Annotated in this window: 47 protein-coding genes, 1 pseudogene and 1 riboswitch (1 of these 49 only partly in view); of the genes and pseudogenes, 22 read left to right on the forward strand and 26 right to left on the reverse strand. The window is 71.5% G+C overall.

Annotated features, from left to right (window positions below):
* Window positions 1-70 precede the first annotated feature (70 nt).
* Both ACIO9J_RS19195 and ACIO9J_RS19200 read left to right on the forward strand, forming a co-directional pair.
* Window positions 71-3115: a bifunctional [glutamine synthetase] adenylyltransferase/[glutamine synthetase]-adenylyl-L-tyrosine phosphorylase gene (locus ACIO9J_RS19195; protein WP_402000397.1), complete on the forward strand. Its 3045-nt coding sequence runs from the start codon at window positions 71-73 to the stop codon at window positions 3113-3115.
* Between the two features lie 119 nt (window positions 3116-3234).
* Window positions 3235-3540 carry an SCO0607 family lipoprotein gene (locus ACIO9J_RS19200; RefSeq protein WP_402000400.1) on the forward strand — a complete coding sequence of 102 codons (306 nt, stop codon included), beginning with the start codon at window positions 3235-3237 and terminating at the stop codon, window positions 3538-3540.
* Window positions 3541-3565: 25 nt separating this feature from the next.
* On the opposite strand, the gene ACIO9J_RS19205 is transcribed toward ACIO9J_RS19200, so the two are convergent.
* The 7 genes from ACIO9J_RS19205 to ACIO9J_RS19235 all read right to left on the reverse strand — a co-directional run bounded on the left by ACIO9J_RS19205 (window position 3566) and on the right by ACIO9J_RS19235 (window position 12019).
* Entirely contained in the window at window positions 3566-4444 is an 879-nt protein-coding gene (locus ACIO9J_RS19205) for a phosphatase PAP2 family protein (protein WP_402000403.1), read from the reverse strand.
* Between the two features lie 105 nt (window positions 4445-4549).
* Window positions 4550-5575 carry a LacI family DNA-binding transcriptional regulator gene (locus tag ACIO9J_RS19210; RefSeq protein ID WP_267894270.1) on the reverse strand — a complete coding sequence of 342 codons (1026 nt, stop codon included), beginning with the start codon at window positions 5573-5575 and terminating at the stop codon, window positions 4550-4552.
* Window positions 5576-5600: 25 nt separating this feature from the next.
* On the reverse strand, window positions 5601-7241 hold the full coding sequence (locus ACIO9J_RS19215) for a glycoside hydrolase family 13 protein (RefSeq protein ID WP_402000406.1): 1641 nt from the start codon (window positions 7239-7241) through the stop codon (window positions 5601-5603).
* Between the two features lie 44 nt (window positions 7242-7285).
* Entirely contained in the window at window positions 7286-8194 is a 909-nt protein-coding gene (locus ACIO9J_RS19220; RefSeq protein WP_402000409.1) for a sugar ABC transporter permease, read from the reverse strand.
* Window positions 8195-8208: 14 nt separating this feature from the next.
* Complete coding sequence (locus ACIO9J_RS19225; protein WP_402001121.1) at window positions 8209-9087, reverse strand: carbohydrate ABC transporter permease; 879 nt, start codon at window positions 9085-9087, stop codon at window positions 8209-8211.
* 62 nt (window positions 9088-9149) lie between these two features.
* A complete protein-coding gene (locus ACIO9J_RS19230; RefSeq protein WP_402000413.1) occupies window positions 9150-10445 on the reverse strand; it encodes an extracellular solute-binding protein in 1296 nt (431 codons plus the stop codon).
* A gap of 134 nt (window positions 10446-10579) precedes the next feature.
* The gene (locus tag ACIO9J_RS19235) at window positions 10580-12019 is read right to left on the reverse strand and encodes an alpha-amylase family protein (protein WP_402000416.1); all 1440 of its coding nucleotides are present in this window, start codon (window positions 12017-12019) and stop codon (window positions 10580-10582) included.
* A gap of 164 nt (window positions 12020-12183) precedes the next feature.
* Between ACIO9J_RS19235 and pulA the strand changes: the two genes are divergently transcribed.
* Together pulA and ACIO9J_RS19245 are read left to right on the forward strand one after the other, a co-directional pair.
* The gene (pulA, locus tag ACIO9J_RS19240) at window positions 12184-14892 is read left to right on the forward strand and encodes a pullulanase-type alpha-1,6-glucosidase (protein WP_402000419.1); all 2709 of its coding nucleotides are present in this window, start codon (window positions 12184-12186) and stop codon (window positions 14890-14892) included.
* Window positions 14893-14982: 90 nt separating this feature from the next.
* Window positions 14983-16584: a SpoIIE family protein phosphatase gene (locus ACIO9J_RS19245; RefSeq protein WP_402001124.1), complete on the forward strand. Its 1602-nt coding sequence runs from the start codon at window positions 14983-14985 to the stop codon at window positions 16582-16584.
* Here ACIO9J_RS19245 and ACIO9J_RS19250 read toward each other — a convergent pair.
* A complete protein-coding gene (locus tag ACIO9J_RS19250; protein WP_402000422.1) occupies window positions 16581-16793 on the reverse strand; it encodes a hypothetical protein in 213 nt (70 codons plus the stop codon). The two genes, ACIO9J_RS19245 and ACIO9J_RS19250, sit on opposite strands and share 4 nt — an antisense overlap.
* Before the next feature lie 54 nt (window positions 16794-16847).
* Between ACIO9J_RS19250 and ACIO9J_RS19255 the strand changes: the two genes are divergently transcribed.
* Window positions 16848-17240 carry a 5-carboxymethyl-2-hydroxymuconate Delta-isomerase gene (locus ACIO9J_RS19255; protein ID WP_402000425.1) on the forward strand — a complete coding sequence of 131 codons (393 nt, stop codon included), beginning with the start codon at window positions 16848-16850 and terminating at the stop codon, window positions 17238-17240.
* On the opposite strand, the gene ACIO9J_RS19260 is transcribed toward ACIO9J_RS19255, so the two are convergent.
* From ACIO9J_RS19260 to ACIO9J_RS19280, 5 genes are all read right to left on the reverse strand, one after another.
* Window positions 17216-17926, reverse strand: a complete 711-nt coding sequence (locus tag ACIO9J_RS19260) for a TetR/AcrR family transcriptional regulator (protein ID WP_402000428.1) — start codon at window positions 17924-17926, stop codon at window positions 17216-17218. The two genes, ACIO9J_RS19255 and ACIO9J_RS19260, sit on opposite strands and share 25 nt — an antisense overlap.
* 74 nt (window positions 17927-18000) lie before the next feature.
* On the reverse strand, window positions 18001-19068 hold the full coding sequence (locus ACIO9J_RS19265) for a PDR/VanB family oxidoreductase (protein ID WP_402000431.1): 1068 nt from the start codon (window positions 19066-19068) through the stop codon (window positions 18001-18003).
* Window position 19069: 1 nt separating this feature from the next.
* On the reverse strand, window positions 19070-19975 hold the full coding sequence (locus tag ACIO9J_RS19270) for a metal-dependent hydrolase (protein ID WP_402000434.1): 906 nt from the start codon (window positions 19973-19975) through the stop codon (window positions 19070-19072).
* Window positions 19976-20036: 61 nt separating this feature from the next.
* Complete coding sequence (locus ACIO9J_RS19275) at window positions 20037-21950, reverse strand: hypothetical protein (RefSeq protein ID WP_402000436.1); 1914 nt, start codon at window positions 21948-21950, stop codon at window positions 20037-20039.
* 952 nt (window positions 21951-22902) lie between these two features.
* On the reverse strand, window positions 22903-26040 hold the full coding sequence (locus tag ACIO9J_RS19280) for an alpha-N-acetylglucosaminidase TIM-barrel domain-containing protein (protein WP_402000439.1): 3138 nt from the start codon (window positions 26038-26040) through the stop codon (window positions 22903-22905).
* Window positions 26041-26151: 111 nt separating this feature from the next.
* On the opposite strand from ACIO9J_RS19280, the gene ACIO9J_RS19285 reads away from it, so the two are divergent.
* Window positions 26152-26565 carry a hypothetical protein gene (locus tag ACIO9J_RS19285; protein WP_402000442.1) on the forward strand — a complete coding sequence of 138 codons (414 nt, stop codon included), beginning with the start codon at window positions 26152-26154 and terminating at the stop codon, window positions 26563-26565.
* Window positions 26566-26577: 12 nt separating this feature from the next.
* Here ACIO9J_RS19285 and ACIO9J_RS19290 read toward each other — a convergent pair whose 3' ends face one another.
* From ACIO9J_RS19290 to ACIO9J_RS19300, 3 genes are read right to left on the reverse strand one after another with little or no spacing between them, the layout of a single operon-like run.
* Window positions 26578-28011: a DUF1996 domain-containing protein gene (locus tag ACIO9J_RS19290; protein ID WP_402000445.1), complete on the reverse strand. Its 1434-nt coding sequence runs from the start codon at window positions 28009-28011 to the stop codon at window positions 26578-26580.
* A gap of 32 nt (window positions 28012-28043) precedes the next feature.
* On the reverse strand, window positions 28044-28694 hold the full coding sequence (locus ACIO9J_RS19295; protein ID WP_402000448.1) for a LuxR C-terminal-related transcriptional regulator: 651 nt from the start codon (window positions 28692-28694) through the stop codon (window positions 28044-28046).
* On the reverse strand, window positions 28679-29956 hold the full coding sequence (locus tag ACIO9J_RS19300; protein ID WP_402000450.1) for a sensor histidine kinase: 1278 nt from the start codon (window positions 29954-29956) through the stop codon (window positions 28679-28681). Before ACIO9J_RS19300 ends, ACIO9J_RS19295 begins: the two co-directional genes overlap by 16 nt.
* A 230-nt stretch (window positions 29957-30186) precedes the next feature.
* Here ACIO9J_RS19300 and ACIO9J_RS19305 point away from each other — a divergent pair, with 230 nt between their 5' ends.
* Window positions 30187-32394, forward strand: coding sequence for an MMPL family transporter (locus ACIO9J_RS19305; protein ID WP_402000453.1), 2208 nt, complete (start codon window positions 30187-30189; stop codon window positions 32392-32394).
* A 64-nt stretch (window positions 32395-32458) separates the two neighbouring features.
* On the opposite strand, the gene ACIO9J_RS19310 is transcribed toward ACIO9J_RS19305, so the two are convergent.
* From ACIO9J_RS19310 to ACIO9J_RS19330, 5 genes are all read right to left on the reverse strand, one after another.
* The gene (locus ACIO9J_RS19310; protein WP_402000456.1) at window positions 32459-33451 is read right to left on the reverse strand and encodes an NAD-dependent epimerase/dehydratase family protein; all 993 of its coding nucleotides are present in this window, start codon (window positions 33449-33451) and stop codon (window positions 32459-32461) included.
* A 60-nt stretch (window positions 33452-33511) separates the two neighbouring features.
* Window positions 33512-34114 carry a winged helix-turn-helix domain-containing protein gene (locus ACIO9J_RS19315; RefSeq protein WP_402000459.1) on the reverse strand — a complete coding sequence of 201 codons (603 nt, stop codon included), beginning with the start codon at window positions 34112-34114 and terminating at the stop codon, window positions 33512-33514.
* A gap of 392 nt (window positions 34115-34506) precedes the next feature.
* On the reverse strand, window positions 34507-35535 hold the full coding sequence (glnII, locus tag ACIO9J_RS19320; RefSeq protein WP_402000462.1) for a glutamine synthetase: 1029 nt from the start codon (window positions 35533-35535) through the stop codon (window positions 34507-34509).
* A 171-nt stretch (window positions 35536-35706) separates the two neighbouring features.
* Entirely contained in the window at window positions 35707-36177 is a 471-nt protein-coding gene (locus tag ACIO9J_RS19325) for a hypothetical protein (protein ID WP_402000465.1), read from the reverse strand.
* Between the two features lie 204 nt (window positions 36178-36381).
* The gene (locus tag ACIO9J_RS19330) at window positions 36382-36750 is read right to left on the reverse strand and encodes an arsenate reductase family protein (RefSeq protein WP_402000468.1); all 369 of its coding nucleotides are present in this window, start codon (window positions 36748-36750) and stop codon (window positions 36382-36384) included.
* A gap of 168 nt (window positions 36751-36918) precedes the next feature.
* Between ACIO9J_RS19330 and ACIO9J_RS19335 the strand changes: the two genes are divergently transcribed.
* The 5 genes from ACIO9J_RS19335 to ACIO9J_RS19355 all read left to right on the forward strand — a co-directional run bounded on the left by ACIO9J_RS19335 (window position 36919) and on the right by ACIO9J_RS19355 (window position 41711).
* Complete coding sequence (locus ACIO9J_RS19335) at window positions 36919-37221, forward strand: hypothetical protein (protein WP_402000470.1); 303 nt, start codon at window positions 36919-36921, stop codon at window positions 37219-37221.
* A 133-nt stretch (window positions 37222-37354) separates the two neighbouring features.
* Window positions 37355-38350, forward strand: a complete 996-nt coding sequence (locus ACIO9J_RS19340) for an alpha/beta fold hydrolase (protein ID WP_402000473.1) — start codon at window positions 37355-37357, stop codon at window positions 38348-38350.
* 173 nt (window positions 38351-38523) lie between these two features.
* On the forward strand, window positions 38524-39864 hold the full coding sequence (locus tag ACIO9J_RS19345; RefSeq protein WP_402000476.1) for a DUF2252 domain-containing protein: 1341 nt from the start codon (window positions 38524-38526) through the stop codon (window positions 39862-39864).
* Window positions 39865-39877: 13 nt separating this feature from the next.
* Window positions 39878-40849 (forward strand): asparaginase, encoded by a 972-nt coding sequence (locus tag ACIO9J_RS19350; RefSeq protein ID WP_402000479.1) that lies wholly within the window; start codon window positions 39878-39880, stop codon window positions 40847-40849.
* An 82-nt stretch (window positions 40850-40931) separates the two neighbouring features.
* A complete protein-coding gene (locus ACIO9J_RS19355; protein ID WP_402000482.1) occupies window positions 40932-41711 on the forward strand; it encodes a dienelactone hydrolase family protein in 780 nt (259 codons plus the stop codon).
* A 57-nt stretch (window positions 41712-41768) separates the two neighbouring features.
* Here ACIO9J_RS19355 and ACIO9J_RS19360 read toward each other — a convergent pair whose 3' ends face one another.
* On the reverse strand, window positions 41769-42920 hold the full coding sequence (locus ACIO9J_RS19360) for a haloacid dehalogenase-like hydrolase (protein ID WP_402000485.1): 1152 nt from the start codon (window positions 42918-42920) through the stop codon (window positions 41769-41771).
* Between the two features lie 235 nt (window positions 42921-43155).
* Between ACIO9J_RS19360 and ACIO9J_RS19365 the strand changes: the two genes are divergently transcribed.
* The 6 genes from ACIO9J_RS19365 to ACIO9J_RS19390 all read left to right on the forward strand — a co-directional run bounded on the left by ACIO9J_RS19365 (window position 43156) and on the right by ACIO9J_RS19390 (window position 48723).
* Window positions 43156-44016: a helix-turn-helix domain-containing protein gene (locus tag ACIO9J_RS19365; RefSeq protein ID WP_402000488.1), complete on the forward strand. Its 861-nt coding sequence runs from the start codon at window positions 43156-43158 to the stop codon at window positions 44014-44016.
* Window positions 44017-44021: 5 nt separating this feature from the next.
* Window positions 44022-44474: a VOC family protein gene (locus ACIO9J_RS19370; protein ID WP_402000491.1), complete on the forward strand. Its 453-nt coding sequence runs from the start codon at window positions 44022-44024 to the stop codon at window positions 44472-44474.
* A 7-nt stretch (window positions 44475-44481) separates the two neighbouring features.
* Window positions 44482-44668, forward strand: a riboswitch (cobalamin riboswitch).
* Between the two features lie 101 nt (window positions 44669-44769).
* Window positions 44770-45807, forward strand: a complete 1038-nt coding sequence (locus ACIO9J_RS19375; protein ID WP_402000494.1) for an ABC transporter substrate-binding protein — start codon at window positions 44770-44772, stop codon at window positions 45805-45807.
* A gap of 83 nt (window positions 45808-45890) precedes the next feature.
* Window positions 45891-46940, forward strand: coding sequence for a FecCD family ABC transporter permease (locus ACIO9J_RS19380; RefSeq protein ID WP_402001127.1), 1050 nt, complete (start codon window positions 45891-45893; stop codon window positions 46938-46940).
* Window positions 46937-47731: an ABC transporter ATP-binding protein gene (locus ACIO9J_RS19385; RefSeq protein ID WP_402000496.1), complete on the forward strand. Its 795-nt coding sequence runs from the start codon at window positions 46937-46939 to the stop codon at window positions 47729-47731. The genes ACIO9J_RS19380 and ACIO9J_RS19385 overlap by 4 nt, the downstream gene beginning before the upstream one ends.
* Window positions 47732-47928: 197 nt before the next feature.
* The gene (locus ACIO9J_RS19390; RefSeq protein WP_402000499.1) at window positions 47929-48723 is read left to right on the forward strand and encodes a phosphodiesterase; all 795 of its coding nucleotides are present in this window, start codon (window positions 47929-47931) and stop codon (window positions 48721-48723) included.
* A 6-nt stretch (window positions 48724-48729) separates the two neighbouring features.
* Here the strand turns inward: ACIO9J_RS19390 and ACIO9J_RS19395 are convergent, their stop codons facing one another.
* Window positions 48730-49323 (reverse strand): exonuclease domain-containing protein, encoded by a 594-nt coding sequence (locus ACIO9J_RS19395; protein ID WP_402000502.1) that lies wholly within the window; start codon window positions 49321-49323, stop codon window positions 48730-48732.
* Between the two features lie 102 nt (window positions 49324-49425).
* Complete coding sequence (locus tag ACIO9J_RS19400) at window positions 49426-49923, reverse strand: FBP domain-containing protein (RefSeq protein ID WP_402000505.1); 498 nt, start codon at window positions 49921-49923, stop codon at window positions 49426-49428.
* Window positions 49924-50937: 1014 nt separating this feature from the next.
* Between ACIO9J_RS19400 and ACIO9J_RS19405 the strand changes: the two genes are divergently transcribed.
* Window positions 50938-51660, forward strand: a complete 723-nt coding sequence (locus ACIO9J_RS19405) for an NUDIX domain-containing protein (RefSeq protein ID WP_402000508.1) — start codon at window positions 50938-50940, stop codon at window positions 51658-51660.
* Window positions 51657-52724 (forward strand): HAD-IIA family hydrolase, encoded by a 1068-nt coding sequence (locus ACIO9J_RS19410; RefSeq protein ID WP_402000510.1) that lies wholly within the window; start codon window positions 51657-51659, stop codon window positions 52722-52724. The genes ACIO9J_RS19405 and ACIO9J_RS19410 overlap by 4 nt, the downstream gene beginning before the upstream one ends.
* Window positions 52725-52832: 108 nt before the next feature.
* Here ACIO9J_RS19410 and ACIO9J_RS19415 read toward each other — a convergent pair whose 3' ends face one another.
* The gene (locus ACIO9J_RS19415; RefSeq protein WP_402000512.1) at window positions 52833-53429 is read right to left on the reverse strand and encodes a TIGR03086 family metal-binding protein; all 597 of its coding nucleotides are present in this window, start codon (window positions 53427-53429) and stop codon (window positions 52833-52835) included.
* A gap of 573 nt (window positions 53430-54002) precedes the next feature.
* Here ACIO9J_RS19415 and ACIO9J_RS19420 point away from each other — a divergent pair.
* Window positions 54003-54782 carry a hypothetical protein gene (locus tag ACIO9J_RS19420; protein WP_402000515.1) on the forward strand — a complete coding sequence of 260 codons (780 nt, stop codon included), beginning with the start codon at window positions 54003-54005 and terminating at the stop codon, window positions 54780-54782.
* A 160-nt stretch (window positions 54783-54942) separates the two neighbouring features.
* Here ACIO9J_RS19420 and ACIO9J_RS19425 read toward each other — a convergent pair whose 3' ends face one another.
* On the reverse strand, window positions 54943-55725 hold the full coding sequence (locus ACIO9J_RS19425; protein ID WP_402000518.1) for a hypothetical protein: 783 nt from the start codon (window positions 55723-55725) through the stop codon (window positions 54943-54945).
* Window positions 55726-55922: 197 nt separating this feature from the next.
* Between ACIO9J_RS19425 and ACIO9J_RS19430 the strand changes: the two are divergent.
* A pseudogene (locus ACIO9J_RS19430) lies at window positions 55923-56087 on the forward strand (tyrosine-type recombinase/integrase) (its annotated part continues 199 nt past the right edge of the window); the annotation flags it as partial.

A 56087-nucleotide genomic window follows, 5' to 3' on the forward strand; every position in this document is an offset into this window, starting at 1 on the left:
GCGCGCGGGCGGAACTCATCGGCGAGGCCGTAGGCTCGGGCCAGGAGTGATCGAACGGAGGCGCGGGACCATGACGCTGCCGCACGAGGGGGAGAGCGCGAAGCGCCCGCTGAAAGGGGGGTGGCGGGAGACGGGGGGACGCAGGAGCAGTACGTTCACACGGCTGCTGCGGCACGGTTTCACCGACCCGTCGGCGGCCGAGCGGCTGCTCGACGCCCCGGACCTGGACACGGTCCGCGACGACCCGCTGCTCCTCGACGCGCTCGGCGCCACCGCCGACCCCGACCTCGCGCTGCTCGGACTCGTCCGGCTCGTCGAGGGCCAGGAGGACGAGCCGGGGCGCCGCGAGCTGCTCGACACCCTGGTCACCGCCAAGCCGCTGCGCGACCGGCTGCTCGGCGTGCTCGGCGCCTCCGAGGCGCTCGCCGACCATCTGGCCAGGCACCCCCGCGACTGGCGGGCCCTGGTCACCTACGAGGCGGTCGACCTGCACCCCGGCGTCGAGGAGTTCGAGCGGGGGCTGGCCGAGGCCACCGACCCGGTGTCGCTGCGCGTCGCCTACCGCCGCTGCCTGCTCGCCATAGCGGCCCGTGACGTGTGCGGCACCACGGACGTCGCCGAGGCCGCCGCCGAGCTCGCCGACCTCGCGACGGCGACGCTGCGCGCGGCGCTCGCGATGGCCGGCGCGGCCGCGCCCGGCGACGCCGCGCAGTGCAGGCTCGCGGTCATCGCGATGGGCAAGTGCGGTGGCCACGAGCTGAACTACGTCTCGGACGTGGACGTCATCTTCGTCGGCGAGGCCGTCGAGGGCGCCGACGAGGGCAAGGCGCTGCGGGCCGCGACCCGGCTCGCCTCGCACATGATGCGGATCTGCTCGGAGACCAACGTCGAGGGCACCATCTGGCCGGTGGACGCGAACCTGCGCCCCGAGGGCCGCAACGGACCGCTGGTGCGCACCCTGAGCAGCCATCTCGCGTACTACCAGCGGTGGGCGAAGACCTGGGAGTTCCAGGCGCTGCTCAAGGCCCGCCCGGTCGCCGGTGATCTGGCGCTCGGCGAGGAGTACGTGGCCACGCTCGCGCCGCTCGTCTGGCACGCCGCCGAGCGCGAGAACTTCGTGGCCGACGTGCAGCGGATGCGCCGCCGCGTCATCGAGAACATCCCCGCGGGCGAGGTCGACCGGGAACTCAAGCTCGGCCCCGGCGGGCTGCGCGACGTCGAATTCGCCGTACAGATGCTCCAGTTGGTGCACGGCAGGAGCGACACCTCCATCCGCAGCGGCTCCACGCTCGAAGCGCTCGCGGCGCTCGGCGCGGGCGGCTACGTGGGGCGCGTCGACGCCGCCCAGCTCGACGACGCGTACCGCTTCCTGCGCTCGCTCGAACACCGCATCCAGCTCTACAAGTTGCGGCGCACCCATCTGGTGCCCGAGGACGACGCGGACCTGCGGCGCATCGGGCGTTCGCTCGGCATGCGCACCGAGCCGATCACCGAGCTGAACCGCGCCTGGAAGCGGCACACCTCCGTGGTGCGCCGCCTGAACGAGAAGCTCTTCTACCGTCCGCTGCTCGACGCCGTCGCCCAACTCGCCCCCGGGGAAACCAGGTTGAGCCCCGAGGCGGCGCGCGAGCGGCTCGTCGCGCTCGGCTACGCGGACCCGAGCGCCGCCCTCAGGCACCTGGAGGCGCTCGCCTCCGGGGTGTCCCGCAAGGCGGCCATCCAGCGCACGCTCCTGCCCGTCCTGCTCGGCTGGTTCGCGGACTCGGCCGACCCGGACGCGGGCCTGCTCGGCTTCCGCAAGGTCTCCGACGCGCTGGGCAAGACGCCCTGGTACCTGCGGCTGCTGCGGGACGAGGGCGCCGCCGCCGAGAATCTCGCCCGGGTGCTCTCCGCGGGCCGGCTCGCCCCCGACCTGCTGCTGCGCGCGCCCGAGGCGGTCGCCCTGCTCGGTGACCCGCGGGGCCTCGAACCGCGCGGCCGTGACCCCCTCGAACAGGAGATCCTGGCCGCCGTGCGCCGCGCGGAGGGCGCCGAGCAGGCGGTGACGGTGACGCGCGGGGTGCGCAGGCGCGAGCTGTTCCGCACCGCCGCGGGCGACCTCATCGGGTCGTACGGCACGGAGGAGAGCCCCGCAGAGGCTGACCCCGGCGCGCTGGTGGACCGGGTCGGCGACGCCATCTCCGATCTGACGGCGGCCACCCTGGCGGGCACGCTCCGCGCGGTCGTCCGCGACGGCTGGGGCGACACGCTGCCGACCCGCTTCGCCGTGATCGGCATGGGCCGCTTCGGCGGCCACGAGCTGGGCTACGGCTCGGACGCGGACGTCCTCTTCGTGCACGAGCCGCGCGAGGGCGCGGACGAACAGGAGGCGGCGAAGGCGGCCGCCAAGGTCGTCGCCGAGATGCGCAGGCTCCTCCAGATCCCGTCCGCCGACCCGCCGTTGCTCATCGACGCGGACCTGCGCCCGGAGGGCAGGAGCGGCCCGCTGGTGCGTACGCTCAAGTCGTACGAGGCGTACTACCGCCGCTGGTCCCTGGTCTGGGAGTCCCAGGCGCTCCTGCGGGCCGAACCGGTCGCGGGCGACGAGGAACTCGGCCGCGCCTTCACCGCGCTCGTCGACCCGCTGCGCTACCCGGCCGAGGGCCTCGGCGAGGACGCGATCCGCGAGGTCCGCCGCCTCAAGGCGCGCATGGAGGCGGAGCGGATGCCGCGCGGCGCCGACCCGACGCTGCACGCCAAGCTGGGCCGCGGCGGCCTCTCCGACGTCGAATGGACCGTCCAGCTCATGCAGTTGGAGCACGCCTGGGCCGAGCCCGGCCTGCGCACCACCCGCACCCGCGAGGCGCTCGCCGCGGCCTGCGCCGCGGAGCTGATCCCGACGGAGGACGCGGCGATCCTCGACGAGGCGTGGGTCCTCGCGACGCGCGTGCGCAACGCGGTGATGCTGGTCCGCGGCCGCGCGGGCGACACCTTCCCCGCCGACGGCCGCGAACTGGCCGCGGTCGCCCGCTATCTGGGCTACGACCCCGGACACGTCGGCGAGATGCTCGACGACTACCGGCGGATCACGCGCAGGGCGCGGGCGGTGGTGGAGGAGCGGTTCTACGGGGCGTAGTGCCCCGGGGGACGGGTGTTTCTGGGCGGGAGTGCGGGGTGCGGATGAGCACGCGTACTCATGCCGGGCCCGGCGCGGCCCGGCAAGCTGGTCGTACCAGCACTCGAAAAGGAGTCATCGTGCGACGCAAGGCCATCCCGTCCGTAGCCCTGGCCGCCGCGGCCACCGCCGCCTTCGGGCTGCTCGCCACCGGCTGTTCGATGGAGGACTCGACCTGTGGTGGCGGTGAGTACCCCGTGATGACGGTCGGTGACACCGGCAGCGCCTGTGTGTCCGACGGCGAGAAGCCGCCCAAGGGGTACGTCCGCTACCCCGAGGGCAAGGTCCCCGAGCACGTCGGCGACAAGTGGGACGTCTACTGGCAGAAGCACACGGTCGACAAGAACGGCAAGATCATCAAGGCGCCGGGCGGCTCGGGGGAGTAAGGCCTCCCGCCCTACGGCGGGCCGCTCAGACCTTCACGGGCAGCAAGGGCGCCGCCCCCTTGACCGCCACCTCGCGCGGCAGCGCGTACGGCAGCGCGCCGTACCAGAACCGGGCCACCGTGAAGCCGAACGCCAGGCAGATCATGCCGCCCACCGCGTCCAGCCAGAAGTGGTTGGCGGTCGCCACGATCACGACGAGGGTCGCCGTGGGGTAGAGCAGGCCGAGCACCCGCACCCACGGCACCGAGGCCAGGGCGAAGATCGTCAGGCCGCACCACAGGGACCAGCCGATGTGCATGGACGGCATCGCCGCGTACTGGTTCGACATGTTCTTCAGGTCGCCCGACGCCATCGAGCCCCACGTCTGGTGCACCACCACCGTGTCGATGAAGTCGCCGCCGTTCATCAGGCGCGGCGGTGCCAGCGGATACAGGTAGTAGCCGACCAGGGCCACCGCCGTCGTAGCGAAGAGGACCAGGCGCGTGGCCGCGTACCGCCCCGGGTGCTTGCGGAACAGCCACACCAGGACACCGAGCGTCACCACGAAGTGCAGCGTCGCGTAGTAGTAGTTCATGCCGACGATGAGCCATGTCACCGAGTTCACGGCGTGGTTGACGCTCTGCTCGACGGCGATCCCCAGGTCGTGCTCGATCCGCCAGATCCAGTCGGCGTTCCGCAGGGCCTGCGCCTTCTGTTCCGGCACGGCGTTGCGGATCAGTGAGTACGTCCAGTAGCTCACCGCGATCAGCAGGATCTCGAACCAGAGCCGGGGACGCCGGGGGGTGCGGAGCCGTCGCAGGACCCGCGTGAATGTCCGCCCATTGCGGTCGTCTTCCGTGCCCGCGATGGGTGATGCGGTGGGGCCCTGCCGGCCCTCAAGTGTCGTCACAGTCGTCTCACCCATAGGAACAAAGTCTGCCAGATCCGCGCCCTTCGACCGATCATCCCCTGGTCGGGTTCGGACCGCATTCTCTCCGCCGCAGGAACGAGCCGGGGACCCCCGACTCCCCTAGGGGCGCCTGGGCGCCGAAGCGGTTGAACCTCGAACGACCAGTTCCGGCATGAAGACGAATTCGCTGTGCGGCGCGGGGGTGCCGCCGATCTCCTCCAGGAGGGTGCGGACGGCCGCCTGCCCCATCGCGGGCACCGGCTTGCGCACCGTGGTCAGCGGCGGGTCGGTGAACGCGATCAGCGGCGAGTCGTCGAAGCCGACCACCGAGACGTCGTCCGGCACCTCCAGACCGCGCTGGCGCGCCGCCCGTATCGCGCCGAGCGCCATCATGTCGCTCGCGCACGCGATGGCCGTGCAGCCGCGGTCCATCAGCGCCGCGGCCGCCGCCTGGCCGCCCTCCAGGGTGTACAGGGAGTGCTGCACGAGATCGGTCTCGATCTCGTCGGGGGAGAGGGCGAGCTGGTCCTGCATCGTGCGTACGAACCCCTCGATCTTCCGCTGTACGGGCACGAACCGCTTCGGGCCGAGGGCGAGCCCGATGCGCGTATGACCGAGGGAGACGAGGTGGGTGACCGCTAGGCGCATCGCCGCGCGGTCGTCCGGCGAGATGAAGGGCGCCTGCACCTTCGGCGAGAACCCGTCCACCAGGACGAACGGCACGCCCTGTGCCCGCAGCTGTTCGTAGCGCTGCATGTCGGCCGAGGTGTCCGCGTGCAGCCCCGAGACGAAGATGATCCCGGAGACCCCGCGGTCCACCAGCATCTCGGTCAGCTCGTCCTCGGTGGAGCCCCCCGGGGTCTGCGTGGCGAGCACCGGCGTATACCCCTGCCGGGTGAGGGCCTGCCCGATGACCTGCGCGAGCGCGGGGAATATCGGGTTCTCCAGCTCCGGCGTGATCAGCCCGACCAGGCCCGCGCTGCGCTGGCGGAGGCGGACCGGGCGCTCGTAGCCGAGCACGTCGAGGGCGGCGAGCACGGACTGGCGGGTGGCCGCGGCGACGCCCGGCTTGCCGTTGAGCACCCGGCTGACCGTCGCTTCGCTGACCCCCGCCTGGGCTGCGATGTCGGCTAGCCGTGCGGTCACAGGATTGGACTGTACCGGTCGCATCTCAGGCTGCCCACCAGACCGTCGCATCGGCCGGCAGCACGGTCTCGGCGGCACCCGGTTCGACGTCGGCGCTCGCCAGGAGCAGGGTGCCGGGGGTGGGCAGCGTGACGGCGGCGCCGGTGACGTTCACCGTGCAGACGAACGAACCGTCCGGCGTGGCGCGGCGGAAGGCGAGCACGCCGTCGGGGGCGGGCAGCCACGCGATGTCGTGGCCCGCGCCGAGCGCCGGGTGCGCGCGGCGCACGGCGAGCGCGCGGCGGTAGAACTCCAGCGTGGAGGCCGGGTCGCCGGTCTGCGCGGCCACCGAGAGGTCCTTCCAGTTCGCGGGCTGCGGCAGCCAGCTCGGGCCGTCCTCGGCGGGACCGAAGCCGAACGGCGCGCGCTCACCGGACCACGGCAGCGGCACCCGGCACCCGTCGCGCGTGCCGTCCTGCCCCGCGGAGCGGAAGAACGCCGGGTCCTGGCGCACCTCGTCGGGCAGGTCGGTGACCTCGGGAAGGCCGAGCTCCTCGCCCTGGTAGAGGTAGGCCGAGCCGGGCAGCGCCAGCATCAGCAGGGTGGCCGCGCGGGCCCGGCGCAGGCCGCGCGCCTCGTCCCCTTCGGCGAAGCGCGTGGAGTGGCGTACGACGTCGTGGTTGGAGAGCACCCAGGTGGCGGGCGCTTCGACGGCGTTCATCGCGACCAGGGAGCGGTCGATGACGGCGCGCAGCGCTGCGGCGTCCCAGTCGGTGGTCAGGTACTCGAAGTTGAACGCCTGGTGCAGCTCGTCGGGGCGCAGGTACAGGGCGCTGCGCTCGACGGTGGGGGTCCACGCCTCGGCGACGGCGATGCGCTCGGGGCCGTACTCCGCGAGGATCCGGCGCCAGTCCCGGTAGATCTCGTGCACGCCGTCCTGGTCGAAGTACGGCACCGCCTGGTTGCCGAGCAGCTTGACCTGTTCCTCGTGGCCGATGTCGGGCAGGCCCGCCGCCTTGACCAGGCCGTGCGCCACGTCGATGCGGAAGCCGTCGATGCCGAGGTCGAGCCAGAAGCGCAGTACGGAGCGGAACTCGTCGTGGACGGCGGGGTGTTCCCAGTTGAAGTCGGGCTGCTCGGGGGCGAAGAGGTGCAGGTACCACTGGCCGTCCTCGACGCGCGTCCAGGCGGGCCCACCGAAGATGGACTCCCAGTCGTTGGGCGGCAGTTCGCCGTCCGCGCCGCGGCCCGCGCGGAAGTGGAAGCGGTCGCGCGGCGGCGATCCCGGGCCCTCGCGCAGCGCCTGCTTGAACCACTCGTGCTGGTCCGAGCAGTGGTTGGGCACGACGTCGACGATGACGCGCAGGCCGAGCGAGTGCGCCTCGCGGACCAGGTCGTCGGCGTCGGTGAGGGTGCCGAACATCGGGTCGACGGCGCGGTAGTCCGCCACGTCGTATCCGGCGTCGGCCTGCGGCGACGCGTAGAAGGGGGAGAGCCAGACGGCGTCGACGCCCAGGTCGCGCAGGTGGGGCAGGCGGGCGGTGATGCCGGGCAGGTCGCCCATGCCGTCGCCGTTCCCGTCGGCGAAGCTGCGCGGGTACACCTGGTAGATGACCGCGTCGCGCCACCACTCGCGGACGGGCGCGGAGTCGGTGGCGGCGGGCGCGGTGGTGACGTGCTGGGTCATGAAGTCCCTTAGGAGTGCGGGGAGTTACAAGGAGTGGAGGGGCGTCAGGATTTGGTGCCGCCGGCCGTGAGGCCCGACACCAGATTGCGCTGGACCAGGAGGAAGACGAGCGTCGCGGGGATCAGGATGATCACCGAGGCGGCGGTCATCATGGCCCAGTCGGCGCGGGACTCGGTGGCGAAGGTGCGGATGCCGACGGCGAGGGTGTAGTGGTCGGCGCCCATGAACTGCGAGGCGTAGGCGACCTCGCCCCACGCGGTGAGGAAGCTGTAGAAGGCCGTCACCGCGAGGCCGGGCTTGGCCAGCGGCACGATGAGCCGCCAGAAGGTGCCGAACGGGGTGAGCCCGTCGACCCGGCCCGCCTCGTCGATCTCGTGCGGGATGGTGTCGAAGTACCCCTTCATCATCCACGCGCAGAACGGCACCGCGGTCGTCGCGTACGTGAGGATCAGCCCCAGGTAGTTGTCGATCAGGTCGAAGCGCGCGAGGAGTTCGTACAGCGGCACGATCAGGACGGCCATCGGGAACATCTGCGTGACCAGGAAGGACCACATCAGCTGCTTGTGCCCGGGAAAGCGCATCCGGGACACCGCGTAGCCCGCGCTCGCCGCGAGGAACACGCCGAGGACGGTGGTGCCGCCCGCGACGATCACCGAGGCGCCGAACCACTGGGGGAAGTCGGTGTCGGTGAGGACCTTGGCGTAGTTGTCGAGGCTGAGGTCGCTCAGCACCTCGCCGGGGCTCTGCCAGGCGGTCTTGGGGCCGAGCGAGATGAAGACGATCCACGCGACGGGGAACGCGGCGACCAGGCTGGCCAGGATCAGCGTGCCGTGCAGCGCGACCGAGCCCCAGGTCGAACGCTCGTGGCGGCCGCGGACCCGCTTCGCGCGCGGCGCCGCGGTCTGCGCCGGGGCCGCGACGGACGCGGGGGAGTGGGTGGTTGCTGAGGTCATGGTGACGGGCCCCCTCAGGCCTGCTCGGTCTTGAGCTGGCGGCGGCGGTAGAAGGTCGAGAAGGCGAGGAGGAGGGCGAGGATCACGATTCCGTAGGTGGCTGCGCCGGAGTAGTCGGACACTCCGGTGAACGCCTTGCGGAAGGCGAAGGTCACGAGGATGTCCGCCTCACCGGTGGTGTTCTGGCCGAGCAGGAGGTAGATCACCGCGAACATGTTGAACGTCCAGATGCAGCCGAGCAGGACCACGGTGTTGGTCACCGGGCGCAGTCCGGGCAGCGTGATGTTCACGAACCGCTGCCAGGGGGACGCGCCGTCCATCTCGGCAGCCTCGTACAGCTCCTTGGGGATGGACTGGAGCCCGCCGAGCAGCGCCACCATGTTGAAGGGGACGCCGATCCAGACGTTCACCATGATCACCGCGGTCTTCTGCGCGAGCGGGGTCGCCAGCCAGTTCTGGGCGGGCAGGCCGACCGCGGTGATCATGTCGTTGAAGACGCCGTACTGCGAGTTGAGCATCAGCCGCCAGGCGAAGACGCCGACGAAGGCGGGCACCGCCCACGGCAGGATCAGCAGGGCGCGGTAGAGCAGCTTGCCGCGCATCTCGCGGTTGAGCAGCAGCGCGAGGCCCATGCCGATGGCGATGTGCAGGACGACGCAGGACACCGTCCAGATCACGGTCCAGATCAGCCGCGGGTAGAAGTCGCCGTCCGCGCCGGAGAGGACCGACCAGTAGTTGTCGAACCAGACCGTCTTGTACGTCGCGGGGGCGTGGAAGGCCCCGATGTCCCGCGCCACGTTCGCCTCGTTGGCGTCGGTGAGCGAGAGGTAGAAGCCGTACCCCAGCGGATAGAGGACCAGGACGGCCAGGACGATGGCGACCGGCGCCACCATCGCCCAGGCGTACCAGTACTTCTGCCAGGAGCGGCGAAGTGCGGTGATCACGTCAGTTCGCCTCAGCTGCCGATGGTGTAGCCGGGCAGCAGCTTCTTGAAGCCCTCGGCGGCCGCGTCGAGGCCCGACTTCACCGAGACGTCACCCTGGAGGATCTTCGTGTACTGCTGCACCAGCGGCGTGAAGAGGCTGCCGACCTGGGGCAGCGCGACGCGCGGCCGGGCGGTCTTCATGATCGGGTGGAAGCCCTTGATGCGGGCGTCCTTGGTGACCTCGGGGGTGTACGCGGACTCGCGGGTCGGCAGCGTCGCGGTCTCCTCGGCGACCTTCTGCTGGCTCGCCGACGAGGTCATGAACTGCGTGAACAGGTAGGCGGCGTCCAGGTTCTTCGAGCCCTGGTAGACGGTGAGGTCGTGGCCGCCGGTGGGGGCCTGCGGCTTGCCGGTGGAGCCCGCGGGGACCGGGGCGAAGCCGAGGTTGCCCTCGTCGCCCTTGAACGCCTTGCCGGTGAGGTCGTCGGTGACCGACCAGGGGCCCTGGACCAGCATGGCGACCTCGCCGTTCTTGAACGAGGTCTGCATGTTGTCGTAGGAGTTGGCGAAGTCGACCTTCGCGGACGCCTGGTCGTAGACCTTCTTCGCCGTGGTGACGGCCTTGACGGCCTCCGGCGAGTTGATCGTGATCTTCTTCGACTCGGTGTCGGCGAGGTCGGTGCCCTCGCCGTAGAGGAAGGGCAGCAGGAAGTAGGAGTCGGGGTTGAGGTAGGTGCCCTCGACGCCGGTCTTCTTCTTGATGGTCTTCGACGTCTCGATGAACTCGTCCCAGGTGGTCGGCGCCTTCTTGATGCCGGCCTTCGCGAAGAGCTTCTTGTTGTAGAGGATCCCGAGGGTGTCGGTGACCGAGGGGACGCCGTACGTCTTGCCCTGGTACTTGGCGGTGTTCAGCGGGCCCTCGGTGAAGTCGTCCGTGCCGCCCTTGAGGGCGAGGGTGCCGTCCAGCGGGGCGATGTAGTGCAGCGAGGCGTACTCGGGGATCAGGCCGACGTCGGCGCGCATCACGTCGGGGGCGCCCTTGCCGGTCTTGGCCGCGGACTTGAACTTCTGCTCGATCGAGGCGAACTCGACGTTCTCGTAATTGACCTTGATCTTCGGGTACTTCTTCTCGAAGTCGTCGATCAGCTTCTTGTAGACCGGCGCCTCGGTCGTGGCGTCCGAGGTGTCCCAGTAGGTGAGGGAGCCGGAGATGTCCTTGGCGTCCTTCGCCTTGCCGTTCGATCCTTCGTCACCGTCGTCGCCGCAGGCGGTGGCGGTCAGCGCAAGGGCGCAGACCGCGGCGGCGATCGATATGCCACGTCGCATAGTGAACTCCTGAGGGATGGACCCGCTGTGCCGTCCGTCCCTTCGACGGCTGCCGGGCTGGAGGGAAGTTAACAGTCCTGCAAGGTCTTGCGAAAGACCTTGCAGGACTGTTTCTCCGCGCTGCGGCGCGGCCGTCAGCCGTGGATCGCCACCGCGCCCATCGCCGGAACGGTGATCTCGGCCGAACCGCCGGACACCGTCACGCTGCTCTTTCCGCCGTCGATGACGTTCTCGTACGTCCCGTCCGCGAGGTTCGTCGCGAAGGTGTACGTGGCGTCCGCGGACGTGTTGTTGAGCGCCATGAACCCCTTGTCGCCCCTGCTGAAGCCGATGACGTCGGCCGACTTGGCCTGGAAGTTCGTGTAGCTCGCCCCGTCGGTGGCGTTGTGGAAGGCCACCGCGCCCTTGACCGCCGTGTCGCGGTCCAGACAGGTCCAGCCGCCCGCGCAGTCCGTGTCGGTGACGAAGCCGTCGGCGTTCGGCGGCGCCCCGTCGGAGTCCGACCAGGTGAAGCTGGCGTACACGGACGGGGTGCCGTAGCCGCGGCCCAGCTGGAAGATGTTCGCGAGCCGGGTGACCGCGCCGTCCTTCAGGCCCAGGGTGTAGCCGTTGCGGTCGGTGTCGTGGTTGGTCACGAAGGTCGCCGACTTGTCGGCGGGCACGAACCCCCAGGTCTCCCCGAACGTCTCCAGGTTGGAGATGTCGCCCCTGAACTGGTCCTTCAGCTTGCTCGCGTACGTGAAGTCCAGCACGTCACCCGTGCCGTAGTAGTCGCCGGGCGCGGGGGTCGCGCCCGGGTAGACCTCCTGGAAGACGTAGGGCTTCGCGCCGGACGACGTGGGCTCCAAGTAGCCCTCGATCGCGGTGAGATCGGCAGCCGGGATGTGCTTGGCGGCGTCGACGCGGTAGCCGTCGACGCCGATGGCGGTGAGCTTGTCGAGATAGCCCGCGATGCCCTTGCGGACGTCCTCCTCCTCGGTCTCCAGGTCGGGCAGGCCGAGCAGTTCGCAGTTCTGCACCTCGCTCAGGTTCGACCAGTCGTCGATCGTGAGGTCCTCGTCCTTACAGTCGTCGCCCCGGTGGTAGTCGCCGGGATCCCAGTCCGGTGTGTCGTACTTGTTGGAGATCTTCGTGCCGCCGTAGCCGGTCCCGGGCTGCGCCGACGTGTGGTTGACGACCGCGTCGACGTACACCTTGACGCCCGCGCCGTGGCAGGTGGCGACCATGTCCCTGAACTGCTGCTCCGTACCGAACCTGCTGTTCAGGCCGTACGAGTACGGCTGGTACACGTCCCACCAGTTGAGGCCCGTGGCCTTCAGGGACTCGGCGGGCGGGGCGACCTGGACCGCGCCGTAGCCGGCCGGGTCCAGCACGTCGGTGCACTCGGCGGCGACCGACTTCCAGTTCCACTCCCAGAGGTTGGCGATGGTGTCGCCGTTGGGGACGCCGGTGTCCGTGGCGCGCGCCGTCGCGGGGGTGGCGGGCAGGGCGGAGAGGCCGCCCAGGGCCAGGGTGCCCGCCGCGAGCAGTCGCGCGGCGCGCCGTCGTGGCCGCGGTCGTGGGGATGTGGGCATGCTGCGGCTCCTTCGTTCACGGTGGGGGGGCAACACCGGTCCATGCGGCCCGAGTTGCGCGTCGTGGTGAGAGTGGAGGGGTCGGTGGGGCCCAGTCAATGCGTCGTCTGGAACTTCTTGCAATGTCTTGCTGCAAGAAGGAGTTGGCGGTACGTTCCCCGGTCATGGCCAAGGAGTTCAGACACCGCACCGTGGCGGTCACCGGCATCGTGCTCGCGCTCGTCGCGGCCCTCTTCGCCGCGCTGCCGGCGGGAGCGGCACCGCCCGACGGCGACGCCCCGGTCGACCTGACGAAGTCGAGGGCCCAGTGGATCGACCGCGCCACCGTCGCCGTCCCGCGCGACGACACCACCGCGGCCACCACCCGGCTCGTCGCCGACCGGGAGGGCGAACTCGCCGTACGCGACGGTGAACTCACCGGAAGCGGAGAGGAGTTGGCGCTCCGCGAGATACCCGGCGGCCTCTCCGCCGCCCAGCGGAAGAAGTTCCCGCACCTCGCCTCCTACGCCGCCTACGCGGTCCGTGACCCCGACCGCGCCCGCGTCGCCTACGCGCTCACCGGACAGGTCGTCCTCACCCGGCAGGCGGCCGACGGCACCCTCGTCACCGCCACCGGCGTGCAGACCCAGGGCGTCCTCGACGACCTCTACGCCGCCCGCGCCGCCGACGCCGCACTCGGCCCCGTCGTCCGCGAGCACGGCGTCACCCTCTCCGTCTGGGCGCCCACCGCGCAGTCCGTCACCCTCGAACTCGGCGGCAGGCGCGCCCCGGTGGCCATGGAGCGGGACGGCGGCAGCGGCATCTGGTCCGTCACAGGCCCCAGGTCCTGGACCGGCAAGACGTACCGCTACGTCGTCAAGGTCTGGTCCCCGAGCGCCCGCGCCGTCGTCACCAACAAGGTCACCGACCCGTACGCGCTCGGCCTGACCGCCGACTCCACGCGCAGCCTGATCGTCGACCTCGACGCCAAGTCCCTCGCCCCCAAGGGCTGGTCACGGCTGCGCAAGCCCGAGGCGGTCGCGCCCGCCGACGCGCGGATCCAGGAACTGCACATCCGCGACTTCTCCGCCTCCGACCGCACCGCAAAGGCCCGCCACCGCGGCACCTACCTCGCCTTCACCGACACCCGCAGCAAGGGCTCGCGGCACCTCAAGAAGCTCGCGAAGGCCGGGACGTCGTACGTCCACCTGCTGCCCGCCTTCGACATCGCGACCATCCCCGAGCGCCGGGCCGACCAGAAGACCCCCGACTGCGACCTCGCCTCCTACGCCGCCGACTCCGACAAGCAGCAGGAGTGCGTGGCCGCCGTCGCCGCCGACGACGCCTACAACTGGGGCTACGACCCGTACCACTACACCGTGCCCGAAGGCTCGTACGCCACCGACCCCGAGGGGACCAAGCGCACCGTCGAGTTCCGCGAGATGGTCAAGGCACTCAACGGCGAGGGCCTGCGCGTCGTCATGGACGTCGTCTACAACCACACGGCGGCCAGCGGCCAGGACCCGAAGTCCGTCCTCGACCGGATCGTGCCCGGCTACTACCACCGGCTCCTCGCCGACGGCACCGTCGCGAACTCCACCTGCTGCGCCAACACCGCGCCCGAGAACGCCATGATGGGCAAGCTCGTCGTGGACTCCCTGGTCACCTGGGCCCGCCAGTACAAGGTCGACGGATTCCGCTTCGACCTGATGGGACACCACCCCAAGGCCAACATCCTCGCCGTCCGCAAGGCCCTCGACGCGCTCACCCCCGAGAAGGACGGCGTCGACGGCAAGCGGATCATCCTCTACGGCGAGGGCTGGAACTTCGGCGAGATCGCCGACGACGCCCGCTTCGTCCAGGCCACCCAGCGGAACATGGCGGGCACCGGCATCGCGACCTTCTCCGACCGGGCCCGCGACGCGGTGCGCGGCGGCGGCCCCTTCGACGAGGACCCGGGCGTCCAGGGCTTCGCCAGCGGCCTGTACACCGACCCCAACTCCTCACCGGCCAACGGCACCGAGGCCGAACAGAAGGCCCGGCTCCTGCACTACCAGGACCTCATCAAGGTCGGCCTCACCGGGAACCTCGCCGGGTACAGGTTCACCGACTCGTCGGGCCGTACGGTCAAGGGCTCCGACGTCGACTACAACGGGGCGCCCGCCGGATACGCGGCCGCCCCCGGCGACGCCCTCGCCTACGCCGACGCGCACGACAACGAGACCCTCTTCGACGCCCTCGCCTTCAAACTGCCCGCGTCGACGCCGCCCGCGGCCCGCGCGCGCATGCAGGTCCTCGCGCTCGCGACGGCGGCGCTCTCCCAAGGCCCCGCGCTCTCCCAGGCCGGCACCGACCTGCTGCGCTCCAAGTCCCTCGACCGCAACTCCTACGACAGCGGCGACTGGTTCAACGCCCTGCACTGGGACTGCCGCGACGGGAACGGCTTCGGCCGGGGGCTGCCCCCGGCCGCCGACAACCGGCCCAAGTGGCCCTACGCCACACCGCTGCTGACATCGGTACGGGTCGGCTGCGCGGACATCACGGCGACGTCCGCCGCCTACCGGGATCTGCTGAAAATCCGTACGACCGAGCCCGCCTTCAAGCAGCGCACCACGGCGGACGTGCAGCGCACCCTCTCCTTCCCGCTGTCGGGACGCGAGGAGACGCCCGGGGTCATCACCCTGCGCGCGGGCGATCTCGTCGTCGTCATCAACGCCACCCCGGACACCGAGGAACAGCGGGTGCGCGACGCCGCGGGGCACCCGTACCACTTGCACCCCGCGCAGTCGAAGGGCGCAGACCCTATCGTCAAGTCCTCCTCGTACGACGAAAGTTCCGGGATCTTCACCGTTCCCGGTCGGACCGTGGCGGTCTTCTCCCGCAACGTGCACTAGAGCGCTAACTTGGTCGGGCAGGCCCGCGGGGGGTCTGCCCGGTCACCCCCAAAGAGGCCCCGCGTGAGCGTCAACGGCAAGGCAGACACCATGATCCTGGTGGTCGACGACGTCGCCGCCAGCAGATACGCGCTCGGCGCCGTGCTGCGCAGGGACGGCCACCGCGTCGTCCTCGCCGCCAGCGCCGGCGAGGCCCTCGTCGAACTCGACGTGCGCCAGCGCGCGGGCGAACTGCCCGACGTGGCCCTCGTCGACGTGGGCCTGCCCGACATGAACGGCTTCGAGCTGTGCCGCCGCATGAAACAGTCACCGCTGATCGCGGCCCTGCCCGTCGTGCACTTCTCGGCCGCGCAGATCGCCCCCGCCGACCGGTGCCGGGGCCTCGACGCGGGCGGCGAGGCCTATCTGACGGTGCCCGCCGAACCGGAGGAGATCCAGGCCGTCGTGCGCGCCGTGGCCCGCGGCGCCCGGCACCGCAGCGACGCGGAGGCGCACGCGGGGCACCTCACCCAGCTCGCCGAGACCATCCTCCACGTGCAGTCGGCCCGCTGCCCGCGCGAACTCGCCGAGGCCGCCGCCGTCGGCACGGCCCGCATCACCGGGGGACCCGCCGCCGCCTTCGTCCTCGGCGAGGACGGCACGCTCTACCGCGGCCTGTCCCTGCGCAGGTCCACCGCCTCACTGCCCGACGACGGAGCGCACGACGCGGTGGCCCGCCTCGCCCGGCGCGTCATGGCGGGCAGGACCGGCGTGCGCACCACCGTCGTGCCCGCCCCGCTCTGGCCCGCCGGCTTCTTCCACGCCGAGGGGCCCGGCACACAGCAGGACGGCGCCCGGCTCGCGCTGGCCCGCGCCCGCGAGGGCTGCGAGCCCGTCTGCCTCGCCACCCCCGCGTACGCCCATGGACTCGACCCCGACACCGGGCGTCTCGTGGGCAGGCTCGCCCACGCCACCGCGCTCGCCGCGGAGCGACTGCTCATGTACGAGATGGAACGCCACATCGCCCTGACGCTGCAGCGCAGCTTCCTGCCGACGCACGTGCCGCAGGTGCCCGGCACGGAAGTCGTCGTGCGCTACGAACCCGCCTCCCGCGACACCGAGATCGGCGGTGACTTCTACGCGGCCCTGCACACCTCACAGGGCCTGCTCACGGCCATCGGCGACGTCGTGGGGCACTCCCTGGACGCCGCCACCGTGATGGTCGAGATCCGGCACGCGCTGCGCGCCTACTGCGTCGAGGACCCCGACCCCGCCTCGCTCGCCCACCGGCTCGACACCATGCTCCAGCGCTACCACCCCGAGCGGACGGCCACCCTGTGCCTCGCGCTCGTCGACCCCGGGACCGGCCGCACCCGCGTCGCCAACGCCGGACACATCCCGCCGCTCGTCGTCGGCGACGGCGGCACCGCCCACTACCTCAGCGCCAAGGGCCCGCTGCTCGGCCTCGGCCTCCAGCGCCCCGAACCCACCGAGACGGTCCTCCGCCCCACGGACCGGCTCCTCATGGTCACCGACGGCCTCATCGAGACCCGCGGCACCGACCTCGCGGTCTCCATGGAGCACCTGCGCGCGGCGGCGGCCGACGCGCCGGCGGGCGTCACGGCCCTGTGCGACACGCTGCTCGCCTGCTTCGGCCACGACAGGGACGACGACATCGCCCTCCTCGCCGTACGCCTGACGGGCGAGGGCTAGGGCCTTTCTGGGTCCTCGCGCAGCCGCTTCTCCAGGAGCGTCACGCCGTAGGTGCTCCCGTCGGGCGCCACCTTGCCCGGCAGCTCGCCGACGGCCGTGTACCCGGCCTGCTCGTAGTAGGTGCGCAGCCGGGGCACCGTCGTCATGCAGTCCAGGCGGCACAGGCCGCGGCCCGCCGCGGCTATCCGCCGTTCGGCGGTGGTGAGCATCGCACGGCCGGTGCCGGGGCGCGCCCCGCGCCGCGGAAGGTCAGTTGCGCCGTCATGGCGATCACCGTAAGGGTGGGCGCGACACCGGACGTACGAGGGGTGGCCCATGCCTCGGCACAGCTCGAGGACGCCTTCGACCGCAAGGGGTTCGCGCTGGCGCTGCACCCGCTGCTCGTCGAGGTCGCGGGCGCCGCGGCCGACACCTGCAAGACCCGGTTCGTCAGGACCGAGGGGAGCGTGGTCGGGGACGGCGCGGGCGACGACGGCATCGCGCACGTCATGATCGGGCTGCTGCCCGGACGGTCACCCGAGGTCAAGGCGCGGCTGAGCGAGGGCGCGCTGGAGCTCCTGCGGCGGTGCGTGACACCCGGGAGCGGTCTGCGTCTGCACGCGTCGGCCGAGGTCAGGGACCTGGACGCGTCCTACCGCAAGTCGGCGGACGCCTGAGGCACCAGCGCGACGAGCCGCCCGATCAGCTCCCCGAACGGTCCATCGGCGGGCTCCGCGGCGAGGATGCCGCGCAGCACATCGGCCATCTCCTCGTCGTACGCGGCGCTCACCGCGGCCAGCGCCGCGAAGTCGTGCACGAGCTGCAACTCCAGCTCGGCGCGCGGGATGCGCCGCCCGTCCAGCCAGATCAGCGCGGTCGACTCGGCGAGCGAGATCCAGGAGCGCACGACGAGTTCGAGGCGGGCGGGCGGGTCCGTGACGCCCAGGTGCCGCAGGATCTGGTCGTACGCGGCCTGCCGCACCGAGTCGATCAGCGCGTTCGTCGTCGACGAGCCGACCGCCGGGCCGCCGCGCATCAGCGCGGAGAAGCCGGGCCCGTGCTCGTCGACGAAGGAGAGGAAGCGTCCCATCACACGCAGCAGCCGGGCACCGAGCGGCCCCTCGTGCGGCTCGACGAACCGCTCGGCCAGATCCTCCGCGGCCCGGCGCAACGCCGCCTCGTACAGGCTGAGTTTGCCGGGGAAGTAGTGGTAGACCAGCGGGCGCGAGATGCCCGCGGCCGCTGCTATCTCGTCGATGGAGACATCGTCGGGCGAGCGGTGGCTGAACAGTTCGAGCGCGACCCCGATCAACTGCCGCCGCCGCTCCTCGACACCCATCCTGCGGCGCACCCCGGTAGTCATGCGAACACCTTACCGAGCAGAACAGGCCCCCCGACGGGCCGGTCCCGTACGGCAGTTCACAGGTACGGCATGTCTCACATGTCCAGGACGATCCGTTCGCCGCGCGCCCGCGAGACGCAGATCAGCATCGAACCCGCCCGCTCCTCGTCGGTGAGCAGCTCGTCGCGGTGGTCGATCTCCCCCTCGACGACCCGCTGTTGACACGTACCGCAGAAGCCCTGCGCGCAGGAGTACGCGGTGTTCGGCAGCTCGGCGCGGACGGCGGCCAGCACGGTGGAGTCCGCGGGGACGGTCACCGTGCGTCCGCTGCGCCGCAGTTCGACCTCGAAGGCGGCGTTGCCGTCGGTGGCGGCGCGCGGCGTGAACCGCTCCAGGTGCAGCGTGCAGTCGGCGGGCAGCGCCGCGGCGACGGCGTCCATGAGCGGCTCGGGCCCGCACACGTGCACCGCCGTGCCCGGCGCGCACTCCGCGAGGAAGGCGGCCGGGTCCGGCAGCCCGTCCTCGTCCTGCGCGACGACGGTGACCCGCCCGGCCGGGGCGCCGAGCTTCTCGATCTCTTCGAGGAACGGCATCGAGGCCCGCGAACGCCCCCCGTACAGCAGCCGCCAGGGCGCGCCCGCGGCCTCCACGGCCCGCAGCATCGGCAGGATCGGGGTGATCCCGATGCCGCCCGCCACGAAGACGTACGACGGCGCGTCGGCGAGCGGGAAGCGGTTGCGCGGCCCGCGCACCTCCACCTCGACGCCCTCGCCGAGCTGCTCGTGCACCTCGCGCGAGCCGCCCCTGCCGCCCTGGTCCGCGGGGATCAGCCGGGTCGCCACGGTGTACGAGGAGGAGTCGGCGGGGTCACCGCAGAGCGAGTACTGGCGCACCAGCCCGGACGGCAGGACGAGGTCCAGATGGGCGCCCGGCTGCCAGCCGGGCAGCCGCTCGCCCGCGAGCCGCAGCCGGACGACGCCGTCGGCGACCGTCTCGTGCCCGGCCACGCGCAGCCGCAGCGCACGCGAGCGCGGCTGCCCGGAGACCGGCTCGTCCAGGGCGGGCAGCGGCCACAGCGGGGAGGCGTCGATGCGGCGGCGCATGGCCCGCCGGGTGAGCAGGGCGACGCCCGCGACGAGGGCGAAGGTGCGGATGCGGGGCATGTCAGGCGGCGCCCTTCTCGGCGGCGGTGGCGGCGGGCGAGGAGGCGAGATAGGCGACGGCCTGCGCCGTGCTGCCCTCCTGGGAGGGGTGGTAACTCCGGCTCAGATAGCGGGGGATGGACCGGACCATGGCGCCCGCGGTGGGCAGGGTCCCCGCGCGTCCGCTGCGGTAGAAGTCCTTGAAGCTCGCCTTCCCCTCGACGAGCGTCGGGTCGTTCTCCATGAAGAACCGCGTCCCGCGCTGCCACAGGAAGACCAGGGCGCTGAACGCGGTGGCCCAGGTCCTCGCCCGGCGCCGGTAGCTGCCGTCGACGTGCATGAACAGCTCGAAGGCGACGGACCGGTGCTCGACCTCCTCCGCGCCGTGCCAGCGCAGCAGGTCCAGCATGGTCGGGTCGGCGCCCCTGTGGTCCAGCTCGTCGGCGTTGAGCACCCAGTCGCCCAGGAACGCGGTGTAGTGCTCGATGGCCGCGATCATCGCGACCCGCTCCATCAGCCACCAGCGGCTCGCCCTGCCCGGCGGCAGCGTCCGGTCGCCGAGCAGCTTCTCGAAGAGCCAGTCGACCTGCGCGGTGTACGGCGTCGGGTCGAGCCCCTGCTCCTTGAGGTGCGGCAGGACCTCGTCGTGGGCCTGCGAGTGCATGGCCTCCTGGCCGATGAACCCGATCACGTCCTCGCGCAGGCGCTCGTCGCGGATGAGCGGCAGCACCTGCTTGTAGACGTGCACGAACCAGCGCTCGCCCGCGGGCAGGAGCAGGTGCAGCACGTTGATGGTGTGCGTGGTGAACGGGTCGTTCGGAAGCCAGTGGAGCGGTGTGCTCTCCCAGGAGAAGGAGACGTTGCGTGCCTTGAGCGGTATGTGCTCGGACGCGAGGGGCTTGGGCGCCCGGCCCTGCGTATTAGACATGGCGTCAATGTACTGATGGGTAGTCGTGGGGGTACAGGGGTCTGCGACGGGAACTTTCCGCCTATCGCAGCGTGGACACCTTCCGGCCGTCGGCGAGCTCGCCGCTGAGCCGCGCCCGAGCGCTCCGCTTCGTCGGCACGGCGAGCACATGGCCGCTCACCCGCTCGCCGCCGGACGCCGTCACGGACGTGACGTCCCTGCTGCCCGCGCCGAGCAGGTACCAGCTCCCGGCCCGCGACTTCCACAGGACGCCCGCGAGGACGTGCGGATCCCGGCCGCCGCAGGCCGGCGAGTCCTCGGCCTTCGCGGCGACCGCGCCGACCGGGCCCGTCGTCTGGAACTGCGCGAGGATGCGGCTGCCGCCGCCCCGCCACGTGTCGGCCCTGGTGCAGACCCACGCGGCGGTCCCGTTGGCCTCGGGCAGCGTCTGACGGGCGTACGCCCAGGAGTTCACGGACCGTACGCCGTGCGAGCGCACCGAGGCGAGGGAGCACGCGGACTTCGCCCACGCCGCGGGCGACGCCTCGCGCGGGGCCCCCGGCCGTCCCGCCGTCAGATGGGCGGGGACCAGTTCGCCGAGGTCGGTCGACATCCGGATCGTGCCGGATTCGTCGCGCAGCCGCAGCGCGTTCCACGAGGTGCAGCCGCTGGCGGTGGCCGGACTGGCGAACGGGTCGGTGACGCCGTCCGCCGCACGGTGCAGGGGAACGTCCTTCGCGGCGGGCTTCAGCAGGTCCGCCACCGTGGCCGTGCCGACCCAAGGGGCGGTGAGATAGCGGACGTTGCCGTCCGCGCGGCTGACCACGACGGCGTTCGCCTCGCCGCTGGTCGCGCCGTCCACCCGCGCGAAGTCGAGGGCGGCGCCGCTCGTGCCCTCCTTCGGCTCGGCGTACCTGACGATGCGCAGACCGTCGTAGAGCAGGACGACATGGGTCTCGTCCACGTCACCGGCGAAGAGCAGCTGCGCGGGTCCCGGCGGCGCCCCCGCCGCGGTGCCCGGCGTGGCGGACACCTGCACGGACTCGCCCGGCCGCGCCCACACGGCGAGCGCGCGCCGCAACAGCGCCCGGTCTCCGACCAGATCGCCCCGTGCGGGCCACGTCGAGAAGTCGGTGCGCGCCGACCGCTTCCACGCGCTCGCGGACGCGGTCGTCAACTTCCCCGGATCCAGGGCGGCTTGGCCCGCGGGATTCTGGGCGTACGGGGGAGCGGCGGCGCCGTCCGGCCCCCAGCTGTCACCGGGGAGCCCCAGCAGCGCGCCACAGACGAGGGTGGCGACGGCCGCCACGCCCGCGGCCTTCATGTGCTGCCTGCGCCGCATCAGATCCGTCGGCCGCGCGTGCAGCGAACACGGGTCGAACTCCGGCGACTCCAGGAGCCCGTACGCGGCCTCCACCTCGTCCGCCTCCGCCAGCGCGTCACCCGGGTCCGCGCAGCCCGCGGCTTCGAGCACGTCGAGTACGTCGGAGTCGTCGAGCCGCTCCAGACCGCGCAGCACGTAGGCCGCGCGGGCGGCGCCGGACAGCGCGGAGAGCCGCTGGTCCAGGGCGAGCTCGTCGGACCCGCCGGAGCGGGGGAAGAGCCGCAGGCCCCACACCTGGGGGAGCAGCGACGGCAGTTGGGCCCGCCGGGGCCACGCCTTGCGCCGCAGCGGCAGGCCCGCGTCCAGGGCGGTGCGGACCACGCGCAGCCGTACGTAGGCGTAGCCCGGGTCACCGTCGCGCCGCTCGCCGGTGCCGCGCTGCGTGGGGACGACGACCTCGTCGCCCGACTTCCTGCCACGCGGCAGTGCGCGCTGCGCGAGGGCGTGCGCGGTCAGCACCCTGCGGTTGCGCCCCAGGCTGGGCGGCAGGACCAGGTAGGCGATCCTGACGAGCCGTGGATAGTGCTCGACGAGGGCGGCCTCTGCGTGTTCCACGTCTACGACGGGGGCGTTGGCGCTGGCGCTGTTCCGGGACTGGGGCTGTGACTGCACTTTCGACGACACGTTCAGCAAAACGAGCGAATGGTGAGATGGTCACTTCACCCTGGCCCCTGGGCCTTGGACCTGACCCGCCCTGCCCCGCCGCTTCGCGCCGGATCCTTTCCCACCCGCCCACCCGTTTCTCCGCGCCGATGGGTGGCCAGTAGGGGCCGGTGGCTCCTGTCGCGCCTCGGCTGCGTCTAGGGGCGGGGCCGCGGCGGTATGTCCGTCCTCGCTATCCCGGTGAGCGGCCACATTCATGCACCTCGGCTCGTGGCCACTTGTGCTCCGGGCAGACATACCGCCGCGTCCCCTCGGGTCTCGCTCGCGGCTGCGGGGCGGTGGGGCACCGGGTGGGGTGGGCTGGGGGATCGGCGCGGTCCGGGGTGTATGGAAAGCCACCCGCACCGGGGCGTGGTCGTGGGACCGGTCCGACCTACCGTCACGTCTTCTCGGGTCACGCTGTCCGGATGCGCGTGGCGACCCCGCCGGGGTGTGGTCGAGGGGCGGGCCTGGTCTGCTGCTACGTCCCCTCCGGTCGCGCTCGCGGCCGTGGGCCTGTGGGGCATCGAGTGGGACTGGGGCAGCGGTGCGATCTGGGGTGGATGGAGGTCGGCCCCCACCGGGAGCCGGTCGCGCAGCCGTCCTGAGGGGACGTGGGGGTATGTGCGAACGGAGCACAGTGGACACCGGGGCAGGGAAGCAAGTCCATTGGCTCTGGCCCCGGGATGGCGAGTACGCACATACCCCCGCGGCCCCGCCCCCAAGACGAAGCTCGCGCACCCGCCCCAGCCCCACACGGCCCAAACCAGCAAACCAACCCCAACCGGGCCAGCGACGCGCCCGCACCGGCAGACGCCCCCAGCCACACACCCACGCGACCCCACACCCAGCAGACGAACCCCGCGCACCCGCCCCCCCCGGTGCCGACCCACCCCGGCCCGGTCCGAGGCGCCCCCGCCAGCTACCCCACCTGCCACCGCCCGAACTCCACCAGCCCCCTCCCCCCGTCCCCACCATTCGTCGCGCTCATGAACATCCCCACGTCCACCCCGCCACCAGCAACCCCGGGCACCTCCACCACCGCCACCGTCCGCCACGTCGCCCCGTCGTCCGTCGAGCACTCGGCGGTGAAGGACTTGCCGGCCGTGGACCGTGTCAACCGGAGCAGTGCCGGGGCCTTGATCCCCGTGATCCGTTTGTACGTGTCCAGCGTTCCGTCGCCGTTCGTGTCGTACGAGAGCACCACTCCGTTGGCGGGAGTGACCGCCAGGTCGAGGAAGCCGGGGGAGCCCGCCGTGGCCAGGGAGTTGCGGGCGATGAGGCCGGCGCGGGCCCAGGGGCCCGTCGGGTCCTGGGAGGTGACCTGGACGGTGGCGGAGGTTCCTTCCGTCAGGGCCCCCGGCCTGTAGAGCGTTCCGAACTCCGTCGTGCCCTTCCACAGGTCGGCACCGCCCCCTTGGATCCCGTACCGGCCCTCCAACTCACCGAAGACAGCACCGTTGTTGGTGTACGTACGCCATCCACTCCCCACCGGGCCCGCCTCGAACAGCGTGCCTTCCTGGACGGTTCGTACCCGTGCCTCGCCCCGTGGCCCGTACCGCACCGCGAGTTCGTAGGGGAGTGGTCGCAGCGGGCGGTCCAGGGGGGTGCCCGGTGTGCGGACCCGCCAGGTGACCCGTCCCGTGCCGCCCGGCGCGACCTCGTCCAGGGAGGCGGGGCCGGAGGGCTCCGCGTCGATGCCGGTGAGGGTGAAGTCGACGCGGCCGGTGGCGCGGAGTCCGTTGACGTTGTGGAAGAGGGCGGTGACGTGGCCCTCGCCGCCCGGCGGCAGGGCGGGCGGGTCGGTCTCGACGTCGAGGGTGCCCTGGTAGGGGGCGCGGGAGAGTACGTCCCGTACGCGGGTGGCCGTTCGGTACGCGGAGCCTGCCGCGCGTAGGGGGTAGGTCTTGTGCTCGCGCGTCCACGGTTCCTCGACCGCGAACCAGTCGACGGCCTTCGGCTCGCGCCCCGTGGCCAGCGCGTCGGAGAGTTCGTCGAGCCACCGCTGCCACCGGGGGACGTAGAAGTCGCCCATGAGGCCCTGCCATTCGCGGTTGCCGTAGTCGTGGAGCTTGCCGCCCTCGGAGGTGTCGCGGCCGCCCCACACGGTGATGAGGACCTTCGCGGTCCGTTCGAACTCGGCCCGCTCCGTCTCGCTCGTCCCCATCCGCCGGGCGGCCTCGATCCAGGGCCCCACCAGGAAGGCGGTGTCGGTCCCCGTCAGCTCGTCGGCGAGTCGCATCAGCCGCAGCCACAGCGTCGAGAGGGCGGTGAACGTCGGCCGGTCCCCGCGGGCGTAGGCGCGCCGCAGTTGCGGCAGGAGCTGTCTGCTGCGGTGGGCGAGGGCCTGCCGGGCCACGTCCACCAGGTCGTACCGGTAGGCGGCGCTGCCGCGCAGCGCGCCCCGCACGCCGAGCAGCCCGGCGAACGCGGCGTCGAAGCGGCCGGGGTCGTAGGTGAGGGCGCGCGGCGCGTACTCGGCGGCGCGGTTGGCCGCGAGGTCGGGGCGGGCGGCGAAGAGGGAGTCGTGGGCGTCGCTGCGCTCCACGGCGGTGTGCTGGTAGGCGGTGTCGTGCAGGGCGCGCCAGGCGGCCCTGGCGTCGCCGTCGCGTCCGCCGTAGCGGAAGTCGGCGTACGAGGAGAACCAGTCGGCCCGGTCGGGGGCGTCCGCGCGCCAGGCCAGTTCGGAGAAGAGCTCGAAGGCGGCGGGGTCCCGGTCGGTGGCCTCGGGCATGAAAGCGGTGCCCGCCAGGGCGCTGTCCGCCTTGTCGCGCCAGGCGAAGAACCGCTCGTTCCAGAGGTGGGTGCGGGCGCCGATCGTGGTGCGCCCGCCGAAGTTGGGGATGGTGCCGAAGGCGTACGGCGTGCCGCCCCAGTCCTTCTCGCGGTCGGGGACGCGCGCGTACCGGTCGGACACGCCGTCCACGATCAGCATCCGCTTCTTGTCGACGGCGTCGAGGAGTTCGGGCAGCGGGTTGGCCTCCCAGCCGAGGATGACCCAGGTGGCGCCGGGCCGCGCGGTGCGCAGGGCGCTCTCCACGCCGCGCGCGGCGGCGGGCACGGGCACGTCACCGGCGGTGCCGCCCTCGTGCAGGAGGTCCATCTTGAAGTACGAGGCGGGGCCGAAGAGTTGTTCCTGGTGACGGTAGTAGGAGGCGGCGACCTGGGCGAAGGCGGTGGTGCGCGGGTCGAGCCAGTCGGGCCGCTTGAATCCGTGCCAGGAGCCCTGCGGCACGACGCGGGCGTCGCCGCCGTTGCGCTGGACGAATCCGTCGGGCACGTTGCCGTAGTAGCCGGGGAGGACGGGCGAGATGCCGAGGGAGCGCAGCCTTCGTACGATGCGCTGGCCCAACTCGACGCGGTCGGCGATGAGTTGGTCGGAGAGCGGGCCGCTGTAGCCGGACAGGTTCTGCAGCAGCCACCAGGGCTGGTGCGACGGCGCGGGGAGCCAGGCCCTCGCCTCGGCGTCGGAGTAGCCGAACTCCTTGAGGACGCGGTGGTGGACGGCCTCGGTGCCCGCGATCACCAGGACCTCGTTGCAGCCGTGCAGGGCGAGTACGTCGATCATCCGCTCCCAGTACGCCCAGTCGGCGTACGGTGCGGTGTAGCCGTCGTTGGTGTCGTTGAGCGCGAAGCGGTGCGGGAGCGTGGTGGACCGCGCCAGTGGCCTGGAGGGTGCGGGGAGCCGGTGCGGCAGGTCCAACTGGCTGCCGTTCCAGGCGATGTGGGCGCCGCACACGTATTTCAGGTACCAGTGGACGCCGGTGAGCAGCACCGCGGGCGTGGTGCCCGACACCTCGATCCGTCCGGTGGTTCCGGTGACCCGGAAGCGGTCCTCGCGGCCCCGCGCGGGGACGAGTCCGAGGCGGATCTGTTCCGCGTGATGCGGCAGGAGTCTGTTGAGTGCCGAGCGCGCGGAATCCGTATCGAAGGCTGGGCCCCCGGCGGGTCCACCGGGCCCGGCGGCGTGGGCGGCCGGCAGCGGCACCCCGCCGACGGCGGCCCCGAGGCCGAGCGCTCCTGCGGTGCCGAGCACGGTACGGCGGGACGGATCGGACATGTGTACCCCCTGCGTTGAAGGCTGCGGCGCACGGTATCCGCGTGGCCCGCGGGGCTCAACGCCGCGGAAGAAGATGGCGAGTTCGGCTCGCCGGAAGGGTCTGGTGGGACGATGAGGGCAGCGCGGAGCGTGCTCGCGGGCATGGCGGTGGGAGTGCTGCTTGCGGTGGTGGGGTGCGGCTCGGACGGTGACGGCACACCGGACACGGCGAGCGGCAGCCTGGAGCAGCTGGCGGCCAAGGCGCGGTGCAGGCCCGAGGTCCAGACGGACGCGGCCGAACTACGGCAGGCCACCTGTGACAACGGTGCCCGGCACTACGTGCTCGTAACCTTTACAAATGCCCGTGGCCAGGCCGAATGGCTCGACGAGGCGAACGACTACGGGGGTACGTACCTCGTCGGCGGGACCTGGGTCGCGGTCGGCGGTGCCCAGGACATCTCGGCGCTGCGCGAGCGGCTCGGTGGCACCGTGGTGGACGCCGCGGGAACGCACGGCGGCGCCCACCACGGCGGCCACGGGGGATGAGGCGGCGGACGGTCAGGTGCAGCGCTGCCCGGAGTTGACGCACTGCGCGACGCGTCGCATCAGCCGCTGGTCGAAGACGTTGATGAAGTCACCGTGGTCGGTGACGGGTTTGTGCAGCTGCTCGGGGAACGAGTCGACGGCGAAGCCGGGTCCCGGCGGCACGTCGTACACGATGCGCTGCACGAGCTGGGGGACGGCCCGGAAGCCCGCGGGGCAGGCGCCGGTGCGGGCGTCGGCGAAGGCGACGTGCGTACGGTGGTTGGCGCTGTCCGTGTCGCGCCCGTTCCAGCAGCTCTGGAACTTGAAGGTCCGTACGACGTCGCTGCCGCGGGGGCAGATCGGGTACTTGTCCTTCAGCTGCCGGTTCTCGAATCCGGTGCAGCTCCAGGAGGCGTTGGCGTTGGCGTCGCCGTTGGTGAACGCCTTGGCGTCACCGGTGATGATCCGCAGGAAGCGCGGCATCGCGACGACCTTTCCCGTCGGATTTCCGGTGAACTTCAGGGTGACGGAGGCAGGCGTCTGGATCTCGCCGACATTCTGGTCCTTGCCGCCGCCGTCCGCTCCCGCGTCGTTCTCGGCCTTTCCGTTCTGGAGCCGCAGGACGGGCCAGTAATAGGTCGACTTGTCGCCCTGATTGCGGCAGCTGGTCCGGCCGTTCGCGAGATCCTGATCGCTGGAGAAGGCGTCCGTCGCCTGATTTCCGACGTAATCGTGCATATGGTGAGCGCCATTGCTCACGCCGGGCGCGACGATGACGTTGTCGGGATTGAATTTGCCGTTCTTGTTGCGTCCGCACTGCGTGGTGAAGGTGCCGCGGGACGCGCCGCGGCGCTCACGGGGCTGCACGACGTTCGGCCGCACGGACTTGATGTCGACGAAGTCACCGGCCTCGGGCCCGTTGCTGCTCTGCCCCTGCCCCTGCTGCTGACCCTGTCCCTGTTCCTGCCCTTGCTCCTCGCCTTGGCCCTGCTCCTGCCCCTGCTCCTGCCCCGTGCCGGCCTGCTGGTCATCGGCGCGCAGGGTGCAAGGAGCCATGGAGTCGAGCCCGTCGGGCCGCTCGCCCGCGCGGTCCATCGCGTCGGCGATCCCGCCGAGGGTGCCGCGCCGCTGCTGCTCCAGCGGCCCCAGCACGGACTGCTTGTCGCCGTCGGCGGCCCGGCTGAACTCGTCGTACGCCTTGGTGATCTGGCTGTCCAGATCGGCGAGCCTGCGATCGACCTCGCCGCGCGCCGCGTCCGGCACTTCGGGAAGCTGATTGGCCACGTCCGGGCAGCTGATGGTGGACACCTGCTGCCCGGCGCTCCGCGGGGGAGGCTGATCCGCGCCCTCTTCGGCGTTCGCGTAGACATTCACGGCGATCAGTCCGCCGCCGCCCAGGAGTAACGCCGCGGACGCGGCGACCATGCGTCGCGCCAGCCTCGATCGTTTTCGTGAGGTACGTCCCATGGGGTTACATACGCATCAGGAACCCGGTGTGTTCAGCGCCCCTGGTCCAAATACGCGAGCACCGCGAGGACCCGGCGATTGTCGTCGTCGGAAACGGGGAGATCGAGTTTCCCGAAGATATTCGACGTGTGTTTGGCGATGGCCCGCTCCGTGACCACGAGTTGGCCCGCGATCGCCGCGTTCGACCGGCCCTGCGCCATGAGTTCGAGGACCTCGCGCTCGCGCGGGGTGAGCGCGCCGAGCGGCTGGTCGGCGGAGCGCCGGGAGAGGAGCTGCTGGATCACCTGCGGGTCCATCGCGGTGCCGCCCCCCGCCACCCTGCGGACGGCGTCGATGAACTGCTCGGCGTCGAAGACCCGGTCCTTGAGGAGATAGCCGACCCCGCCGGTGCCGTCGGCGAGCAGCTCGCGGGCGTACAGCTGCTCCACGTGCTGGGAGAGAACGAGGACCGGCAGGCCCGGTCTCGCCCGGCGCGCGGCGAGCGCGCACTGGAGGCCCTCGTCGGTGTGGGACGGCGGAAGCCGGACGTCGACGACGGCGACGTCCGGCTGCAACTCCGCGAGGGCCTTGGTGAGTTCGGGCCCGCTCTCCACCGCGGCGGCGATCTCGAAGTCGAATGCCTCCAGCATCCGCACCAGGCCGTCGCGCAGCAGGAAGAGGTCTTCGGCTAGGACAACTCGCAAGGGATCTCCATGGTCACCATGGTCGGGCCGCCAACCGGGCTGCTGACGGCCAGTACGCCGTCGAATGTACCGAGTCGGCGTTCGATCCCGCTCAGTCCCGATCCGGTGCCCACGGCGGCGCCGCCCTTGCCGTTGTCGGTGACCGCGATGCGCAGCATGCCGTCGGCGTGGTGCACGTCGACCCAGATACGCTCGGCGCCGGAGTGCTTGATGGCGTTCGTCAGGGCCTCGCTGACCGCGAAGTACGCCGCCGACTCGACCGGCGCGTCCGCCCGGCCCGGCAGTTCCACCTCGACCTCGGTGGGGACGGGGAGGCGCAGCGCGAGGGCCTTGACCGCGTCGCCGAGGCCGCGTTCGGCGAGGACCGGCGGGTGGATGCCGCGGACCAGGTCGCGCAGTTCGGTGAGCGCCTCGCCGGAGTTCTGCCGGGCCTTGGCGAGCAGCTCCTTGGCCTTGGCGGGGTTCGACTCGACGAGCGCCTCGATGGTGCCGAGGTCCATGCCCATGGCGACCAGGCGGGCCTGCGCCCCGTCGTGCAGATCGCGCTCGATGCGGCGCAGCTCGGCGGCCGAGGTGTCCACGGCGTCGTGCCGGGTCTCCGTCAAGTGGTCGACGCGCAGGGCCAGTTCACGTTCGCGCATGCTCGTGGTGGGGGCGATGAACGTACGAGCGATGCGGAAGTGGGCGCGGACGAGGGCGGGGTTCGCGAAGAGCCCGAGGACGAACAGGCCCGTGCCGAGCGCGGCCGCGTAGTTCGCGGTGGTCTGCGAGGTGACGTGGATGAAGCCGTACCACTCGCCGCCGCCCGCGTTGTAGATGGGCTCCCACACGCCGAGGGCGAGCACCCAGCCGTACAGCATGTAGAGGAGCAGCGCGGGTGCGAAGATCGCGACGACGAAGCCCGCGGTCATGTCGACGAGCAGCCACTGGAGATCGTGCCAGGTCGCCGGGTCCTTCAGCATCAGGTGGCAGCGGTCGACCTGCCCCATGAGTCCCCGCCGCATGTTCGGCGGGAAGGGCCGGTACGGGATCGGGATGTGGACGTCCGACCACTCACCGGCCTGGACGCGGCGCAGGTTCGCGTGCTTGCGCACACCGGTCAGGACCACCGGTGTGGTGAGCACGCCGATGCCCAGGGGGATGAAGGCGATCGCCAGGACCGCGTTGACGAAGCAGATGATCCCGCCCGCCAGCGAGACGACCGCCAGATACAGGCCGCGTGCACCCGCTATCACGGCCCTGCCCACCCGTGATGTCCCCATGATGTCCCTCTCCTCAGGCCGCCTGTCAGAAGGACAGTCTCCCTGGTCACGGGGTACGGGTCACTGGGCTCCCCACCCGGGCGGGGGTGTACCTGACGACACCCCCGGGGCCTCGCCCTGTGCTTCGCGCAGAGGGGGTCTCGGCGGCTGGGGCGTGAAGCCTCCGATTTCTAGCGTGAGTGACGTCTTATCCGACGCTTACTTACGCAGACTTATGGGGGCGAAACGCCATGCGGCGGAACCTCGCGGCACGACTCGGTGTGTGGAGCGCACACCACAGGAAGACGGCCGTTCTCGGCTGGCTGCTCTTCGTGGTCCTGGCCACGGTCATCGGCGGGGCCTCCGGCATGGTGACCGCGTCCGACGACGAGATGGAGGTCGGCGACTCCAGCCGGGCCACCGCGATCCTCGACGACGCGGGCATCGACGAGCCCGCGGGGGAGCTCGTCATGGTCTCCGCGCGGACGCCCGACGGCTGGCGGGACGCGGCCGCCGACCTGTCCAAGGCGCTGGAGGCCACCGGCGAGGTGCGCGGCGTGCAGGCGCCGCTGCCCTCGAAGGACGGCAAGGACGCGCTGCTCCGCTTCGAGATCAAGGGCCCGTCCGACAAGGCCACCGAGCGCGTGCAGCCCGTGCTCGACGCGGTGGAACGGGCCGGGGACGACGGCGCCGCGCACGGCGTCTCCGTCTACCAGTTCGGTGACGCGAGCGCCGGCAAGCACCTGTCCGACCTGCTCGCCGACGACCTGAAGAAGGCCGAGTTCACCGCGGTGCCGCTGGCCATCGGCATTCTCCTGGTCGCCTTCGGCGCGGTGGTCGCCGCGCTGCTCCCGGTGGGCCTCGCGCTCACCGCCTGCGTGGGCGCCTTCGGTCTGCTCTCCCTCGCCAGCCACCAGCTGCACCTGTTCGAGACGACCTACTCCGTGATGTTCCTGATGGGCCTCGCGGTCGGCGTCGACTACTGCCTCTTCTATCTGCGCCGCGAGCGCGACGAGCGGGCGGCGGGACGCGACGCGGAGACCGCGCTGCGGATCGCCGCGGCCACCAGCGGCCGGGCCGTCCTCGTCTCCGGCCTGACGGTGATGGTCGCGATGGCGGGCATGTTCCTGTCCGGCCTGCTGCTCTTCAAGGGCTTCGCGCTCGCCACCATCCTCGTGGTGTGCGTGGCGATGCTCGGCTCGGTCACCGTCCTGCCCGCGCTGCTCGCCGGACTCGGCGACCGCATCGACGCGGGGCGCATTCCCTTCCTGAACCGCCGCGCCAAGCGCGGCGCGCACGCCAGCGGCGGCATCGCGGGACGCGTCCTGCGGCCCGTCCTGAACCACCCGAAGTTCTTCGCCGTCGCCGCGGCCGCCGTGCTGCTCGCGCTCGCCGCTCCCGCGGTCGGCATGAAGACCGAACAGCTGGGCCTGGAGAAGCAGTTCGGCTCCGACGCACCGCTCTCCGTCTCGTACAAGAAGATCACCGAGAAGTTCCCCGGCGGTCCCGCGCCGGCCAGGGTCGTCGTCGAGGCCGACGACATCCAGGCGCAGCCGGTGCGCGCCGCGCTCGGCTCGCTGACCGAGGAGGCGGGGCGGAACGCCGAACTCACCGTCCACAAGGCGGCGAACGTCGCCGAGATCGCGGTGCCGCTGCCGGGCGACGGCACCGACGCCGCGGCCAAGAAGGCGCTGCGCGAACTGCGCGAGGACACCGTGCCCGCGGCGTTCGACGGCGTACCGGCCCAGGCGTACGTCGGCGGCGAGCTGGCCTCGTCGGAGGACTTCGGCGACCAGCTCGGCAAGGGCATCGTCCCGGTCTTCGCGTTCATCGCCGCGGTGACCTTCCTCCTGATGCTGTTCTGCTTCCGCTCGGTGGTGATCGCGGTGACGTCGATCGCGCTCAACCTGCTCTCGGTGGGCGCCGCGTACGGCGTGATGACCGCCGTCTTCCAGCACGGCTGGGGCGCGGAGCTGATCGGCTCGGAGAAGGTCGGCGCGATCGAGAACTGGATGCCGCTGTTCGTCCTGGTCGTCCTCTTCGGACTCTCCATGGACTACCACGTGTTCGTGGTCTCCCGGATCCGTGAGTCCCGCGACCGGGGCATGGACAACCGCTCCGCGATCCGTGAGGGCATCACGCGCACGGCGGGCGCGGTGACCGGCGCGGCCGTGATCATGGTGGCGGTCTTCTCGGTCTTCGGCACGCTGTCCATGCAGGACATGCAGCAGATGGGCGTGGGCCTGGGCGTGGCGGTCCTGCTGGACGCGACGCTGGTCCGCATGATCCTGCTCCCGTCCCTGATGACCCTCCTGGGCGACAGGAACTGGCACACCCCGCGCTACCTCTCCTGGCTCCCGAAGGTCTCCCACGGCGAGGAGGAGGCTGCCCCGTTGTGGGCAGGCGTGCCGCAGGGCGACACGGGTGGGCACAACGCCCCGGTGCCGAGCGGCCGTTGACGAGGCAGGAGCACACCTGACGTACCCCCGGCGCGGAGGGAACCCACGCCGGGGGCACAGCACGTCACAGCCCGAGAGCCTGCGCCTCCTTGACGGAGTCGAGCCCCACGACCGGCCGGTCACCCCGCTGAGGCGCGACCCCGCCAAGGCTCCGGAGCCAGCCCCACGTATCGGCCACCGTCTCGCCCACCGGCCGGGCCCGCAGCCCCGCGGCCACCGCCTTGTCCACGGACGTGACGTACACCGTGTCGTACAGCTCCCCGCCGCCCGGCACCCACACCGGCAGCTCCCACCACGGTTCGATCCCGGCCTCGGCGATCACGTCCGCCGAGGTCCACCTGAGCTCCGCGTCGGGCGCCCCCGCCGCCGCCGTACACGCCTCCAGGAATTCCCCCATGGTCGTGTGCGCGACGGGCGAGACCAGGTTGTAGGGACCGTGCAGCCCGGCCGCCGCCGCGTCGACGATCCACTCGGCGAGATCCCGTACGTCGATGTACTGGATGCCCATGTCCCGGGGCCCCGGAGCCAGCACGGGACCACCCCGGGCGACGCGGTTGAGCCACCACGGCAGCCGCCCGATGTTCTCGTACGGGCCGAGGATGAGGCCCGCCCGCGCGAGCAGCGTCCGTTCCGCGCCGAACTCGGCGACCGCGGCGAGCTCACCGCCCCGCTTGTCCTCCGGGTACGCCGTCGCCTCCGCGTCCGGATCGCCGTCCACCACGGGGTGGCTCTCGTCGGATCCGGCCGCGGCGGGGTAGCGGTACACGGACGAGCTGGACACGTAGACGTACCGCCCGGCCCGCCCCGCGAGCGTCCTGGCCGCCTCGCGCACCACCCGCGGCGCCGCCGACCAGGTGTCGACGACCACGTCCCATTCCCCGTCGGCGAGCGCGGCGAGGCCGCCCTCGGCGAGCCGGTCACCGCGCAGCGCCCGGGTGCCCTCGGGCGCCGGGTGGTGACCGCGGTGGAAGACGGTCACCTCCCAGCCCTTGGCGAGCGCCGCCTCGGTGACCGCGCGGCCCACGAACTCCGTACCGCCCAGCATCAGAAGTCTCATGCCGCCGACTCTGCCCCGGGCCGGCGCCGGGCGGAATCGGTTTCTGCTCGCAGCAGAGGATCAGTGCTGCGCGGCGGCCGGGACGGAGGCGGGTGCGGCGGACGCGGACGCGGAGGGCGGCGCGTACTTGTAGCCGACGCGCCGCACCGTCTGGATCGTCCTGCGGTGGTCGGCGCCGAGCTTGCGGCGCAGCCGGGCGATGTGCACGTCGACGGTGCGCCCGTCGCCCACGTGGCCGTATCCCCACACCGTGGTCACCAACTGGTCGCGGGTGTGCACCCGGTGGGGGTGCGCGACGAGGTGCGCGAGCAGCTCGAACTCCAGATACGTGAGGTCGAGCGCGCGCCCGGCCACCTCGGCGGCGCGCTGCACCGTGTCGATCCTGACGGGACCGGTGGCGGCGGGCCTGGCCTCGGGGACGACGGGCTGCGCGGCGACGGGCTCCTGCCCGGCGGGCACGAGCACCAGGTAGCCGACCATCGGGGGCTGACCCGGCAGGCTCGGCAGGGTGTGCTGCGGCGCGGGCAGCCAAGTGGCGCCCGGCGGCAGGAAGTCGGAGATCTGGGCCACCTCGTCCGGGGCCACGGCGCGCAGTCGGCCCCGGGCGGCGGAGACGGGAGCGGTGAGGGCGGGGGAGGCGGAGAAGGAACGGGAGTTCGCCATGGTGATGTCAGCTCTTTCGCGCGAAGAAGGAGTCGTCGAGAACGAGACGTACGTCGTGCGCGTCAGGCGAAGGCCGGGTGAACGGCTTTAGAGGGCCCGCGCGTTCATCGCGCGGCAACACACCCGGTCGAAGTCGTGGTGCTGACGGGAGGGCCAGAACGGCTCGAGGTCGTGACGACCCGTCGCGGTGATCCGGTGGCTTCCCATGACCCCATTGAAGCAGATGGGACGGTTACCGGCAGTTCCCTCTCGCCCAGTGATACGGACCCTTGGCGGCTCTTGGCCGGAAATGCACCCTGCCCGGGTGGGCGGATTCACGCCGCTCGTACGACGACGGGGCGCCCCGCCGGAATCGGTGGGGCGCCCCGTCGTCGTACGGGAGGAGCGGCGGATCAGACCTGTCCCGCCTTCTCCAGGGCGGTGCAGCAGGTGTCGACGAGGAGCCGCGTCACGACGTACGGGTCGACGTTGGCGTTCGGGCGGCGGTCCTCGATGTAGCCCTTCTGCTCCACCTCGACCTGCCACGGGATGCGCACCGAGGCGCCGCGGTCGGAGACGCCGTACTTGTACTCGTCCCAGGGCGCGGTCTCGTGCAGGCCGGTGAGGCGCTCGTCGATGCCCGCGCCGTAGTTCTTGACGTGGTCGAGCGGCTTGGAGCCCTCGCCGAGGGACTCGCAGGCGGTGATGATCGGCGCGTAGCCCTCGCGCATCGCCCGGGTGGAGAAGTTGGTGTGCGCGCCCGCGCCGTTCCAGTCGCCCTTGACCGGCTTGGGGTCGAGGGTCGCGGAGACCTTGAAGTCCTCGGCGGTGCGGTAGAGCAGCCAGCGGGCGATCCACAGCTGGTCGGAGACCTCGAGGGGGGCGAGCGGGCCGACCTGGAACTCCCACTGTCCGGGCATGACCTCGGCGTTGATGCCGGAGATCCCGAGACCGGCCTTGAGACAGTTGTCCAGGTGGGCCTCGACGACGTCACGGCCGAAGATCTCGTCCGCGCCGACGCCGCAGTAGTAGCCGCCCTGCGCGGCGGGGAAGCCGCCGACGGGGAAGCCGAGCGGACGGTCGCCCTCGAAGAAGGTGTACTCCTGCTCGATGCCGAAGATCGGCTCCTGCGCGCCGAAGCGGGCCTCGGTCTCGGCCAGTTCGGCACGGGTGTTGGACTCGTGCGGCGTCATGTCCGTGTTGAGGACCTCGCACAGGACGAGGATGTCGTCGCCGCCGCGGAGCGGGTCCGGGCAGGTGAAGACGGGCTTGAGAACGCGGTCGGAGGCGTGACCCGTGGCCTGGTTCGTGCTGGATCCGTCGAAGCCCCAGAGCGGCAGCTCGGCGCCCTTCGCCGCGTCCGCCAGGATCTTCGTCTTGGAGCGGAGCTTGGCGGTCGGCGCGGTGCCGTCGATCCAGATGTACTCAGCCTTGAAGGTCACGGGGCCTCATCCTTAAAACGTTCGGTACGGCGCAGAACGTGCGGGTGCTGCGGTGCCGTGGTGATGTGCGGCAGCCTGGCAACCGGCGATTTCCCGACCGTTGCTCTTGTGTGAACCCCGTGTTACCCGGGACGGCTGTGGTCGAGCTCACGCCCGCGCCCCGTGCGGGCGTCATTTGATGACCGCGTTGGCGCCCGCTATGGCCAGGCCGATCGCCATGTCGGCGAGGCCGATCAGGCCCGCCGAGCGCCTGCGGTAGCCGACGCGCAGCGCGGCGAACGTGCCCCAGCCGAAGAGCAGCAGCGCGTTGAGGAGCAGCCCGGAGTACGTGACGGCGGGCTCGGGCCAGCCGAGGGCGCCGGCCAGGACCAGCAGGATCACGGTGGGCCAGCAGGCGAGGATGACCGGCCATTCGTCGACGAGCGCCCAGCCCAGCTGGCGCCAGCGGTGGCCGCCGGAGCCGGGGCGGTACGTCGACATGTGGTGCGCGTAGCCGTGCGCGAGCGCGGCCGTCCCCGCGGTCACCATCACCCAGGCCGCGTCGTAGTACGGCGTGAAGGGCGCGCTCCCCGACTGGAGCGCGGCGAGCAGCGCGCTCGCGAGGACCGTTCCGTATACGCCCCCGGACATCCAGCTCCGCACGGCGCGCTCCTTTCCGTCTGCCGGATCGTTCGTCCGGCGTCGGCCTGTGGAGCCCTCAACGCTATGCAGGTGTTTGTAACGGTTTGCCGGATGTCGTGCATCGGTCGACGGTCATTCGCGGGCGCGCCGACGGTGTGTGTGGGCGCGGTAAGACCAGGCTGTGACCTGGGTGTTCGGGGGTGTGGCCGGTCCGGCGGGAGCGGCTCAGCGGGACAGCGCGTCCCGCACCGCCTCCTCGGTCCGCGCCACCACGGCCGTCCCGTCGTCCGCCGTGATGATCGGACGCTGGATCAGTTTCGGGTGCGCGGCGAGCGCCCCGATCCAGCGGTCGCGGCCCGACGCGTCGCGCGGCCACGCCGCGCGGTCCGCGAGCCCGAGCTCCTTGGCCGCCGCCTCCTGGGTACGGGTGATGTCCCAGGGTTCGAGGCCGAGCCGGTCGAGCACGGCGCGGATCTCGTCCTCGCTCGGCACGTCCTCCAGATAGCGGCGCACGGTGTAGTCGGCGCCCTCGGCGTCGAGCAGTGTCAGCGCGCTGCGGCACTTCGAACAGGCGGGGTTGATCCAGATCTCCATGGCGCACACGCTACCCGCGAACCACCCGTCACAGGCCTCTCGGCAGGAGTCTGTTCGAATACCCCAAAGCCCGTCTGGCCAGCGGCGATTGTCAGTGCCCCGCAGTAGAATCACAGTAGTGTTCGAGGGCGCCCGACGGGGGGCCCTGACCGCGACAGGAGGATGCCTGTGCCCGCTGCCGCACTCACATCGAAGTCGAAGTCCACGCCGAGGTCCGTGCTGTTCGACCTGCCCTACGTACCACGGGAGAAGAAGGCCCTGCCGGCCGGACGCCCCCGGGAGTGGTACATCACCCACAACCGCCGCCTCAAGGCCATGCGCCTGGCCATCGCCCTGCTCGACTCGGGCGTATGGATGCCGAACCAGGCGAAGAACACGACGATACGGAGCATGGCGGAGGACATCGGGATCCATCCGCCCTCCGACATCACGTGCCACATGGTGCGCGCCCTGATGCGGTACAGCCGCTGAGCGGTCGCCGCCGGTGAAATGCCGTTCCCCGCACGGGAGTCGACCGCGCGGGGAACGGCACTTTTCCCCCATTCCCGGACGGCGGCGGCATGACTCTGGGCGGACAATTGTGCGACGGGGCATGCTGTGCCCCATGACCCAGCAGCGACCCGCCGGTACGCCCGCGCCGGACCCCGCCGGTACGCCCGCGCCGGACCCCGTCGGCGAACTGCCGCTCCTGACCACCGCCCAACTCCCGGACGGCGCCCGCTTTCCCGTCCGCGCGCTGCTCGCCCGCGCGCCGGAGCGCTTCCTTCCGTCGGGCTCGGGGCCCGCGCCGGGACCGCCGCCCGCGCCCGCCGTGCTCATCCTGCCCGCGATGGGCACGCCCGCCCGCTTCTACCGCCGCTTCGCCCGCGCGCTCCACGACCAGGGGCTCACGGCGCTCACCGTCGACCTGCGCGGCCAGGGCGAGGCGACTCCGCGCGCCACCGACCGCGCGGCCCGCGACCACGGCTACCGCGTCATCGTCGAGGAGGACCTGCCCGCGATCGTCGCCGCGGTCCGCGCCGAACTCGGTCCCGAGCCGTCGCTGCATCTGCTCGGCCACAGCCTGGGCGGCCAACTCGGCCTGGTACACGCCGCGTCGGGCATCGGCCCCGGCGTCGACGGGGTGGCCCTCGTCGCCTCAGGGTCGGTCTGGTTCCGGGCGTACGGCCCCCTGCGCGGGCCCGTGCTGCTCCTCGGTGAACTGTCCGCCGCGGCGGTCTCGACCGTCCTGGGCCGCTGGCCGGGCAAGCGGTTCCGCTTCGGCGGCGACCAGGCCAAGGGCGTGATGCGCGACTGGGCGAGACAGGGGCGCACCGGCCGCTACTCGGCCACCGGCTCCGCGCTCGACTACGAGACGGCGCTTCGCGCGCTCGACCTGCCCGTGCTCGCGGTGTCCGTCGAGAACGACACCTTCGCACCGCCCGGCGCGGTCGACCACCTCGTCGGCAAGGTCCCGGCGGCCCGGCTCACCCGCCGCCACTACACCGTCCAGGACGCGGGCGGCCGCCTCGACCACTTCGCCTGGACCCGGGCGGGCGGCGCGCTCGCCAAGCAGGTCGCGGCGTGGGCGGCCGCCGAGGAGACGCGCGGGGGACGCTGAGCCGGTGGCCTCCGGGACCCGGGCCCGGGGCGGGCCCGGGGTCGCTCACCCGTTCGGCGTACCCGGCATGCGCAGGTGACCGCGGCCGCATTGGCTGCTGGTGAGGGCCCGCCGGCGCCCGCGGCGAGTGCCGGGCGGCCGGTGTCCGCCGCGAGCGCGAGAGGGGAGCGAGCATGACGACCCCGGAGGAACGCGCCCGTGCGGGCAAGGCGGCCCGCAAACGCGCCTCGCGCTCCTCGCACGCGGCCTGGATCCCCTCCGCCGACCGCCCCGACCCGGTGGCCGTCCTGGAACGCCAGGGCGCCGACCGCGTCCAGGAACTCCTTCCCATCCGCTACGGCAGGATGGCCGCGTCCCCGTTCGCCTTCCTGCGCGGCGCCGCCGCCGTCATGGCGGGCGACCTCGCCGTCCAGCGGCACACCGGCCTCACCGTGCAGCTCTGCGGCGACGCCCACCTGCTCAACTTCGGCGTCTTCGCCTCACCGGAACGCGCCCTGCTCTTCGACCTCAACGACTTCGACGAGACGTGCCCAGGACCCTTCGAATGGGACGTCAAACGGCTCGCCGCCAGCGTCGCCGTCGCCGCCCGCGAGAACGGGGCGGGCGAGAACGGCGCCCGCGACGCCGCCCAGGACGCCGCCACCGCCTACCGCAAGGGCATGCGGCGCCTCGCCGGACTCGGTGAACTCGCCGTCTGGTACGAGCGCATCGACGCGGCCGAGGCGCTCTCCCTGATCCGCTCCCCGGGCCACCGCAAGCGCGTCGAGGCGGGCCTCGACCGCGCCCGCGGCCGCACCAGCCTCCAGGCGCTCGGCAAGCTCACCGAGGTCGTGGACGGCACCCGCCGCATCATCCACGACCCGCCGCTGCTCGAACCCGCGGGCGCCCCCGACCTGGCCGCCCTGCGCAAGATCTTCGGCGACTACCGCTCCACGCTCTCCGAGGAACGCCGCCTCCTCCTGGACCGCTACCGGTTCGTCGACGCCGCCCGCAAGGTCGTCGGCGTCGGCAGCGTCGGCACCCGCTGCTACATCGTGCTGCTCGCCGGACGCGACCCGGGCGACCCGCTCTTCCTCCAGATCAAGGAGGCGGTGCGGTCCGTCGTCGAGGAGCAGCTGCCCAGCGGGCCCTACCTCCACCCCGGGCACCGCGTGGTCGCGGGCCAGCGGCTGCTCCAGGCCGCGGGTGACATCTTCCTCGGCTGGATGACGGGCCCCCGTGGCCGCGCCTTCTACTGGCGCCAGCTGCGCGACATGAAGGGCTCGGCGGACATCACCGCCATGTCGCCCGCCGAACTGCGCTGGTACGCCGCGCTCTGCGGCACGGCCCTGGCCCGCGCCCACGCCCGCTCGGGCGACCGCCTGGCGATAGCCGCCTACCTGGGCGGCTCCGACACCTTCGACCGCGCCGTGGCGGACTTCGCGCTGCGCTACGCGGCACAGAACACCCGGGACCACGCGGCGCTGGCCGCGGCGATCGCGTCAGGGGTGATCGGCGCGCTGCCGGGGGTGTGATAGGCACGTGCGCATGGCCAAGACCGTTTCCGTGTTCACCCTCGGCGGCACCATCTCCGCCCGGGACAGGGCGAGTTCACCCCGGCTGACCGGGGAGCGGCTCCTCGCCGACGCGGCGGGCGCCGTGCCCGCGGACGTCGGGGTCGAGGTCCACGACGTACGGAAGCTGCCCAGTTCCTCGCTGGACTTCGAGGACGTCGCGGAGCTCGCGGACCACGTCGAGCGGGCGCGCGGGGCCGGGCACGGCGTCGTCGTGGTGCAGGGCACCGACACCCTGGAGGAGACCGCCTTCCTCCTCGACCTGGCCTGTGCGCCCGGCACCCCCGTCGTGGTGACCGGGGCCATGCGCCGCCCCGACCTGCCCGGCGCCGACGGGCCCGCCAACCTCGCAGCCGCCGTCACCGTCGCCGCGGACCCGGGCTGCGCGGGGCTCGGCGTCCTCGTGGTCCTCGCCGACGAGATCCACGCGGCACGGCACGTACGCAAGACGCACACGACGTCCGTGGCGACCTTCGCGTCACCGGGCGCGGGCCCCGTCGGCACGGTCGTCGAGGGTCGCCCGCGCGTCCTGCTGCGCCCCGCGCGGCCCGTCGCCGACCGGCCCCTGCCGCTGCGCGGCACCGCCCGCGTCGCCCTGGTCACGCTCTCGCTCGGCGACCGCGGCGAACTCCTGGACGCGGTGGACGGGCGCTTCGGCGGCCTGGTCGTGGCGGCGTTCGGGGCCGGCCACGTACCCGCCTGGCTGGTCGAACCGCTCGCCGCGCTCGCCGCCCGCATCCCCGTGGTCCTCGCGTCGCGCACCGGCGCGGGCCCGCTGCTCGGCCACACCTACCGGGGCCCAGGATCCGAACACGACATGCTCGGCCGGGGCCTCCTCTCCGCGGGAACGCTGGACGCCCCGAAGGCCAGGCTGTTGCTGTACGCGCTCCTCGCGGACGGCGCCGACCGCGCCCAAGTGGCAGCCGAGTTCGCCGAGTTGGCGTAGCCCCCGGTGGCCCCGGCGGTCCGCTCTGCCGACAGCTAAGTACGTATCCGCCGGTCCCCGACGATCATTACAGTCCCGTCCCATGACGAAGGCCAGCACAGACGAGGTCACCACCCGCACCGCCACCACCAGCACGATCACCACCCGCACCGTCACCTACCCGGCCGACGGACTCACGATGGCCGGACACCTCGCGCTGCCCGCGGGAACGGGCCGCGCGCCCGGGGTCCTGCTCGGCCCCGAAGGGCCGGGCCTCAACGACGTCCAGCGCCGCAGGGCCGACGCCCTCGCCGAACTCGGGTACGTGACGTTCGCCTTCGACCTGCACGGCGGCGGGCACTGGTTCACCGACCCGCAGGAGATGCTGGCGCGCGTGACCCCGCTGCTCGCCGACCCCGACCGGCTGCGGGACATCGGCCACGCGGCCCTGGACGTACTGCGCGCCGAGCCGCGCACCGACCCCGGCCGGATCGCCGCCGTCGGCTACGGCACCGGCGGCGCCGTCGCGCTGGAACTCGGGCGCGACGGCGTCGACCTGAAGGCGATCGGGACGGTCAACGGACTGGTCACGGGCCGCCCCGGCGAGGCGGCCCGCATCCGCTGTCCCGTCTGGGCCGGGGTCGGATCGGAGGACCCGATCATGTCCCAGGACCACCGGGACGCGTTCGCCGCCGAGATGCGGGACGGGGGCGTCGACTGGCGCATGGTGGTCTACGGCGGCGCCCAGCACGCCTTCCACCACCCGCCGGTCGACCACGAGCAGCCCGTGCTCCCCGGCGTCGCCCACCACCCGCTACAGGCGCGGCGGGCCTGGCGCGACGTCGTCGAACTGCTCGCCGACTGCCTGCCGTTGACGGACTGACCCGCGACGCGGCACGGCGCTCGGGCGGTGCCGCGCCGCGGCCAGACGCTCGGACCGTCAGCCGATCTGGTCCGGCGTGACCGTCAGCCACCGCTTGTCGGCGGTCACCTTCTGGCCCAACTCGCGCTGGCGGTCGGCGTTCTCCTTCTTCATGCCGTCGAGCTGCTTCATGTACGAGTCCTTGCGGTTGACCCACACCCGCACGCCGCCGTGCCGCACGTCGGCCGAGTGGAACAGCATCGGGCCGTCGCTCGCCGGGGTGTCACCGGCCGCGAGGACCGGCTTCTTCCACTCGTCGATGTAGGTGTTGATCGCCGCGGGCTTGCCCTCGTACCAGGTCAGCGGCGCCCACAGGTTCGGCGTCAGCTCGCGGCCCGCGAGCTCGGCGCGGTCCTTCTCGCCGAAGCGGCCCTCGGCGATCTCCTTGCGGGAGCTGGTCACTTCGCCGGTCTCGCGGTCCTTGAGCTGCATCGAGACGCCGATGACGTTCTGCGGCTTCACGCCGTAGCCGTACTTGGGGTCGGCGAGCACCATGCGCACCAGGTCCTCGCTGGCCGCGCTGACCACGTACACCTCGATGCCGTGCGCCTGAAGCGTCTTGTAGAGCTGCTGCATGCCGCGCGAGAATTCCGGCGGCTTCACCTCGGTCTTGGTGACCTTCCCGTCCTCGTAGTACTCGGCGGGGATCGGCTTCTTGTACGCCAGGAGCTCGTCGACGTACCCCTTGAGCTCCTTCAGCGTGAAGCCGGAGAAGATCTGCGCGGCCCAGGGGTAGCAGACCTGGTCGTCCACCTCGCACAGCCGGTTGTAGTAGCTGTAGAGGCTCTCCTTGTGCCCGGCCTTGTCCTTGAAGGGGATGATCTTCAGGGACGGGTCCATCGTCTTGCGGGTCAGGACGCCCTTCATCTCCAGGAAGGGGAGCAGGGACTCCTCCAGGTCGTTGCGGTACGTCGTGTTGTCCGCGTCGAAGACGGCGTACGCGCCCTTGTGGTCGTTCTTCGCGATGACCTTGCCGAGCTTCTTCGCCACCGGCTTCGGCCAGTGCGTGAGCTCGCCGGCCGCGCCCTTCGCGGCCTTCGCCGTCTGCGCGGCGGAGCCCGCCGCGTTCGCCTCGGAGGTCGGCCAGAGCGCGCTGCCCGCGAGGACGGCGGCGGCGAGCGCCCCCAGAGCGCCGATGAGGGCGGGCTTGTTCTTTGCTCGTACTGCCATGTCTGCGGTGTCCTGCCGTTCCTGAGAGCGGTGTGCGGCCCCGTCCGGAGCGGCGCGCAATGCTATGGGGCGGCGCGGTCATTTCCCATGATCGAAGTCACCGTGCACGAGGGGCATGGAGCGGGTGAACACGGGTAGCCGCAGCGGGCGCCGGGAGCGCCGCGGTCCCGGTCGCGGAGGTCGTCGCCGGGGCCGTCGCCGAGTCCGTGTCAGTGGTCCCGCGCATACTGGGCGCATGGGCTCCCACGAGTTCGTCAGGGCCGTTCCCCGGCTCGACGGCATGGTCGTCTCGGCGGTCGGCTACCGCAGCGCCGGACAGCGTCCCGGGCTGCACCGGGGCCTGCCCTCGCCGTATCTGACCGTGATCTTCTCCCTCGAAGGCCCCATCGCCACCGGCAGCACACCCGGGCAGGCGACCGGCGGGGACGCGGTGCGCACCGACATCGTCCTGGGCGGCCTGCACCAGAGCCCGGCCTACGTGGTGCAGCCCGAGCACGAGGCGGGCATCCAGCTCGCCGTGCACCCCCTGGCCGCCCGCGCGCTGCTCGGTCTGCCCGCCGCCGGGCTCATGGGAGAGCTCGTCACCAGCGGCACGGACGTCCTCGGCGGCCGGGCCGCCGAGGTCCGCGAGCGGCTGTGTGCCCTCGACCGCTGGCCGGACCGCTTCGCCCTCCTCGCCGACTATCTGCGGCGGCGCGTGGCGGCCGCCGACCGGGCGGACCCGGTGCGCCCCGAGGTCGCCGAGGCCTGGGCGTGGCTGGCCAGGCACCGGGGCGCGGGCACGGTCGGCGGCCTGTCCCGGCACGTCGCGCTCAGCGAGCGCCGCCTCACCGCGGTGTTCCGCGCCGAGACCGGGCTGAGCCCCAAGCAGGCCGCGCGCCTGATGCGCTTCCAGCACGCGCGGACCGCGGTGGTCCGCTCCGTCACGGCGGGCGGGGGCCCCGACCTGGCCAGGATCGCGGCCGACACCGGCTACTACGACCATTCGCACCTGGTCCGCGACTTCCGGCAGTACACGGGGGCGAGCCCGACCCGCTGGCTGGCCGAAGAGTGCCGGAATATCCAAGCCGGGGCGCACGGTCCGGGCGAAGACTGAGGCCCATGAACACCACACCGGACACCACACCCGACACCACGACTGAAGCGGCCCCCGCCCCGACCGTCTGGGCGGGCCTCCAGGCAGAGGACGCCCCCGCCCTGATCGACTTCCTCGTCGGCACCGTCGGCTTCCTGCGCACCGCCGTCTACGAGGACGGCGACCGCGTCGCCCACGCCCAGCTCGACTGGCCCGAGGGCGGCGGCGTCATGCTCGGTTCGTACGACCCGTCGGCGCCCGAAGGCACCTGCGGAAAGCCCGGCACCTCCGGCGCCTACGTGGTCACGGACCGGGTCGACGAGCTGTACGCCACACTCACCGCGGCGGGCGTGCGGATCACCACGGAGATCGAGGACAAACCGTACGGAAGCCGGGAGTTCGGCATCCTCGACCCGGAGGGGAACCGCTGGTCGTTCGGGACCTACCGGGGCGAGCCGAGGCCCCGGCCGACGTCCTGAGCAGGCGTGATAACTTGCGCAAGCCAGTCAAACCCACACCTGGGCCAGGGAATCCGGTGCGAATCCGGAACTGACGCGCAGCGGTGAGGGGGACGGGCGGGGCCACGGCCACTGGGCGTCCACGGACGCCCGGGAAGGCGCCCCGCCCGGCCGATCCCCGAGTCCGAAGACCTGCTGGCGCCTCCGCCCGCGCACCGTGCGGCGGAGGGCGTGACGCAGGCCAGGCTCCGCGCATGAGCCGTGAGACTCAAGGGATCGTGTGTCCTCCACAGCCCGTACCCGTACCCGTATACGTATGTCCGCCGCTATACGTATGTCCGCCGCGCTCTGCGCCGGAGCGCTCGCGCTGACCGCGTGCGGGGGCGGCTCCGCGGAGAAGACCAGCAAGAGCGCGGGGGAGCAGGCGGCGGGCTATCCGGTCGCGGTCACCTCCTGCGGCAAGAAAGCCGAGGTCAAGGCGCCGCCGCAGCGGGCCGTCTCCCTCGACCAGGGCTCCACGGAGATCCTGCTCTCGCTCGGCCTCGCCGACCGCATGGCGGGCACCGGCACCTGGACCGACCCGGTCCTGAAGAACCTGGCGAAGGAGAACGCGAAGGTGGAGCGGCTCGCCGACCGCTACCCCTCCCTGGAGAAGGTCCTCGCCCAGGAGCCGGACTTCGTCAGCGCCTCCTTCCTGTACACGGTCGGCAAGGGCGGTGTCGCCGACCGCGCCAAGTTCACCGAGCTGGGCGTACCGGTCTACGTCTCGCCGACCGACTGCGCGGGCAAGGACAACGACGGCGGCGGCGACGGCAAGCGCGTCAAGACCCTCACCATGGACACCGTCTACGGCGAGATCCGCGACCTCGCGAAGGTGTTCGGCGTCGAGAAGCGCGGCGAGAAGCTGGTCGCGGGGCTCAAGGGCCGCGTCGCGAAGGCCACCGACGACATCGACGCGTCGGACGCGAAGCTCCTCTACTGGTTCGCCAACTCCGACGCCCCCTACATGGCGGGCTGCTGCGGCGCCCCCGGCATCATCACGCGCGAGCTCGGCGCGAAGAACGTCTTCGACGACACCCGCGAGGAATGGCCCCAGATCAACTGGGAGACCGTCGCCGACCGCGACCCCGACGTCCTCGTCATCGGCGACCTCACCCGCAAGTCGCAGTCGGCGGAGAGCGCCGCTGCGAAGATCAAGTTCCTGGAGTCGAACCCGGCGACCAAGAACCTGACCGCCGTGAAGAAGAAGCGCTACGTACTCCTCAGCGGCCAGGCCATGAACCCGACGGTCCGTACGGTCGACGGGATCGAGCAAGTGGCGGCGGGGCTGCGGAAGTTCGGCCTCGCGAAGTGACCCGGGGGACCTCGCCGGTGACGCCGGACGGGACGGCACCCGCGACGCCGGACGGGACGGCACCCGCGGAGGCGGACGCGGACATGGTCGAGGTCGCGGTCGCGTCCACCTCCGTGGGCGCCCCGGTGCGGCAGGCGCTGCTGTGGCTCGCCGGGGTCGCGGCCCTCGTCCTCTCCGTGGCGGTGGCCGTCACCATCGGGCCCGCGGACATCTCCGTGCCCGACGTGTGGTCGGCCCTCGCCGCGCACCTCGGCGGGGGAGAGGCGCGGCTCACCCCGATCAGGGACGGCATCGTCTGGAACCTGCGGATGCCGCGCACCCTGCTCGCCGCGGTCTGCGGCGCCGGACTCGCGGTCTGCGGCGCGGTCATGCAGTCCCTGCTCCGCAACCCCCTCGCCGACCCGTTCGTGCTCGGGGTCTCCTCCGGCGCGTCCACCGGAGCGGTCGCGGTCGTCGTGCTCGGCGTGGGCGGGGGAGTCCTTTCGGTCTCGGCCGGTGCCTTCATCGGGGCGCTCTGTTCGTTCGCCCTGGTCCTGATCCTGAGTCACACGCTGGGCGGCACGACGGACCGCGTGGTCCTCTCCGGCGTCGCGGCGATGCAGCTGTTCTCCGCGCTGACCTCCTTCTTCGTCCTCACCGCCGCGGACGCGGAGACCACCCGCGGCGTGCTGTTCTGGCTGCTCGGCTCGCTCAGCGGGGTCGGCTGGACGGACGTGTGGCTGTGCGCGGCGGTGCTCGCGGCGGCGCTGTTCATCTGCCTCTCGCACGCCCGCACCCTGGACGCCTTCGCCTTCGGCCAGGAGGCGGCGGCCGCGCTCGGCGTCCGCGTCGCCCGCACCCGCCTGGTCCTGCTCTGCACGACGGCGCTCCTGACCGCGGTGCTGGTGAGCTCCGCGGGCGCCATCGGCTTCGTCGGCCTGGTCCTGCCGCACGCGGCCCGCGCGCTCGTCGGCTCGGGCCACGCCCGCCTCCTCCCGGTCACGGCGCTGGCCGGCGCGGTCTTCCTCGTCTGGGTGGACACCCTGGCCCGCACGGTCCTGGATCCGCAGGAGGTCCCGGTGGGCGTGGTGACGTCGCTGATCGGCGTACCGGCGTTCGTGGTCGTGCTGTACCGGACGAGGAGGGTGACGTGACGTACGCGTACGAGGGGGCGGCGGGTCTGCGCGCCGAGCGCGTGTCCCGGGAGGCGGGCGGGCGCCTGGTCGTCGACGGCGTGAGCCTCGCCCCGCCGACCGGCGCCACGGTGGGCCTCCTCGGCCCGAACGGCTCCGGCAAGTCCACGCTCCTGCGCATCCTGGCGGGCGTCCTCGCCCCGGCCTCCGGAGTGGTCACCCTGGACGGCCGTGCGCTGGCCGACACGGGCCGCCGCGCCGTGGCGCGCAGGATCGCCGTGGTCGAGCAACACACCGACACACAGGTCGAGTTGACGGTCGCGGACGTCGTACGCCTGGGACGCATCCCGCACCGCCGCGCCTGGTCGGCGCCGACGGCCGGAGACGAACGCGCCGTCCGCGACGCCCTGACCCGCACGGGCCTGGCCTCCCGCGCGGCCCAGTCCTGGCACACCCTGTCCGGCGGCGAACGCCAGCGCGTCCAGATAGCCCGCGCACTCGCCCAGGAACCCCGCGAACTCCTCCTGGACGAACCCACCAACCACCTGGACATCCAGCACCAGCTCGACCTGCTCTCACTGGTCGCCGACCTCCCCGTCACCAGCGTCATCGCGCTGCACGACCTCAACCTGGCGTCGATGTTCTGCGACCGGCTCCTGATCCTGAGGGAGGGCAGGGCATACGCGACGGGCACGCCCGCAGAGGTGATCACGGAGGAGCTGATCGCGGAGGTGTACGGGGTGCGGGCGGTGGTGACGCCGGGGAGTGCGGAGGGGGATGAGCGGCCTTCGGTGAGGTTCTTGCGGGGGTGAGGCGGGAGGGGGGCTTCCGGGGTGGGCGCCTTGCGGGCCGGGTGCCTTGTGGGTCGCGCCCCCCGTTGCGGGGTGGGCGCCTTGCGGGCCACGCCCGTTCCGAACCAGGCGCCTTCCGAACCACGCCCCTGCCCGACCAGGCCAACCGCACGCGGTTGGCCCTTCACTCGCCGCGCCGCGCCTTCTAAGTTCACGTCATGCCAGTCATTGCCCACGTGAGCGACATCCACATCGACACCGGCGCCGACGACGCCGGTCGCAGCATCGGCCGGACCCGGGCGGTCATGGACCACCTGAACGGACTCCCGTACGACCTGGACGCGGTCGTCGTCACCGGTGACATCGCCGACCACGGCACGCCCGCCGAGTACGCGGCCGCGCGTGAACTCCTCGCCTCTCGGCACCCGTTGCTGATCTGTCCCGGCAACCACGACGAGCGCACCGCCTTCCGCGCGCACCTCCTCGGCGAGACGCCCGCGCCGGGCCCGGTCAACCAGTCCTACGTGACGGACGACTTCACCCTCGCCCTGTGCGACACCTCGGTCCCCGGCGCGCACCACGGCCGCCTCGACGACGAGACCCTGGACTGGCTGTCGGCCCTCCTCGACGGCACCCCGTCCGACCGGCCCGTCCTGATCGCCTTCCACCACCCGCCGGTCCCGCTGCACACGCCGTACATCGACGGCATCCGCCAGCGCGACGAGCACCGGCTGGCCGCCCTGACCGCCCGGCACCCGAACGTGACCGCGTTCCTCGCGGGCCACGCCCACACCCCCGCGGCGACGACCTTCGCGAACCGTCCGCTCCTGGTGGCCCCCGGCGTGGTCTCCACCCTGCGCCTGCCCTGGGAGCCGCAGACGGACCCCTCCCACCACGTCCACCGGGACCTCCCGCCGGCGCTCGCGTTCCACGTCCTGGACGAGGAGGCGCGCCTGACGACGCACTTCCGCACGGTGCCGCTGCCGCTGCCGACGAGGCCCCCTGGCCTATAGACAGCCCTATGGACAGCCCACGGGCAACTCGGCCCCGCCCGCGCGCAGATGCCGGAGCGCCGCGGCGAAGGAATGGCAGTCGAAGAGGGCGGAATGCTCCTGCCCGGAGTCCGGCCGGGGCAGCCCGAGGACCTTCCACAGACTGCCGACGTTCGCCGCGGCGGTGGCCGGCGCCAAGGCGTTCAGCCACGGCCTGACATTGAGGAACGCGGCGTCGAGAAAGCTGTTCCGATGCTCTTCGCCGCGGGCCCGCACCCACCCCAGATTCTCCCCGAGGACGACCATGTCGTTGCCGTAGGAGAGCACGGTCTGCCCCTTGCAGAACCCCAGGAAGTCCCCGAGTGCCTCGGCCGGGGCGAGCCCAGCCCGGTCGACCTCGTCCTGTCCGATGCCGGTGAGCCCGGTGAAGTACGGGGACAGCACGGGGTTGACCACGGGACGCACCAGCGCCTCGTACTCCTCGACGACCCCGAGGTCCCCGTCCAGCCGCAGCGCCCCGATCTGCACGATCTCGCGCAACTGCCCACCGGCTGACCAGCCTTGCTCAAGGGCGCCGGGCCAGGTGGTGAACTCGAGGTCGAAGATGACGAAGGTAGCCATGGGGGCACCCTGCCAGTACCGCGCATGGCGGAGCGAGCGCGACCCTCACCCCGGCCCGATCGAGGGTGAGGATCGCTCGGCTCGGACCAGCAACCGCTCGGCTCAGACGAACAGCCTCTCCAGGAAGGCGTCGAGGTGGCCGCGCGTGCGCTCGATCTGCTGCTCGACGGTGAGGGACTCCTCCATGCGGCCGCCGGGCGCGGGCTGCTTCTTGCCGCGCACGTACAACGAGCAGTCGAGGTCGGCACAGATGTAGAGGCCGACCGAATTGCCCTCACGCCCGGCCCGGCCCGCCTTGCGGGCGCTCATCAGCGAGACGCCGCTGCCGGGATGGGTGGTCAGGCAGAGCGAACACATGCTGCGGCGCAGGAAGCCGCGCTTGGCGGAGGGCGAACGCAGGGTGACACCGATCGGCTCGCCCTGGCGTTCGGCGACCAGGTAACTGCGGTCGGGCGCGGACAGGTCGCACCACCCCAGGAAGTCCAGCGCGTCCCAGTGGTCGATGCCCGCCAGCTCCTTGGGCAGGGGCAGCCGTTTGGCCTCGCCCTTGGAGCAGTTGACGAACGAGGTGCGGATGTCGTGCTCGGTCAGATTCTTCATGACGGTTCCTTACGGGTCCTTCGGCTACGAGACGTGGGGCGGGAGGGTCCGGATGTGCGGTCGGTCTCCGGGCGTCGCGCAGCCCTGCGACCCGCGCGGCGGAGGGCCGCACAGGAGAGGCACGTCATCGCATGACGATGCCGCAGGGAAGAGAGAGCGAGGGAAAGGCAAGACGTACAGGACGCCGTACGAGGCGTCGCACGAGACGACGTCGCGCAAGAGGTCGTACGAGACGTAGAGACGCCGTGTACGACTCGATGGAGATGCCGTGTACGACGTCGTACGAGACGTAGGGAAGTACGAGGTCCGAGCCTTACCGCGCGCCGCAGAAGAACGAGGGCACACGGCCGGAACCACCTATGGCCGCAACAGCTGCAGCACGGTCCATGTCTCTCGCCTCCTTCCGGTCGGGGCGCGCGGTACGCGTCGACGCCGTACGCGTCGAGTGGGGCGGCGGGTGCCGGTCGAGGCGACCGCCGCTGGTGATCACCGGAACGGTACCTCGGAGGAGGGTGCGGGGGCGAAGCATTAATGCCCGGCTGCTGGAAGCCGGGGCGGGCGGCGTGCCCAGGTGGGCGGTGTGACCCCGCTGGCCGGAAGTGGACGTTCCCCCTCCCTGCCACGCTCCGACACCTTCCGAACGATGACGGTGAGTGACTGCTCCACCCGTCGCGCGGGGAGCCGTTATCCCCATGTTTTCGGCCTTACCGGATACGTGTGCCATTCCTGAGAGCGCGTTCAACTCCCGTACGCCGCTCGCTCGTCACACCATCGCGGCCCCTAGGGCGGCGCCCCACGGCGCACGCGTTCCCCGGCACCCGGACGGGTGTGGACCAGTCCCGTAAGGATCACCGGCGCTCCGCCCATCGGGGCAGGTCACCCGGGTCTTGTCGCCGTGTGTACGGTCTGTCCAAAAATGCCCGACCAAGATCCGCTGATGGTGATCGCTCAACTACGATCCCGGCTCGCGGTGGCGAGCGTGCCACCTACACCTAGTCGTGGAAGGGCATACGAATGAAGAATTCCCAAGTGGCCGAGAGCAGCGATGTCTTCCCGGTCTTCGACCCGGTGACCGAGGAGTTCCAGGGGCACAAGGCGCGCGTGCGGGTGCACCGCGAGGGCGACTGGCACCGCGGCGTGCAGGCCAACGTCGTACGTCCCAACGCCATCGGCACGTTCGACATCCTCGTGCAGGAACGTTCGAGCGGGGTCGACATAGCGGGCGGCAAGTTCGACCAGAGCTTAGCCACCCAGATGCTGGACGAGGACGGCCGCTGCCAGGACACCGCGCTGCGCCGAGGCCTGCGCGACGAACTGGGCATCACCGACTACCGGTCCGTGCGGCTCTCCCGCCCGCTGCGGATCGTCAAGACCTATGACGAGCACCCCGGCACCCTCAATCGCGAACTGATCTCCTTATACCTGGTCACGACCGAGAACCGCGACGAGATAGTGCCCACCTCACCCAAGGTGCGCCGCGCCTTCTGGATGGAGTGGGCCGAGTTCCTCACCTTCTTCGCCAAGAACCGGACGGCGTTCACCAAGACCGGCCAGTTCTACTTCGGTACGCCGCTGCTGGTGCACGAGGCGACTGCGCTCACCCACCAGTTGCTCGCCGGGGAACTCGGCCACGGTCCCGAGGACGTCGTGGTCGGCGTGAACCGGATCGGCCGCCCGCCACGCACGTACTACGGGCAGGTGGACGTCTGCCTGCGCGAGGCCGGGGAAGCCGCGTGACGGACGCCGGCTCCACGACGGCACTCGTGCTCCGCGCGGAGCGCACGGCTCCGCAGGGCACCGAGGGCGCGCCGCTCGCCGCATCGCACGACGTGCTCCTGCTCGACCTCGACGGTGTCGTGACGATCGGGGACCAGGCACTGCCGTACGCGGTGGACGCCCTGTCCGCCGCCCGCACGGACGGTCTGCGCACGGTCTACGTGACCAACAACGACCAGCGCGCCCCGCACGACGTCGCCGCCCATCTCACCGGCCTGGGCGTGCCCGCCGACGCCCGTGACGTCGTCACCGCCGCACAGGCCCTCGCCCAGCTCGCCGCGGCCGATCTCCCAGCAGGGGCAAGGGTGTTGACGGTGGGCGGCGAAGGACTGCGCTCCGCGCTGCTCCAGGCCGGACTGACACCCGTCGCCGCCGCCGACGAAGCCCCGCAGGCGGTGGCCCTGGGCTACACGACCGCTCTCGACTGGGCCGCGCTGTCGGAACTGTGTTACGCCGTCGGCCAGAAGCTGCCCTGGTACGCCACGTGCGCCGATCCGGTGCTGCGCACTCCTCGTGGGCTCGCTCCCGGTGTCGGCGCCGCTGTCGCCGCCGTCACCACCGCCACCGGTCGCAGGCCGCAAGTGGCGGGGAAGCCGGCGCCCGCGCTGCACCGCGAGGCGGCCGCCCGCGGCCGTGCCCAGCGGCCGCTGGCCGTCGGTGACCGCCTGGACACCGACATCGCGGGCGCCCACGCGGCCGGCGCCGCCACGCTCCTCGTCCTGACCGGCACCACCCGGCCCGCGGAACTCCTCGCCGCCCCGCCGGGACAACGCCCCACCCACATCGGCCGCGACCTGCGCGACCTGCACGTCGCCCACCCCGCCGTACACGGCGTCGGCGACGGCTTCACCTGCGCGGGCTGGCACGCCACCCACCACCCACCGACCCACCGGATCACCGTCACCGGCGACGGCCACGACCCACTCGACGCCCTGCGCGCCCTGTGCGCCGCGGCCTGGACCGCGACGGACACCGGCGCCCACCTCCCGGACCTCACCCCGACGCTCGCGCGGCTCGGCTGGTGACGCCCACAGGGGCCGACCGGCTCTGAGCCGACGCGGCGGACCAACAGCGGGGCGGGACACGTATGTACCCCGCCCCGCTTCCGCCGTAGTACGAGCCGACTCCTACGCCTACCCCTGCCCCCGCACGGGACGCCCGACGTACCCGGCGAGCCGGGTGTATACGTCCGCGGCGGCCTCGACCTCGACGATCGGGCCGAACGGCCCACCGACGCCACGCGTATCCCCGGGTTCGTTGGCGATGAACCAGTCCAGCGCGGCCTGCGCCAGGACCGGGTCGAGGTCGTCCGGACGACCGGAGGCGAACGCGAGATCCCATGAGTGGACGGTGAACTCGTGCGTGTAGGCGTCGAGCAACTCCCGCCCCGACATGGTGCCCCACGGCACGGTGCAATTCTTGGCGAGCGCGGCGTCGTCCGACCACACCTGCTCGAAGACGGCCCGCTCCACCCGAAACGCCTCGACCCACCCGTCCACGACATCGGTGGCGGGATCGACCACAGCCCCCGCCTCCTCACCCCGCCCGACGGCAGTGAGCTTGCGCAACACGGCGACGACATGCGCGAGAAGCGTCCTGACGTCGTAGTCGTCACAAGGAGTCGCACGACCAAGATCCTCGGACCCGACGGCCCCGAACTGCCGCTCGGCCTGATCGAGCGCGACGCTCAACTGCGGCCGCGGATCGGTGAGTTGGACGGTCTCCGTCATCGGGCGTTCCCTTCCCGTGCTGATATTCGATCAGCTGTACGGTATCGGTCTCGCCTGGCGGGCGGAGGCGGATCACCAGTACCGGGGGAAACGAATGAGGCCGCCGCCCCGGTGGGGTGGCGGCCTCACTGTCGCTGTCTCTAGATGTCGAAGAACTGATGTTGCAGATCGGCGACCTGCGCGGCGAGACGCTCCCGTCCCTCTGGCCTGCGAAGGAGTGGTTGTCGTTGGTTGCTTGCGGTCGACCTTCGACGGCCCGGCGACGGCCCCAGAGACCCGAATCGAAGCGGCGAACGGCGGTACGCCGAACTCCGCTACAGAGCGTCCATCTTCACTGTCCGGGACAGCGGTGATGCCGTTGCCGCGTTTGGACCCCTGTTTGCGCCCCCGGCTGTACGCTCTTTCGGCCGGAGCCGGCCTAGTGAGAGGCTCCGTCGCGGAGCAGGTCAGCAGCATTGGGTGCGAACCTGCCGATCAATGATGGGAGTTGGGTATGCGGGCTGCGCAACCTCCCGAGGTCATGCCCATACTGCTTGGCCCACTAGCTTAATCCGTTCCGGGATGGAGTAACCGATGCCTCTTGCGTCTGGACTGCTTGGGTCCGCAACGTTTTGGACGATCCTTATCGGTGCGGTGGCTACGCTTATCGGTGCCGCGCTGGGTTCTTGGCTCACTAATAAATTCTCTAACCCCAAGAGAGAAATTCATTTTGCGTGGATTCAGAATGTCTCATTGCTAGATACCCCGACGGGTGGAGGATCGGCGCCTCTCAGTGTGAGTCACGGAACCACGACTCTCGCTAAGCCGCGCATTATCGACGTAACGCTGCACAATGCGGGAAAGCAAGCCATCACGGCTTCATCTTTCCATGCCGGAAGGCCGATCGAGCTTGATCTAGATGCGACCATTGTCGACGTTCTTAGCGTTAAGACGAGCCCGTCAACGAGCATTGCCCCGTCGTGGGTCATCTCTGGCAAGGTGCTGGAGCTACCCCCGTGTCTGCTGGCGAGTGGTCAGATCGTCGACTTTTCAATCTTGGCTGACGGGAACTCTGATGATCCGGTTGTTCGGTCGCCGCTGACTGATGTTGAACCCGTAGAGGTAAAGGATCGCCCCTCTCGTAAATCCTTTGAGGAGCGATTTAACAAGTTGGACGCGGTGCGGGATCAAATTACCCAGGTTACGCTCCTCGCGACATCTGTCGTTCTGCTGATGGTGTTCACTATTGGATTTATTACCTTCAAAGATTATCAGGATGGGTCTTTTGAGCGGCGCGATAGGATGGAGATGGCCTGTGCTTCTAGCCCATCTCCCAAGGTGGCTGCCGCTCTCCATTGCCCAAAGAAGCCTTGAGCGATCTGTGTGGATCTTTGCAGGTCGGGTGCTCAGGGAATTCACCGAGGCATGAATCCCGGCTTCTGATCAGCGAGCAGGTGAAGCCGGGCAAGGTACTCCTGTGCCGCCGGTTCGGAGCTATATCGGTTCCTCATCTCGGCAGCGAGATCGCGGCTGGTCATGATGAGCGATGGCACCGATTTGCGGTCCCCTTGGAGGGCTCGTTCGCCCATGATGAGCGCCTGCTCCAAGTCGCCGTCACGCGCCGCCGCCACGCCGAGGGTGACCGTGCTTCTGAGTTGCGCATCGGTGAGCGCTCCGTGCCATCGAAGTCGGTTCCCGCCCTCAGCACCTCGTTTGCGAGCGTGCGCGCAAGCTTGTCCTCGCCGACGAGCCGGTAGCAGTCCATCGCGTAGAAGTCGAACTTTGCCGGGTCCACCACAAAGTGGTTGTCCAAGTTCTCGGGGTGCGGAATCCCTTCGAGCAACCGTCGCCCCTTGTCCAGGGCCACCTCGACCTGCCGGCGGTCCCCAATCCGGGCCCATGCCTTGGCCTCTTGGGCTGCGAGCTGTACGGCCACGCTGTGGTTCTGCGCTGTCTCCGCTCCAGCCTGCGCCGCTGCGACGATGCCGCGATAGTCACCGGTCGTAAGGGCGAACCATGCCCGCATCTCGTGTGCCCACCCAGCGACCTCCGCGTGGTCAGCCTCGGTAGCGAGTGAGAGCGCGGCCTGTCGCGTCGACTCGGCAGCGTGCCGGGCTCCGGTGTCGTACTCGACGCAGCCGACCAGGAGCGCGAGCCAACCGGACAGTGCGAGTACCTCGCGGTGCTGTGCGAGCGTGAGGCTCTTTGAGTGCAGCTCGACGACGCGGCGAAGCCACTGCCGCCCCTCGATGAGGAGCTGCTCGCGGCATGAACGGGTACTCCGAGGCGAGCCGGTCCGCCGTGATGCGAAGGGCATCAAGCGTCGCGGTGTCGACGTCGGACCGGTTGAGGCGACTCACGATCTCCAGCGTCTCCATGCCGGACGCCGCAAGGATCTCCTTGTCCCCGTCCCGCCGTGAGGGTGCAGGGAAGAGTGCATGAGTCACGGTGCCGAAGAGGGCCGCGATGATCGGTTGGTAGAAGTCGTTCGGCATCTGGCCTGACTCCCAGCGCTTCCACTCGCGCGAGCGGAAGGCGCTGAACCGGAACTACTTCAACATGTACCTGTGGAAGCCCGCGCTCGTGTCGGCCGGCGTCATCCCGGAGCGCGAGCCGGGGGAGCGGTTTGCGAAGTCACGCGAGCACGGCATGCATGCGCTGCGGCACTACTACGCGTCC

Origin of the sequence: Streptomyces sp. NPDC087300, assembly GCF_044744425.1 — a bacterium.
Taxonomy (GTDB): domain Bacteria; phylum Actinomycetota; class Actinomycetes; order Streptomycetales; family Streptomycetaceae; genus Streptomyces.

What these genes read in the sequence shown, in the direction of transcription:
- ACIO9J_RS19195 (WP_402000397.1), top strand. Translation starts at nt 71, where the DNA reads ATGACGCTGCCGCACGAGGGGGAGAGCGCGAAGCGCCCGCTGAAAGGG.
- ACIO9J_RS19205 (WP_402000403.1), bottom strand. Translation starts at nt 4,444, where the DNA reads ATGGGTGAGACGACTGTGACGACACTTGAGGGCCGGCAGGGCCCCACC.
- ACIO9J_RS19215 (WP_402000406.1), bottom strand. Translation starts at nt 7,241, where the DNA reads ATGACCCAGCACGTCACCACCGCGCCCGCCGCCACCGACTCCGCGCCC.
- ACIO9J_RS19220 (WP_402000409.1), bottom strand. Translation starts at nt 8,194, where the DNA reads ATGACCTCAGCAACCACCCACTCCCCCGCGTCCGTCGCGGCCCCGGCG.
- ACIO9J_RS19225 (WP_402001121.1), bottom strand. Translation starts at nt 9,087, where the DNA reads ATGGTGGCGCCGGTCGCCATCGTCCTGGCCGTCCTGGTCCTCTATCCG.
- ACIO9J_RS19230 (WP_402000413.1), bottom strand. Translation starts at nt 10,445, where the DNA reads ATGCGACGTGGCATATCGATCGCCGCCGCGGTCTGCGCCCTTGCGCTG.
- ACIO9J_RS19235 (WP_402000416.1), bottom strand. Translation starts at nt 12,019, where the DNA reads ATGCCCACATCCCCACGACCGCGGCCACGACGGCGCGCCGCGCGACTG.
- pulA (WP_402000419.1), top strand. Translation starts at nt 12,184, where the DNA reads ATGGCCAAGGAGTTCAGACACCGCACCGTGGCGGTCACCGGCATCGTG.
- ACIO9J_RS19245 (WP_402001124.1), top strand. Translation starts at nt 14,983, where the DNA reads ATGATCCTGGTGGTCGACGACGTCGCCGCCAGCAGATACGCGCTCGGC.
- ACIO9J_RS19250 (WP_402000422.1), bottom strand. Translation starts at nt 16,793, where the DNA reads ATGCTCACCACCGCCGAACGGCGGATAGCCGCGGCGGGCCGCGGCCTG.
- ACIO9J_RS19255 (WP_402000425.1), top strand. Translation starts at nt 16,848, where the DNA reads ATGGCGATCACCGTAAGGGTGGGCGCGACACCGGACGTACGAGGGGTG.
- ACIO9J_RS19260 (WP_402000428.1), bottom strand. Translation starts at nt 17,926, where the DNA reads ATGACTACCGGGGTGCGCCGCAGGATGGGTGTCGAGGAGCGGCGGCGG.
- ACIO9J_RS19265 (WP_402000431.1), bottom strand. Translation starts at nt 19,068, where the DNA reads ATGCCCCGCATCCGCACCTTCGCCCTCGTCGCGGGCGTCGCCCTGCTC.
- ACIO9J_RS19270 (WP_402000434.1), bottom strand. Translation starts at nt 19,975, where the DNA reads ATGTCTAATACGCAGGGCCGGGCGCCCAAGCCCCTCGCGTCCGAGCAC.
- ACIO9J_RS19280 (WP_402000439.1), bottom strand. Translation starts at nt 26,040, where the DNA reads ATGTCCGATCCGTCCCGCCGTACCGTGCTCGGCACCGCAGGAGCGCTC.
- ACIO9J_RS19285 (WP_402000442.1), top strand. Translation starts at nt 26,152, where the DNA reads ATGAGGGCAGCGCGGAGCGTGCTCGCGGGCATGGCGGTGGGAGTGCTG.
- ACIO9J_RS19290 (WP_402000445.1), bottom strand. Translation starts at nt 28,011, where the DNA reads ATGGGACGTACCTCACGAAAACGATCGAGGCTGGCGCGACGCATGGTC.
- ACIO9J_RS19300 (WP_402000450.1), bottom strand. Translation starts at nt 29,956, where the DNA reads ATGGGGACATCACGGGTGGGCAGGGCCGTGATAGCGGGTGCACGCGGC.
- ACIO9J_RS19305 (WP_402000453.1), top strand. Translation starts at nt 30,187, where the DNA reads ATGCGGCGGAACCTCGCGGCACGACTCGGTGTGTGGAGCGCACACCAC.
- ACIO9J_RS19310 (WP_402000456.1), bottom strand. Translation starts at nt 33,451, where the DNA reads ATGAGACTTCTGATGCTGGGCGGTACGGAGTTCGTGGGCCGCGCGGTC.
- ACIO9J_RS19315 (WP_402000459.1), bottom strand. Translation starts at nt 34,114, where the DNA reads ATGGCGAACTCCCGTTCCTTCTCCGCCTCCCCCGCCCTCACCGCTCCC.
- ACIO9J_RS19330 (WP_402000468.1), bottom strand. Translation starts at nt 36,750, where the DNA reads ATGGAGATCTGGATCAACCCCGCCTGTTCGAAGTGCCGCAGCGCGCTG.
- ACIO9J_RS19340 (WP_402000473.1), top strand. Translation starts at nt 37,355, where the DNA reads ATGACCCAGCAGCGACCCGCCGGTACGCCCGCGCCGGACCCCGCCGGT.
- ACIO9J_RS19345 (WP_402000476.1), top strand. Translation starts at nt 38,524, where the DNA reads ATGACGACCCCGGAGGAACGCGCCCGTGCGGGCAAGGCGGCCCGCAAA.
- ACIO9J_RS19350 (WP_402000479.1), top strand. Translation starts at nt 39,878, where the DNA reads ATGGCCAAGACCGTTTCCGTGTTCACCCTCGGCGGCACCATCTCCGCC.
- ACIO9J_RS19355 (WP_402000482.1), top strand. Translation starts at nt 40,932, where the DNA reads ATGACGAAGGCCAGCACAGACGAGGTCACCACCCGCACCGCCACCACC.
- ACIO9J_RS19360 (WP_402000485.1), bottom strand. Translation starts at nt 42,920, where the DNA reads ATGGCAGTACGAGCAAAGAACAAGCCCGCCCTCATCGGCGCTCTGGGG.
- ACIO9J_RS19365 (WP_402000488.1), top strand. Translation starts at nt 43,156, where the DNA reads ATGGGCTCCCACGAGTTCGTCAGGGCCGTTCCCCGGCTCGACGGCATG.
- ACIO9J_RS19370 (WP_402000491.1), top strand. Translation starts at nt 44,022, where the DNA reads ATGAACACCACACCGGACACCACACCCGACACCACGACTGAAGCGGCC.
- ACIO9J_RS19375 (WP_402000494.1), top strand. Translation starts at nt 44,770, where the DNA reads ATGTCCGCCGCTATACGTATGTCCGCCGCGCTCTGCGCCGGAGCGCTC.
- ACIO9J_RS19380 (WP_402001127.1), top strand. Translation starts at nt 45,891, where the DNA reads ATGGTCGAGGTCGCGGTCGCGTCCACCTCCGTGGGCGCCCCGGTGCGG.
- ACIO9J_RS19390 (WP_402000499.1), top strand. Translation starts at nt 47,929, where the DNA reads ATGCCAGTCATTGCCCACGTGAGCGACATCCACATCGACACCGGCGCC.
- ACIO9J_RS19395 (WP_402000502.1), bottom strand. Translation starts at nt 49,323, where the DNA reads ATGGCTACCTTCGTCATCTTCGACCTCGAGTTCACCACCTGGCCCGGC.
- ACIO9J_RS19400 (WP_402000505.1), bottom strand. Translation starts at nt 49,923, where the DNA reads ATGAAGAATCTGACCGAGCACGACATCCGCACCTCGTTCGTCAACTGC.
- ACIO9J_RS19405 (WP_402000508.1), top strand. Translation starts at nt 50,938, where the DNA reads ATGAAGAATTCCCAAGTGGCCGAGAGCAGCGATGTCTTCCCGGTCTTC.
- ACIO9J_RS19415 (WP_402000512.1), bottom strand. Translation starts at nt 53,429, where the DNA reads ATGACGGAGACCGTCCAACTCACCGATCCGCGGCCGCAGTTGAGCGTC.
- ACIO9J_RS19420 (WP_402000515.1), top strand. Translation starts at nt 54,003, where the DNA reads ATGCCTCTTGCGTCTGGACTGCTTGGGTCCGCAACGTTTTGGACGATC.
- ACIO9J_RS19425 (WP_402000518.1), bottom strand. Translation starts at nt 55,725, where the DNA reads ATGCCCTTCGCATCACGGCGGACCGGCTCGCCTCGGAGTACCCGTTCA.